Annotated in this window: 56 protein-coding genes, 1 tRNA gene and 2 pseudogenes; 16 read left to right on the top strand and 43 right to left on the bottom strand. The window is 56.2% G+C overall.

All coding sequences use genetic code 11. From position 1 onward, the window contains the following. Positions 1–61: 61 nt before the first annotated feature. The 3 genes from xseA (at position 62) to leuA (ending at position 4,342) form a co-directional block, all read left to right on the top strand. Complete coding sequence (gene xseA, locus H8S59_RS06235; RefSeq protein WP_176469857.1) at positions 62–1,441, top strand: exodeoxyribonuclease VII large subunit; 1,380 nt, start codon at positions 62–64, stop codon at positions 1,439–1,441. A 6-nt stretch (positions 1,442–1,447) separates the two neighbouring features. Continuing rightward, positions 1,448–2,284: a M23 family metallopeptidase gene (locus H8S59_RS06230; RefSeq protein WP_187520839.1), complete on the top strand. Its 837-nt coding sequence runs from the start codon at positions 1,448–1,450 to the stop codon at positions 2,282–2,284. 387 nt (positions 2,285–2,671) lie between these two features. Continuing rightward, positions 2,672–4,342, top strand: coding sequence for a 2-isopropylmalate synthase (leuA, locus tag H8S59_RS06225; protein ID WP_095094301.1), 1,671 nt, complete (start codon positions 2,672–2,674; stop codon positions 4,340–4,342). Positions 4,343–4,581: 239 nt separating this feature from the next. On the opposite strand, the gene H8S59_RS06220 is transcribed toward leuA, so the two are convergent. The 23 genes from H8S59_RS06220 to trmJ form a co-directional block, all read right to left on the bottom strand. Beyond that, positions 4,582–5,007, bottom strand: coding sequence for a FlxA-like family protein (locus H8S59_RS06220; RefSeq protein ID WP_187520838.1), 426 nt, complete (start codon positions 5,005–5,007; stop codon positions 4,582–4,584). A 162-nt stretch (positions 5,008–5,169) separates the two neighbouring features. Beyond that, a complete protein-coding gene (locus tag H8S59_RS06215; RefSeq protein ID WP_187520837.1) occupies positions 5,170–5,607 on the bottom strand; it encodes a hypothetical protein in 438 nt (145 codons plus the stop codon). A 73-nt stretch (positions 5,608–5,680) separates the two neighbouring features. Next, positions 5,681–6,472 (bottom strand): amidohydrolase, encoded by a 792-nt coding sequence (locus tag H8S59_RS06210; RefSeq protein ID WP_187520836.1) that lies wholly within the window; start codon positions 6,470–6,472, stop codon positions 5,681–5,683. Continuing rightward, positions 6,460–7,608 (bottom strand): pyridoxal phosphate-dependent aminotransferase, encoded by a 1,149-nt coding sequence (locus tag H8S59_RS06205; protein ID WP_187520835.1) that lies wholly within the window; start codon positions 7,606–7,608, stop codon positions 6,460–6,462. Before H8S59_RS06205 ends, H8S59_RS06210 begins: the two co-directional genes overlap by 13 nt. Before the next feature lie 242 nt (positions 7,609–7,850). Beyond that, positions 7,851–9,323 (bottom strand): ribosome biogenesis GTPase Der, encoded by a 1,473-nt coding sequence (der, locus tag H8S59_RS06200; protein WP_027902635.1) that lies wholly within the window; start codon positions 9,321–9,323, stop codon positions 7,851–7,853. A gap of 131 nt (positions 9,324–9,454) precedes the next feature. Beyond that, on the bottom strand, positions 9,455–10,606 hold the full coding sequence (bamB, locus tag H8S59_RS06195) for an outer membrane protein assembly factor BamB (protein WP_095094289.1): 1,152 nt from the start codon (positions 10,604–10,606) through the stop codon (positions 9,455–9,457). After that, positions 10,599–11,240 (bottom strand): YfgM family protein, encoded by a 642-nt coding sequence (locus tag H8S59_RS06190; protein ID WP_095094287.1) that lies wholly within the window; start codon positions 11,238–11,240, stop codon positions 10,599–10,601. The genes bamB and H8S59_RS06190 overlap by 8 nt, the downstream gene beginning before the upstream one ends. Positions 11,241–11,279: 39 nt before the next feature. Continuing rightward, positions 11,280–12,569 (bottom strand): histidine--tRNA ligase, encoded by a 1,290-nt coding sequence (gene hisS, locus H8S59_RS06185; RefSeq protein WP_187520834.1) that lies wholly within the window; start codon positions 12,567–12,569, stop codon positions 11,280–11,282. Between the two features lie 22 nt (positions 12,570–12,591). Beyond that, a complete protein-coding gene (gene ispG, locus H8S59_RS06180) occupies positions 12,592–13,701 on the bottom strand; it encodes a flavodoxin-dependent (E)-4-hydroxy-3-methylbut-2-enyl-diphosphate synthase (RefSeq protein WP_095094284.1) in 1,110 nt (369 codons plus the stop codon). Between the two features lie 3 nt (positions 13,702–13,704). Beyond that, positions 13,705–14,706, bottom strand: a complete 1,002-nt coding sequence (locus tag H8S59_RS06175) for a RodZ domain-containing protein (protein ID WP_187520833.1) — start codon at positions 14,704–14,706, stop codon at positions 13,705–13,707. Then, on the bottom strand, positions 14,706–15,464 hold the full coding sequence (pilW, locus tag H8S59_RS06170) for a type IV pilus biogenesis/stability protein PilW (protein ID WP_095094278.1): 759 nt from the start codon (positions 15,462–15,464) through the stop codon (positions 14,706–14,708). Before pilW ends, H8S59_RS06175 begins: the two co-directional genes overlap by 1 nt. 26 nt (positions 15,465–15,490) lie before the next feature. Beyond that, on the bottom strand, positions 15,491–16,639 hold the full coding sequence (gene rlmN / locus H8S59_RS06165; protein WP_095094479.1) for a dual-specificity RNA methyltransferase RlmN: 1,149 nt from the start codon (positions 16,637–16,639) through the stop codon (positions 15,491–15,493). Between the two features lie 30 nt (positions 16,640–16,669). Beyond that, positions 16,670–17,095, bottom strand: a complete 426-nt coding sequence (gene ndk / locus H8S59_RS06160) for a nucleoside-diphosphate kinase (protein ID WP_002552482.1) — start codon at positions 17,093–17,095, stop codon at positions 16,670–16,672. Between the two features lie 90 nt (positions 17,096–17,185). Beyond that, complete coding sequence (iscX, locus tag H8S59_RS06155) at positions 17,186–17,386, bottom strand: Fe-S cluster assembly protein IscX (protein WP_187520832.1); 201 nt, start codon at positions 17,384–17,386, stop codon at positions 17,186–17,188. 13 nt (positions 17,387–17,399) lie between these two features. Next, on the bottom strand, positions 17,400–17,741 hold the full coding sequence (gene fdx / locus H8S59_RS06150) for an ISC system 2Fe-2S type ferredoxin (protein ID WP_095094274.1): 342 nt from the start codon (positions 17,739–17,741) through the stop codon (positions 17,400–17,402). A gap of 3 nt (positions 17,742–17,744) precedes the next feature. Further along, positions 17,745–19,607: a Fe-S protein assembly chaperone HscA gene (gene hscA / locus H8S59_RS06145; protein ID WP_187520831.1), complete on the bottom strand. Its 1,863-nt coding sequence runs from the start codon at positions 19,605–19,607 to the stop codon at positions 17,745–17,747. A 45-nt stretch (positions 19,608–19,652) separates the two neighbouring features. Beyond that, positions 19,653–20,171: a co-chaperone HscB gene (gene hscB / locus H8S59_RS06140; RefSeq protein WP_095094270.1), complete on the bottom strand. Its 519-nt coding sequence runs from the start codon at positions 20,169–20,171 to the stop codon at positions 19,653–19,655. A gap of 8 nt (positions 20,172–20,179) precedes the next feature. Beyond that, complete coding sequence (gene iscA, locus H8S59_RS06135; protein WP_087264568.1) at positions 20,180–20,503, bottom strand: iron-sulfur cluster assembly protein IscA; 324 nt, start codon at positions 20,501–20,503, stop codon at positions 20,180–20,182. A gap of 47 nt (positions 20,504–20,550) precedes the next feature. Then, a complete protein-coding gene (gene iscU, locus H8S59_RS06130) occupies positions 20,551–20,937 on the bottom strand; it encodes a Fe-S cluster assembly scaffold IscU (RefSeq protein WP_002552476.1) in 387 nt (128 codons plus the stop codon). 83 nt (positions 20,938–21,020) lie between these two features. Beyond that, positions 21,021–22,235 (bottom strand): IscS subfamily cysteine desulfurase, encoded by a 1,215-nt coding sequence (locus tag H8S59_RS06125; protein ID WP_187520830.1) that lies wholly within the window; start codon positions 22,233–22,235, stop codon positions 21,021–21,023. A 44-nt stretch (positions 22,236–22,279) separates the two neighbouring features. After that, complete coding sequence (gene iscR, locus H8S59_RS06120) at positions 22,280–22,771, bottom strand: Fe-S cluster assembly transcriptional regulator IscR (RefSeq protein WP_027902650.1); 492 nt, start codon at positions 22,769–22,771, stop codon at positions 22,280–22,282. Positions 22,772–22,928: 157 nt separating this feature from the next. Next, positions 22,929–23,705, bottom strand: coding sequence for a serine O-acetyltransferase (gene cysE, locus H8S59_RS06115; protein ID WP_187520829.1), 777 nt, complete (start codon positions 23,703–23,705; stop codon positions 22,929–22,931). Then, positions 23,705–24,478 (bottom strand): tRNA (cytosine(32)/uridine(32)-2'-O)-methyltransferase TrmJ, encoded by a 774-nt coding sequence (gene trmJ, locus H8S59_RS06110; RefSeq protein ID WP_095094268.1) that lies wholly within the window; start codon positions 24,476–24,478, stop codon positions 23,705–23,707. The genes cysE and trmJ overlap by 1 nt, the downstream gene beginning before the upstream one ends. Positions 24,479–25,117: 639 nt before the next feature. Here trmJ and suhB point away from each other — a divergent pair. Then, the gene (suhB, locus tag H8S59_RS06105; RefSeq protein WP_027899882.1) at positions 25,118–25,933 is read left to right on the top strand and encodes a type III secretion system regulator SuhB; all 816 of its coding nucleotides are present in this window, start codon (positions 25,118–25,120) and stop codon (positions 25,931–25,933) included. A gap of 118 nt (positions 25,934–26,051) precedes the next feature. On the opposite strand, the gene H8S59_RS06100 is transcribed toward suhB, so the two are convergent. The 6 genes from H8S59_RS06100 to queA form a co-directional block, all read right to left on the bottom strand. Beyond that, positions 26,052–26,594 (bottom strand): glycine zipper 2TM domain-containing protein, encoded by a 543-nt coding sequence (locus H8S59_RS06100; RefSeq protein WP_027899883.1) that lies wholly within the window; start codon positions 26,592–26,594, stop codon positions 26,052–26,054. A gap of 165 nt (positions 26,595–26,759) precedes the next feature. Beyond that, positions 26,760–27,671 (bottom strand): protein translocase subunit SecF, encoded by a 912-nt coding sequence (gene secF / locus H8S59_RS06095; RefSeq protein ID WP_095094266.1) that lies wholly within the window; start codon positions 27,669–27,671, stop codon positions 26,760–26,762. 9 nt (positions 27,672–27,680) lie between these two features. Continuing rightward, positions 27,681–29,549, bottom strand: coding sequence for a protein translocase subunit SecD (gene secD, locus H8S59_RS06090; RefSeq protein WP_187520828.1), 1,869 nt, complete (start codon positions 29,547–29,549; stop codon positions 27,681–27,683). Between the two features lie 63 nt (positions 29,550–29,612). Beyond that, positions 29,613–29,948 (bottom strand): preprotein translocase subunit YajC, encoded by a 336-nt coding sequence (yajC, locus tag H8S59_RS06085; RefSeq protein ID WP_095094262.1) that lies wholly within the window; start codon positions 29,946–29,948, stop codon positions 29,613–29,615. Between the two features lie 51 nt (positions 29,949–29,999). Next, positions 30,000–31,115, bottom strand: coding sequence for a tRNA guanosine(34) transglycosylase Tgt (gene tgt / locus H8S59_RS06080; RefSeq protein ID WP_187520841.1), 1,116 nt, complete (start codon positions 31,113–31,115; stop codon positions 30,000–30,002). 14 nt (positions 31,116–31,129) lie between these two features. Beyond that, positions 31,130–32,194, bottom strand: coding sequence for a tRNA preQ1(34) S-adenosylmethionine ribosyltransferase-isomerase QueA (gene queA / locus H8S59_RS06075; protein WP_187520827.1), 1,065 nt, complete (start codon positions 32,192–32,194; stop codon positions 31,130–31,132). A gap of 108 nt (positions 32,195–32,302) precedes the next feature. Between queA and H8S59_RS06070 the strand changes: the two genes are divergently transcribed. The 5 genes from H8S59_RS06070 to H8S59_RS06050 all read left to right on the top strand — a co-directional run bounded on the left by H8S59_RS06070 (position 32,303) and on the right by H8S59_RS06050 (position 34,629). After that, positions 32,303–32,387 (top strand) — tRNA-Leu (locus H8S59_RS06070). Positions 32,388–32,411: 24 nt separating this feature from the next. Then, positions 32,412–32,624, top strand: a complete 213-nt coding sequence (locus tag H8S59_RS06065) for a hypothetical protein (RefSeq protein ID WP_187520826.1) — start codon at positions 32,412–32,414, stop codon at positions 32,622–32,624. A 476-nt stretch (positions 32,625–33,100) separates the two neighbouring features. After that, positions 33,101–33,445, top strand: a complete 345-nt coding sequence (locus tag H8S59_RS06060) for a hypothetical protein (protein ID WP_187520825.1) — start codon at positions 33,101–33,103, stop codon at positions 33,443–33,445. Positions 33,446–33,712: 267 nt separating this feature from the next. Beyond that, positions 33,713–34,048: a hypothetical protein gene (locus H8S59_RS06055; protein ID WP_187520824.1), complete on the top strand. Its 336-nt coding sequence runs from the start codon at positions 33,713–33,715 to the stop codon at positions 34,046–34,048. Between the two features lie 107 nt (positions 34,049–34,155). Continuing rightward, positions 34,156–34,629, top strand: coding sequence for a hypothetical protein (locus H8S59_RS06050; RefSeq protein ID WP_187520823.1), 474 nt, complete (start codon positions 34,156–34,158; stop codon positions 34,627–34,629). 82 nt (positions 34,630–34,711) lie between these two features. Here H8S59_RS06050 and H8S59_RS06045 read toward each other — a convergent pair whose 3' ends face one another. The 5 genes and pseudogenes from H8S59_RS06045 to H8S59_RS06030 all read right to left on the bottom strand — a co-directional run bounded on the left by H8S59_RS06045 (position 34,712) and on the right by H8S59_RS06030 (position 40,421). Then, on the bottom strand, positions 34,712–35,656 hold the full coding sequence (locus H8S59_RS06045) for a T6SS immunity protein Tli4 family protein (RefSeq protein ID WP_246475103.1): 945 nt from the start codon (positions 35,654–35,656) through the stop codon (positions 34,712–34,714). A 268-nt stretch (positions 35,657–35,924) separates the two neighbouring features. Beyond that, positions 35,925–37,412: a SulP family inorganic anion transporter gene (locus H8S59_RS06040; protein ID WP_187520822.1), complete on the bottom strand. Its 1,488-nt coding sequence runs from the start codon at positions 37,410–37,412 to the stop codon at positions 35,925–35,927. 876 nt (positions 37,413–38,288) lie between these two features. Further along, positions 38,289–38,723, bottom strand: a pseudogene (locus tag H8S59_RS27235) (methyl-accepting chemotaxis protein); the annotation flags it as partial. 105 nt (positions 38,724–38,828) lie between these two features. After that, positions 38,829–39,515, bottom strand: a pseudogene (locus tag H8S59_RS27230) (PAS domain-containing protein); the annotation flags it as partial. A 381-nt stretch (positions 39,516–39,896) separates the two neighbouring features. Then, positions 39,897–40,421, bottom strand: coding sequence for a BRO-N domain-containing protein (locus H8S59_RS06030; RefSeq protein WP_187520820.1), 525 nt, complete (start codon positions 40,419–40,421; stop codon positions 39,897–39,899). Between the two features lie 804 nt (positions 40,422–41,225). Between H8S59_RS06030 and H8S59_RS06025 the strand changes: the two genes are divergently transcribed. Together H8S59_RS06025 and H8S59_RS06020 are read left to right on the top strand one after the other, a co-directional pair. Then, on the top strand, positions 41,226–42,110 hold the full coding sequence (locus H8S59_RS06025) for a manganese catalase family protein (protein WP_187520819.1): 885 nt from the start codon (positions 41,226–41,228) through the stop codon (positions 42,108–42,110). Between the two features lie 49 nt (positions 42,111–42,159). Further along, the gene (locus H8S59_RS06020; RefSeq protein WP_141230139.1) at positions 42,160–42,390 is read left to right on the top strand and encodes a hypothetical protein; all 231 of its coding nucleotides are present in this window, start codon (positions 42,160–42,162) and stop codon (positions 42,388–42,390) included. 118 nt (positions 42,391–42,508) lie between these two features. Here H8S59_RS06020 and H8S59_RS06015 read toward each other — a convergent pair whose 3' ends face one another. Next, the gene (locus H8S59_RS06015; RefSeq protein WP_246475102.1) at positions 42,509–43,201 is read right to left on the bottom strand and encodes a YitT family protein; all 693 of its coding nucleotides are present in this window, start codon (positions 43,199–43,201) and stop codon (positions 42,509–42,511) included. A 405-nt stretch (positions 43,202–43,606) separates the two neighbouring features. On the opposite strand from H8S59_RS06015, the gene H8S59_RS06010 reads away from it, so the two are divergent. The 3 genes from H8S59_RS06010 (at position 43,607) to H8S59_RS06000 (ending at position 46,499) form a co-directional block, all read left to right on the top strand. After that, positions 43,607–44,395 carry a transporter substrate-binding domain-containing protein gene (locus H8S59_RS06010; protein WP_095094244.1) on the top strand — a complete coding sequence of 263 codons (789 nt, stop codon included), beginning with the start codon at positions 43,607–43,609 and terminating at the stop codon, positions 44,393–44,395. Between the two features lie 172 nt (positions 44,396–44,567). Next, positions 44,568–45,356: a transporter substrate-binding domain-containing protein gene (locus H8S59_RS06005; RefSeq protein WP_187520818.1), complete on the top strand. Its 789-nt coding sequence runs from the start codon at positions 44,568–44,570 to the stop codon at positions 45,354–45,356. A gap of 165 nt (positions 45,357–45,521) precedes the next feature. Beyond that, positions 45,522–46,499, top strand: coding sequence for an ATPase (locus H8S59_RS06000; RefSeq protein ID WP_187520817.1), 978 nt, complete (start codon positions 45,522–45,524; stop codon positions 46,497–46,499). Between the two features lie 90 nt (positions 46,500–46,589). On the opposite strand, the gene H8S59_RS05995 is transcribed toward H8S59_RS06000, so the two are convergent. Both H8S59_RS05995 and H8S59_RS05990 read right to left on the bottom strand, forming a co-directional pair. Continuing rightward, positions 46,590–47,609: a branched-chain amino acid aminotransferase gene (locus H8S59_RS05995; protein WP_187520816.1), complete on the bottom strand. Its 1,020-nt coding sequence runs from the start codon at positions 47,607–47,609 to the stop codon at positions 46,590–46,592. A gap of 108 nt (positions 47,610–47,717) precedes the next feature. After that, the gene (locus H8S59_RS05990) at positions 47,718–48,602 is read right to left on the bottom strand and encodes a LysR family transcriptional regulator (protein WP_095094238.1); all 885 of its coding nucleotides are present in this window, start codon (positions 48,600–48,602) and stop codon (positions 47,718–47,720) included. Between the two features lie 125 nt (positions 48,603–48,727). Between H8S59_RS05990 and H8S59_RS05985 the strand changes: the two genes are divergently transcribed. Together H8S59_RS05985 and H8S59_RS05980 are read left to right on the top strand one after the other, a co-directional pair. Then, positions 48,728–49,153 (top strand): VOC family protein, encoded by a 426-nt coding sequence (locus tag H8S59_RS05985; RefSeq protein WP_095094236.1) that lies wholly within the window; start codon positions 48,728–48,730, stop codon positions 49,151–49,153. A 201-nt stretch (positions 49,154–49,354) separates the two neighbouring features. Next, positions 49,355–50,860, top strand: a complete 1,506-nt coding sequence (locus H8S59_RS05980; RefSeq protein ID WP_187520815.1) for a hypothetical protein — start codon at positions 49,355–49,357, stop codon at positions 50,858–50,860. A gap of 81 nt (positions 50,861–50,941) precedes the next feature. Here the strand turns inward: H8S59_RS05980 and cyoE are convergent, their stop codons facing one another. The 6 genes from cyoE to H8S59_RS05950 all read right to left on the bottom strand — a co-directional run bounded on the left by cyoE (position 50,942) and on the right by H8S59_RS05950 (position 56,770). Then, the gene (cyoE, locus tag H8S59_RS05975; protein WP_027901026.1) at positions 50,942–51,829 is read right to left on the bottom strand and encodes a heme o synthase; all 888 of its coding nucleotides are present in this window, start codon (positions 51,827–51,829) and stop codon (positions 50,942–50,944) included. A 10-nt stretch (positions 51,830–51,839) separates the two neighbouring features. Further along, entirely contained in the window at positions 51,840–52,175 is a 336-nt protein-coding gene (gene cyoD, locus H8S59_RS05970) for a cytochrome o ubiquinol oxidase subunit IV (protein WP_187520814.1), read from the bottom strand. Beyond that, positions 52,176–52,799: a cytochrome o ubiquinol oxidase subunit III gene (locus tag H8S59_RS05965; protein WP_087264611.1), complete on the bottom strand. Its 624-nt coding sequence runs from the start codon at positions 52,797–52,799 to the stop codon at positions 52,176–52,178. Between the two features lie 2 nt (positions 52,800–52,801). Then, the gene (cyoB, locus tag H8S59_RS05960; protein ID WP_095094231.1) at positions 52,802–54,820 is read right to left on the bottom strand and encodes a cytochrome o ubiquinol oxidase subunit I; all 2,019 of its coding nucleotides are present in this window, start codon (positions 54,818–54,820) and stop codon (positions 52,802–52,804) included. Positions 54,821–54,823: 3 nt separating this feature from the next. Then, a complete protein-coding gene (cyoA, locus tag H8S59_RS05955) occupies positions 54,824–55,792 on the bottom strand; it encodes a ubiquinol oxidase subunit II (protein WP_095094469.1) in 969 nt (322 codons plus the stop codon). Positions 55,793–56,245: 453 nt separating this feature from the next. After that, positions 56,246–56,770, bottom strand: a complete 525-nt coding sequence (locus H8S59_RS05950; protein WP_187520813.1) for a disulfide bond formation protein B — start codon at positions 56,768–56,770, stop codon at positions 56,246–56,248. Positions 56,771–57,292: the final 522 nt, after the last annotated feature.

The following is a 57,292-nucleotide window of genomic DNA, read 5'->3' as shown; positions in this document are numbered from 1 at the left end:
TTCAGGCAGAGATGTATTTCCCGTCGTGCGCTTGCTGTGCATTGCCTTTATCATGCCCACCATGATCAAAGACCCCTTCGCAAGACTCGGCCTCGACCGGGAAGTCCTTACTGTCAGCCAGCTCAACGGCCGTGCCCGGGTGTTGCTGGAGGACGTGTTCAGCAATATCTGGGTCGAGGGCGAAATCTCCAACCTGTCGCGCCCGGCATCCGGTCATGTGTACTTCACCTTGAAGGACTCGGGGGCTCAGGTCCGTTGCGCACTGTTCCGGCAAAGCGCAGCGCGAGTTCGTCAGGCGTTGAAGGATGGCTTGCAGGTCAAGGTACGGGGCAAGGTTTCGCTGTTTGAAGGGCGCGGCGACTATCAGTTGATTCTCGATACCGTAGAGCCTGCGGGTGACGGCGCGCTGCGGCTTGCTTTCGATGCACTGAAAGAAAAGCTCAGCGCCGAAGGCTTGTTCAGCGCCGAGCGCAAAGTCGCCCTGCCCCTTCACCCGCAGCGCATCGGGATTATCAGCTCGCCGACCGGCGCCGTGATCCGCGACATCATCAGCGTCTTCCGGCGTCGTGCGCCCCAGGTGGAACTCACGCTGATCCCGACCGCAGTTCAAGGCCGCGAAGCCATCAACCAGATTGTCCGTGCTTTAAAGCTGGCAGATGCACGCGGTTTCGATGCGTTGATCCTGGCACGCGGTGGCGGCTCGCTGGAGGACCTCTGGTGCTTCAACGAAGAAGCAGTGGCTCGCGCCATCGACGCCTGCGTTACGCCTATCGTCAGTGCCGTCGGCCATGAAACCGATGTGTCCATCAGCGACTTTGTGGCGGACGTGCGCGCACCGACGCCCTCCGCCGCCGCTGAGCTGCTGGCCCCCGACTCCAGCGACCTGCATCGCCGGGTGGACAACCTGCATCGTCGATTGGTCAGCCGTATAAAAGACAAGCTGATGCGTGAGCGCTTGCGTCTGGAAGGTGTTTCCCGTCGTTTACGACATCCAGGCGAACGCCTGCGTCAGCAAGCGCAACGTCTGGATGATCTGGACATGCGCATGCGCCGAGCCTTCGAGCAGCAAACGCATAAGCGGCAAGTCAGGCTCGCTCATCTGGAAAGCCGTCTCGCCGCACAGCATCCCGGCCGAACCCTGGCTTTTCTGCGCCAGCGTCTGGACGTGCTGGCTGAGCGTCTGCCCAAAGCCATGCGCGACACGCTGAAAACCCGCCGTCTGCAATTGCAAACCCAGGTACAAACCCTGCAAGTGGTCAGCCCGCTGGCGACGCTGGGTCGGGGTTACAGCATTTTGCTCGACGAGCGCGGTCATGCGATTCGCAACGCAGCACAAACACGCACCGGCCAGCGTCTGACCGCCCGACTTGGCGAAGGCGAACTGCAAGTGCGGGTCGAAGACAATCACCTGACGCCTGTCACCCTTTCTCTTCTGGATTGATTATTGATGCTGCGTTTTCTTGCCCCCGTGTTCGCTCTTTGCCTGTGCCTGCCCGCCCACGCTGACAGTTACATCACCCGTCTGCTGAACAAGCCGGTGCCCGGAGGTGTCGCAGTGGTTGATCTGGGTAATGCCGCGCAGGCACCAACCGCCACGTACGACGGCAAACCGGTCCTGGTGGTCAAGGAACAGGGCGTTCGCTGGCTGGCGATTGTCGGCGTGCCTCTGACGGTTAAACCAGGCGCGCAGAAGTTGATAGCAAAAGATGCCAGCGGCAATCGCACCCTGAACTTTGTCGTCGGCAACAAGAAGTACCCGGAGCAACGCATCACTCTGAGAAATCAGCGTCAGGTCAATCCCAATCCGGATGACCTGAAACGCATCGATGGCGAACTGGCCGAGCAGTTGAAGGCCTATCGCAGCTTCAGCCCCGGCACGCCGAGCAACCTGGCGCTGGACAAACCCGTAGCCGGTCCGCTCTCCAGTAAGTTCGGCGTACGCAGGTTCTTCAACGGCGAAGAGCGCAATCCCCATTCAGGGCTGGACTTCGCGGTCCCGGCGGGGACGCCGATCAAGGCGCCTGCGGCAGGTAAAGTGATCCTGACCGGGAATTACTTTTTCAACGGCAATACGGTATTTGTCGACCACGGTCAGGGCTTCATCAGCATGTTCTGCCACATGTCGAAGATCGACGTGAAAGTCGGCGATGCAGTGCCTCGCGGTGGTGTGGTGGGTCGCGTTGGCTCAACCGGACGAGCCACAGGCCCGCACATGCACTGGAACGTCAGCCTGAACGATGCCCGGGTTGATCCAGCGATATTCATTGGCGCGTTTCAGCCGTAAGAATTTTCTGTAGGAGCTGCCGCAGACTGCGAAGCCATTTTGTCTGTCACATCGTTTCGCAGCCTGCGGCAGCTCCTACAAGGAAACGAACTTGCGCAATAAAAAATCCAAATCCTCAAAGCGTCAACCATAAACAACCACAAAAATCCGATTCCAGAGAACTTCTCTCAATTTTTTTCAACTGCTTGCCAACTTTCACCCTAATGAGTACGGTTGGCCTTATGAAAACCTCTCAAACCCTCATTTTGTTGCGGCAACATCGCTGTCTCAGCCTGGTCAGTGCACGACTGCCAGGCTAGATCGATGTGCCTCACCCCGCCTTTCGCTTTATCGGTTGGCCGCCTTCTCCCGGCCCATACAAAATAAGTACCCAAAGGATTCGCTCCGATGCCAATGCTCAAAGATCCCTCGAAGAAGTACCGTGCTTTCCCGACCATTGATCTGCCTGACCGCACCTGGCCTTCCAAGACCATCACTGCGGCGCCGATCTGGTGCAGCTCGGACCTTCGTGACGGCAACCAATCCCTGATCGAGCCTATGGATGCGGTGAAAAAGCTGCGTTTCTGGAAGACTCTGGTCAACGTCGGCGTCAAGGAAATCGAAGCGTCGTTCCCGGCAGCTTCGCAGACCGACTTTGACTTCGTACGTACACTGATCGAAGACGGCCACATCCCGGACGACACCACTATTCAAGTGCTGACCCAGGGCCGTGAAGACCTGATTGCCCGCACCTTCGAATCACTGCGCGGCGCGAAGAAGGCCATCGTTCACCTGTATAACGCCACCAGCCCGTCGTTCCGACGCATTGTCTTCAATCAGGACAAGGCAGGCGTGAAGGAAATCGCAGTCAGCGCCGCCAAGCTGTTTGTGAAATACGCAGCAGAACAGCCTGAAACCCAGTGGACCTTCGAATACTCTCCGGAGACCTTCAGCGCCACTGAGCTGGACTTCGCCAAGGAAGTCTGTGACGCGGTCATCGAAGTCTGGAATGCGACGCCTGAGAACAAGGTCATCCTCAATCTGCCTGCCACGGTTGAAGTTGCCACCCCGAACATCTACGCCGACCAGATCGAATGGTTCTGCCGCAACATCAATCGTCGTGACAGCGTGATCATCAGCCTGCACACCCACAACGACCGTGGTACTGGCATTGCCGCTACAGAGCTGGGTCTGATGGCGGGCGCAGATCGTGTTGAAGGCTGCCTGTTCGGTAACGGCGAACGTACCGGTAACGTGGATCTGGTGACCGTGGCTCTGAACATGTACACCCAGGGTCTGGACCCGCAACTGGACTTCTCCGATATCGACGGCGTGCGTAAAGTGGTTGAGGAGTGCAATCAGATTCCGGTTCACCCACGTGCACCTTACGTCGGCGACCTGGTTCACACTGCATTCTCCGGCTCGCACCAGGATGCAATCCGCAAAGGCTTTGCCCAGCAGAAAGACGATGCGCTGTGGGAAGTGCCTTACTTGCCAATCGACCCGGCTGATATCGGCCGCAGCTATGAGGCGGTGATCCGCGTCAACAGCCAGTCCGGCAAAGGCGGCATCACCTACTTGCTGGAACAGGAATACGGCATCTCCCTGCCCCGTCGCATGCAGATCGAGTTCAGCCAGGTGGTTCAGGGCGAAACCGATCGTCTGGGCCTGGAAATGAGCGCCCAGCAGATCTACGCGTTGTTCAAGCGTGAATACCTGCAGGCCAATAAGCCTTACGCGCTGATCAGCCACCGCCTGCAGGAAGAGAACAACACCAGTGCAGTGGACGCCGAAGTCAGCGTCAACGATGAAACCCAGCGCTGGAAAGGCAAAGGCAACGGCGCACTGGAAGCGCTGGTATCGAGCCTGCCGATTGGCGTGGAAATCATGGACTACAACGAGCACGCCATCGGCGCAGGCACCACGGCCAAAGCCGCTGCCTACATCGAGCTGCGTGTGAACGGTGATCGTGCGGTCCACGGTGTGGGTGTCGATGAGAACATCACCACCGCGAGCTTCAAGGCACTGTTCAGCGCACTGAACCGTTCGTTGAGTCAGGCAGAAGCGAAGGCTGCATAAGCGCTATACCTTTTGGCGGCAACCCGCCGCCAAGAGGTTAAGTACAACTTCTGGTTGAGAGATATCTCTGTAGGACTGGCTTCAGCCGGGAGAACTCCAGCACAGTCGATGCAAGTTCGTTGTCGGGACTAATGTCCTCCCGGCTAAAGCCGGTCCTACAAGGCCCACGCCTGCTTCCCGACGCAACAAAAAAGGCCCTGAAGTGAAAGCTTCAGGGCCTTTTTGTTTAAGCGCAAGTATCAGGCGGTCGTTTTAATATTGCCTTTCATCAATTCGAGCAGCGAAGCCTGCAAGGTTGCCAATTGCGCAGAGGTACCTGAAATCTGCTGCTGGATCGCCATGATTCGGGAAGCCTTTTCGGTCTCGGAACCTTTACTGTTCTGAGCCGCAGCCAGTTGCTGCTGTTCACGCAATAGCTGCTTCTGAACCTCTTTTATCTGCTTCTGCAAATTCGCGATGGCCTCATCGGCCGGGCTCGATGGCGCTGCGGCACCTGCTTTGGTGTCGTCAGTCTGGTAGACGTTGCCGCGCAAATCGACATTGATTTTGCTCGGGACCGAATCGCCAGACTCGGTTTCACTGGCCTTGGCATCTGCATTGCTTTTGATGGTGGCAGTCAGCGTTGCAGGGTAGAGACCCAAAGAACTGGTATTGATTGTAGTCATGGTCGACTCCTGAGCGGTTATGCGCGTTATCGGCCGCCCAAGGCAGAACTGAAGCTACTGCACAGGATTTTGTGACACGCAGCACAAACCGCCCGGAAGCAACAAAGCCTCAAGGCGTTTCAACGTGGCGAAAGCCAGTCTATAAGTGCGGTGCAGCTATCATCAGGCCGTCGTGTCGATACCGCCAGATGTGGTCAGTTGCACCAAAGCAGCTTCTTGCGAAGCAAGTGTCGCGTTGGTACTGGAAATCTGTGCCTGAATCGCCATGGCCTTCTGAGCTTTTTCCTCAGGGGTACCATTACTGTTTTGCGCAGCGGCCAATTGCTGTTGTTGCTCTTTCAAAAGCTTCTCGGTTTTCTCGATCTGCTCTTGCAGCTTCTTGATACTTTCCTGAGTGCTGTCGGAAGTCGAACTTCCCGCCGCACCTCCACCCGCAGCTGCACCACCAGCAGCGACTTTGGAGCTGTCTGTGCCGGCTTCATCGCCCGTCGCAGCCGTGGCGTCCGAACTGGCAGCAGCAGTCGCCGCGTCGTCTTTCTTGATAGTGACGCTGAAGGAACTTGCGTAGGTGTTGAGGGACGATGTGTTGATGGTGGTCATGTCGATCTCCAGATAGAAACATTGAGTCATCTCTGTCTGTTATATCGACATGCTCCACCTGTGCTGAACGGATTTAGTGTATCTCGAATGTATCGGCATCGAGATGAGCCGGAAACTTTGTCCGGTAAGCCGCCAGGTCCGCGGCATTCAGCGTGACCTCGAAAACGCCATCGGCCTCCCCGGCGTTGAACAGGCTTTCACCCTGAAAATCGAGCACCTGACTGTCACCGGTATAAGCAAAGCCTTTACCGTCGGTCCCGGTCCGATTCACGGCGGCTACGTAACACAGGTTCTCGATTGCCCGTGCAGGCAGCAGACGGTTCCAGTGCATGCGTCGGGCACCCGGCCAGTTCGCGGTGTAGAGCAGCAAATCGGTGTGCTGGGCATCCCGGCTCCAGACGGGAAAACGCAGGTCGTAGCAGATCAGCGGACGCACACGCCATCCCTTGAGCTCAAACTGCACCTGACGCTCGCCTGGGCTGTAATGCTCATGCTCACCCGCCATGCGAAACAGATGACGCTTGTCGTAGTGCAGCAACTCACCATCCGGTCGCGCCCACAACAGCCGATTGCGATGACTGCCATCAGCTGCTTTGACGATAACGCTACCGGTGATAACCGCATCCAGCAGCCTGGCCTGCTCCAGCATCCATCTGGATGTCGGACCGGCTTCCGGCTCGGCCAGAGTCTCAGAGTCCATGGAGAACCCCGTGGTGAACATTTCCGGCAGGATCACCAGGTCAGCGCCCTTGACCGGCGCCAGGAGCATGGCGAAGTGCTCAAGGTTGGCCTTGCGGTCATGCCAGACCAAAGAGGTCTGCACCAGCGCTACGTTCAGGTTCGGCAGTTCACTCAGATCGCGCATAGTTTTTCCGCCGCCTGACGCAGCGTCTCCTCACGTTTTGCGAAGCACAACCGGATCAAGCGCTGACCTTCGGGTGGGTTTTGGTAAAAGACCGAAACGGGAATACTCGCGACACCATGTTCGCGGGTCATCCACAGCGACATCTCGACATCGTTGAGGTCGGGGCGGATTTGCGCGTAGTTCACAAGCTGAAAGTAGGTGCCGCCGACACGATCGAACGTAAAGCGTGAACCCTGCAATTGATCGCAGAAGAAATCACGTTTGGCCTGATAAAAACCAGGCAACTCTTCAACGTGTTCAGGCTGCTCAGCCATGAAGTCAGCCAAGGCCCATTGCAACGGCGTGACACCACAGAAACTGACGTACTGATGGACCTTGCGCAATTCGGCACTTAGTGCGGGCGGCGCTACTACGTAGCCGGTTTTCCAGCCTGTAACGTGGTAAGTCTTGCCGAATGAACTGACTACAAAGGAGCGTTGATACAGCTCTTCATGGCTCAGGATGCTGACGTGCTGAACGCCATCGAATACCAGATGCTCATAGACCTCGTCGCTGACAAGGTAGATATCCCGGTTGGCGATCAGTGCAGCCAGTTGATCCAGTTCAGAGCGACTGATCAGTGCACCGCTCGGGTTATGCGGGCTGTTGATGATGATCATCCGGGTGCGTGGGCTCAGCGCATCGCCAAGCTTTTGCCAGTCGATGGAGAAATCATTCAAATCGAGTTGCACATGCACGCAGCGCCCACCCGCCAGCTCGACCGAGGGTTCGTAACTGTCGTAGCAAGGATCGAATACGATCACTTCGTCGCCGGACCGAATGACTGCCTGAATTGCACAGAAAATGGCCTGAGTAGCGCCCGGAGTAATGGTGATTTCGGTGTCGGCATTAACCTGACGGCCATAGCAGCGAGAGATCTTTGCCGCGACCTGTTGGCGCAGCGCTGGCAAGCCGGTCATGGGTGCATATTGGTTATGACCTTCGGCGACGTGACGACTCAATGCATCGCGCAGCGCTTGGGGACCATCGAAATCGGGGAAACCCTGGGACAGGTTGATCGCGCCCGTCTCAGCGGCGAGCTGGGACATGACGGTAAAAATAGTGGTGCCAACATTGGGCAACTTGCTGTCAATCATGGGGCCTTGTTCCTGCTGTACGCCCGGCTCCACGGTGGCACGGGTCAGGCAGGATAGCCCATAGCGCGCGCATAAAAAAAGGCGCGATTAGCGCCTTTTATTGAGAAAGCTTTTTACACAATCAGCGAGTAAATCCCCCAGACCCCGTAGGACCGGCTTTAGCCGGGAGAGCGATGTCCCAAACAAGAAGATGTCGAGAATGTAACGCCCTCCTCCCGGCTAAAGCCGGTCCTACACACCAATCAGCGCTTGTCTCTGCGCTTCTTGTCGGCTTTCTTGTGGTGCGACATCATTCGACGCTTCTTGTTGACCTGGCGGTCTGTCAGCGTGTTCTTGTTGCCTTCGTACGGGTTCTCGCCGCCTTTGAACTCGATACGGATCGGCGTACCGACCAGTTTCAGCACGCGGCGGTAGGTATTTTCCAGATACCGGACGTAAGACTTCGGTACTTTCTCGACCTGGTTACCGTGGATCACGATCAACGGCGGGTTAGCACCACCCAAGTGAGCGTAACGCAGCTTGATACGACGGCTGCCCACCATTGGTGGCGCATGCTCGCTGACCGCATCTTCGAGAATCTGCGTCAGACGGCTGGTTGGCCAACGGGTCACTGCAGACTTGAAGGAGTTCTGCACCGATTGGTACAGGTTGCCCACGCCAGTGCCGTGCAGTGCCGAAATGAAGTGAATGTCAGCGAAGTCGACGAAGAACAACCGGCGCTCAAGCTCGGTCTTCACATAGTCACGCTCGCTCGGGACCATGCCGTCCCATTTGTTCAGCGCGATAACCAGTGCGCGACCTGCTTCCAGGGCGAAGCCCAGCAGGTTCAAGTCGTGATCGACCACGCCTTCGCGAGCGTCCATGACAAAGATCACCACGTTGGCGTCCTTGATGGCTTGCAGGGTTTTCACCACCGAGAACTTTTCAACTTCCTCGTGGATCTTGCCGCGTTTACGCACACCGGCCGTATCGATCAGCGTGTACTTCTCGTCGTTACGCTCGAACGGGATATAGATACTGTCGCGGGTGGTGCCCGGCTCGTCATAAACGATAACCCGATCTTCACCCAGCATGCGGTTGACCAGTGTCGACTTGCCGACGTTAGGGCGACCAATGATGGCGATCTTGATACCGTCTTTTTCGCTAGGACCAGGGATGCGCTTGGCTTCCTGGCCTTCCGCAACCACCTCGGCTTCGCCTTCCTCATCCTCTTCCCCTTCGTCTTTCGGGAACTGGCTGAGGGCGATTTCCAGCATCTGGCTGATGCCGCGACCGTGAGCACCGGCGACCGGAATGGCATCACCCATCCCCAGTGGCGCGAATTCGGCGCGGGCCATTTCCGGGTCGATGTTGTCGACCTTGTTGGCTACCACGTAGGAGCGCTTGCCACGTTTGCGCAAGTGCTCGCCAATCATCTGGTCAGCGGCAGTAAAGCCAGCCTTCGCATCAACGAGGAACAGAACGACATCAGCTTCTTCGATGGCCAGCAGCGACTGCTCGGCCATCTTTTCGTCCATACCGTGTTCATCACCGGAGATACCGCCGGTGTCGATCAGAATGTAGGAGCGCCCTTGCCACTTGGCCTCACCGTATTGGCGATCACGGGTCAGACCGGACAGATCGCCGACGATGGCGTCGCGAGTCCTGGTCAGGCGGTTGAACAAGGTGGACTTGCCGACGTTCGGTCGACCCACCAGGGCGATTACGGGAACCATGCGGCTCTCCACTTCGTTATTTCAGAAAATACAAAAGCCGCTGCAGGGCAGCGGCCGGAGTTCGGGGCAGCACCGCAAGGCGCTGCAAACCCCGCCGAAGCGGGGTCGCTAGAGGCTCAGGCCTCAAGTCATTACTTGATCGTCAGGGCTTCCAGCTTGCCGCTGTTGCCGTAGACGTAAATCATGTCACCCACTACCAACGGACGCGCACGAAGGCCGTCACTGTCGATGCGCTCGCGGCCCACGAAACGACCATCAACCTGGCTCAACAGGTGCAGATAGCCTTCCATGTCGCCAACGGCTACATAGCTGGAGAACACTTCTGGCGAACCCAGTTGACGACGGGCAAGTGCTTCGTTGCTCCACAAGGCGGAGGACGAACGCTCGTCGATCCCTTCAACGGTGCCGGAAGCCAGACTGGCGTAAACGCTACCAAAGCCCTGGGCGACACCGGAGTAGCTCGATGCATCGCGCTGCCAGATGACACGGCCGCTTTCCAGTTCCAGACCGGCAACCCGGCCCTGGTAGGTAGCGACGTACAACGTACCACCGGACAACAGCAGACCGCCGTCGATATCGACGACGCGATCCAGCTCGGAGCGGCCTTGCGGAACAGCGACACGCTGCTCCCAGACCGGCACACCGTTGGTGGTGTCCAGTGCAACCACTTTACCGGTCGACAGACCCGCCACCGCAAGGTGGTTGGTTACGATCGGCGCGCCAGTACCGCGCAGGGTCAGTACCGCTGGCGTGCTTTCGTAAATCCAGCGCTGGTTACCAGTAGCGGCATCAAAGCCAACTACGCGGTCATCCTGAGTCTGAACCACGACCACATCACCATTGGTTGCAGGCGGGGCCAGCACTTCACTGGTCACGCGAGCGCGCCACTTCTCTTCACCGGTGCTGGAATCCAGCACAACGATTTCGCCCTTCAGGGTACCGACCATCAGCATGCCGTAACCAACGCCGACAGCGCCGGAAACAGGCAACTCAAGGTCCTTTTCCCAAATGACATTACCGTTCATTCGGTCCATCGAGACGATGTAACCTTCTACATCACTGGCGAAGATACGGTCGCCATCGATAGCCGGAACCAACATGTTGTAGGTCTCGCCCTGCCCCTCACCAATGGAGCGGCTCCACTGCTTCTGCAGCACGACTTCTTCTTTGAAGTCGGTCAGTTCGGCCGGTGGCAATTCCTTTTTGCTGTTGCTGCTGCAACCCGCGGCCAAAATGGCCAGGGCCAGCAATGCTGCATGTTTCCAACGGATCACGTCACGCATCCCCTTTGGCCAGGTCGTCGAGCTTCATTTGTAAGCCACCTACGGCCGCTTCTTCAGACAGCGCGGATTTGGCTTTTTGGTATGCAGCATGGGCCTCGTCGGTGCGGCCCAGCTGTACCAGCAGGTCACCCTTGAGTTCTTCACGGCTGGCCAGGAATGCCTTTTCAGCATCGCCATCGAGCAGTTTCAGCGCGTCGTCAGCCTTGTTCTGTGCAGCCAGTACGCGAGCCAGACGCTGACGAGCGATTTCGCCCAGCGTATCGCTGGCCGGCTTGTCAGTCACCAGTTTCAACTCGGCTACTGCGTCATCGAGCTTGCCATTGTCGACGGCCACCTTGGCCACGAACAGGCTGCCGTACTGAGCATAGGCAGAACCGCCGAACTCGCTCTTGAGCTTGTTGGCGATATCAGCAACACGGGCCGTGTCGGCCTGGCCATTTGGCGTCAGGGCTGTTTCCAGCAATTGCTGGTAGAGCGCCGAAGCACCTTGTGACTGATTGCTTTCGTATCTGGTCCAGGCCTGCCAGCCAAGCACCACTACCAACGCCAGCAAACCACCCGTTACCAGGGGTTTACCATTGCGCTGCCACCAGTCCTTCATTGCCGCCAGTTCATCATCTTCAGTACCTGACACCCCAATACTCCTATTCGCTAAATCGGCTGTAAATCAGCTTCAACCCTGCACAACGCAGGAGGCCAGGTGCTCGGACAGAGCATCCCAGGCAATATTTTGTTGTTCACCCTGACCACGCAGGGGTTTGACACCGATGATCTGCTGCGCCAGCTCCTCTTCCCCAAGGATCAACGCAAACAATGCACCACTCTTGTCGGCTTTCTTGAACTGGCTTTTGAAACTGCCAGCTCCGGCATTCACCTGCAAGCGCAGGTTTGGCAACTCGTCACGGACACGCTCGGTCAGTGCCAGTGCAGCCAGTTCGGCAGCTTCGCCGAAGGCACACAGGTACACGTCAACCTGACGGGAAATTTCTTCTGGAACCTGCTCGAGTGTTTCAAGCAACAAAACCAGACGCTCGATACCCATGGCAAATCCAACGCCACTGGTAGGCTTGCCGCCCATTTGCTCGACCAGACCGTCGTAACGGCCACCCGCGCAGACTGTACCTTGAGCGCCCAGTTGATCGGTCACCCACTCGAAAACGGTTTTGCTGTAGTAATCCAGGCCACGAACCAGCTTGGGATTGATCACATACGGAATGCCCGCAGCATCCAGACGCGCCTTCAGGCCTTCGAAGTGAGTGCGAGACTCGTCGTCCAGATAGTCCGCCAGCTTAGGCGCATCAACCAGCAGCGCCTGAGTGTCGGCGTTCTTGGTATCCAGTACCCGCAGCGGGTTGGTTTTCAGGCGACGCTGGCTGTCTTCGTCCAGCTCGCTGAGGCGTGACGAAAGGAACTCCACCAGCGCATCGCGATAGCGCGCACGCGCTTCACTGGTGCCCAGGCTGTTGAGTTCGAGCTTCACCGCGTCGCGAATGCCCAGGAGGCCCCACAGACGCCAGGTCAGCACGATCAGTTCTGCGTCGATGTCCGGACCGTCCAGATTGAAGACCTCGACGCCGATCTGGTGAAACTGACGATAACGGCCTTTCTGCGGGCGCTCATGGCGGAACATCGGGCCGATGTACCACAATTTCTGAACCTGACCGCCACCGGTAATGCCGTGTTCAAGCACTGCGCGCACGCAGGCTGCAGTGCCTTCAGGACGCAGGGTCAGGGAGTCACCGTTGCGATCAGCAAAGGTATACATCTCTTTTTCGACGATATCGGTTACTTCACCGATGGAACGCTTGAACAGATCGGTGAATTCCACGATAGGCATGCGAATCTGCCGGTAACCGTAGTTATCCAGCAAACGCGAGACAGTGCCTTCGAAATGACGCCACAGTGGGGTCTGATCGGGCAGGATGTCGTTCATGCCACGAATGGCTTGCAGAGACTTACTCACAAAAAATCCTTAGCAATTCTGGTTAGCCGCGCGCGATAAGGGCTGCGTCAGCTTCGACCTTTTCGGCCGCTTTCTGGCGAATCAAGCGTTCCAGCTCATCCACCAGATTGTCATTGGTCAGCTTCTGGGCTGGCTTGCCATCGATGTAAATCAGATTTGGCGTGCCACCGGTCAGGCCTACATGCGCCTCTTTGGCTTCACCCGGTCCGTTTACCACGCAACCGATGACCGCAACATCCAGCGGCACCAGCAAATCCTCAAGCCGCCCTTCCAGTTCATTCATGGTCTTGACCACATCGAAGTTCTGCCGCGAGCAACTCGGGCAGGCAATGAAGTTGATCCCACGAGAACGAAGGCGCAGCGATTTAAGGATGTCGTAGCCGACTTTCACCTCTTCGACCGGATCAGCCGCCAGCGAGATGCGGATAGTATCCCCAATTCCTTCGGCGAGCAGCATACCTAGGCCAACGGCCGATTTCACTGTGCCTGAACGCAATCCGCCTGCTTCGGTAATACCCAGGTGGAGCGGCTGGACAATTTCCCTGGCCAGCAAGCGGTAAGCTTCGACGGCCATGAACACATCGGAAGCTTTCACACTGACCTTGAAGTCCTTGAAGTTCAGGCGTTCCAGGTGTTCAACGTGGCGCAGCGCTGACTCTACAAGCGCCGCTGGCGTGGGCTCGCCGTATTTCTTTTGCAGGTCTTTTTCCAGCGAACCGGCGTTAACGCCGATACGGATAGGAATACCGCGATCACGGGCAGCATCGACCACAGCCCTTACCCGATCTTCACGGCCGATATTGCCCGGGTTGATACGCAGGCAATCGACACCCAGCTCAGCAACGCGCAAGGCAATCCGGTAATCAAAGTGGATGTCGGCAACCAGCGGCACTTTCACCAACTGTTTGATACGGCCAAAAGCTTCTGCCGCGTCCATGTCCGGGACGGAAACCCGAACGATATCCACACCGGCAGCTTCAAGCCGGTTGATTTGCGCAACGGTAGCCGCGACATCATTGGTATCGCTGTTGGTCATGCTCTGTACCGCGATGGGAGCATCGCCCCCTACCGGAACCGAGCCCACCCAGATTTTTCTGGATTCGCGACGCTTGATCGGAGATTCACCGTGCATGAGTTATTGCCCCAGTTTCAGGCGAGCGGTAGCGCCGCTGGTGAACGGAGCTACATCGACAGGCATGCCGTTGTAGCTGACCTGAGCACCGGCTGCAGCACCCAGACGGACATTGAGCGGCGGCTTGCCACTCACATCCAGGCTATCGCCTTTGTGTTTGATGCCCATGTACAAAACTTTACCGGTGCTGTCAGTAACCTGCGTCCAGCAATCGGCAGTAAACGAGATGCTCACCTGACCCGCACCGGCAACAGCTGCCTCAGGTGCAGCGGCAGGTGCAGATTGCGCAGGCGCAACAGCGGAAGCTGACGGGGCAGTTGCAGGTGCACTGTTCGTCGGCGCAGTCGCCGTTGAGCTGGCAGGCGGGGTGGTCGACGACGGAGCAGTCGCGGTCTGAGCAGGCACCTGTGTAGCCGGGGTGGCTGGATTCGCAGGATTTGCTGGATTCAACGCAAGCGGCGCCGAGTCTGAGGTTTGCGCTTCGGCGACGGCCTGATCTTCAGGCTCGTCCAGCGGATGAATCTGGGTGGTGCCATCGGCGCTCTCGACTTCAACGTGCTCAAGGCTCAGCCCTGAATCCTTGCCACGCAAGGACGTCTGATCCTGCCACCAGAAGAAACCGCCGCCGACCAGAACAACCAGCAACAGCAGACTGACGATTCGCAGAATATTGTGCGACAGGCGTACCGGCTCTTCGATACGACCCAACGCATGCACCGAGCTGCCTGCGCTGTCTGTGCCGGTGTACTGGTCGAATTGTGTCACCAGTGCAGTCTGGTCAAGATCCAGGACTTTGGCGTACGCACGAACATAGCCGCGGGCGAAAGTATGACCCGGCAGCTTGTCAAAGTGGCCAGCCTCGAGGTTACTCAGCGAAGTGACGGTGAGATTGAGCCTCTGGGCGACGTCTGGCAGCGACCAGTTTTTATTCTCGCGAGCCTGACGCAAGGTTTCGCCAGGATTGACGCGAGTGGCTGCTACGACTTCGGGTTGCACCGCTTTCATCATTGCTCCGACAGGTATTGCTGATATTCCGGCGTACCGGGATAGAGTCTTTTGAGTTGCAGGCCAAAACTGGCTGCCTTGTTGCGATCATCGTAGATTTTTGCCAATCGCGTACCGAGCAATAGACTACGTGCATTTTGCTCGCTGAGCTGGCTAAAACGGTCGTAATAATCACGCGAGGGCACATAATGCCTGTCTTCGTAAGACAACTCAGCCATTTCCAGCAATGCGCGTGGCAACATACGGTCCATGCGCAGGGCTTTGGTGAAATGCGCCGTCGCCGCTTCGCGATCACCGAGCATCACCGCAGTCATGCCAAGATTCTCGAAAACCCGCGAGCGCTCAGGATAAAGGTTATCGGCGGCGGCCTGTTCAAAACGCTCATAAGCTTCCTTGTAGCGTTTTTGCTCGTAAAGAAAGCTGCCGTAGTTATTGAGGATGCGCGCGTCTCCTCGACGAGAAGACAGGGCCTTTTGAAAGTGCTGGTCGGCCAGCTCCGGTTCCATCTCGACCTGGAACACCAACGCGAGTGCTGCGTTGGCATCAGCGTCGGAACCGTCCAGCTCAAGCGCCTTCTTCAGCGGAACCTTGGCACGTTCGGTCTGCCCCTGCTGCAAATAGCCAATCCCCAACTGCACATAGGCCTCGCGCGCGGCGTCACGACCTTTGCTGGTGCTCATGGGATCGACATTGCCCGACGTCACACACCCAGCCAGCGCGATCATAAAGCAGAGCAGCAGGGCGGCACGCACGGACATTAAGGTTCTCTCGGCCAGGTTCGCGATCAGGTTCGAGTCGCGGCGCTTTGAGCCACACTCGCCTCGCTACTCAATTCGCGTACAGCAATGTAACGCTCGCTGCGGCGAGTACGGTCCATGACCTGCCCCACCAGTTGACCACAGGCTGCATCGATATCTTCCCCACGGGTGGTACGCACCGTGACGTTATATCCAGCCTGATGGAGTTGGTCCTGGAAGCGACGAATCGCGTTGTTGCTCGGACGCTCGTAACCAGAATGCGGGAACGGGTTGAACGGAATCAGGTTGATCTTGCAAGGCGTATCCTTGAGCAGCTCGATCATTTCAATAGCATGTTCGACCTGATCATTGACGTCCTTGAGTAACGTGTACTCAATAGTCAATACGCGCTTCTCACCCAGAGTCGCCATGTAGCGACGGCAGGATTCAAGCAGCATTTTCAGCGGGTATTTCTTGTTGATCGGTACCAGTTGATTGCGCAGCGCATCGTTTGGCGCGTGCAGCGACAACGCCAGCGAGACATCAATGTGCTCAGCCAGCACGTCGATCATCGGTACCACGCCGGAGGTGGACAAAGTCACCCGACGTTTGGAAATGCCATACCCCAGGTCATCCATCATCAGATGCATGGCGGCAATGACATTATCGAAGTTCAGCAGCGGCTCACCCATGCCCATCATCACCACGTTGGTGATGGCACGGTCGACGGTAGCCGGGACGCTGCCAAAGGATTTGTTGGCAATCCACACCTGACCGATCACTTCGGCGGCGGTGAGGTTGCTGTTGAAGCCTTGTTTGCCGGTAGAGCAGAAACTGCAATCCAGCGCACAGCCCGCCTGGGACGAAACACACAATGTGCCGCGCTTGCCCTGGGGGATATAAACGGTCTCGACGCAGCTGCCGGACGCCACACGCACCACCCACTTACGGGTGCCATCGGTGGAGATGTCCTCGCTGACGACTTCAGGACCACGAACTTCAGCACAAGCCTTGAGCTTTTCACGCAAGGCTTTGCTGACGTTTGTCATGGCGTCGAAATCATCGACGCCAAAGTGGTGAATCCACTTCATGACCTGACCGGCACGGAAGCGCTTCTCCCCGATGGAATCGAAGAATTTTTCCATTTCCAGCTGGGTCAGACCCAACAGGTTTGTTTTGCCAGTCGTTGCAATCATGAATTCACCCTTCACTCGTTAGTCCAGGACTTAGCGAGCGGTTACCTCTGTAGCTGCGAAGAAGTACGAGATTTCGCGAGCAGCGGCTGCTTCGGAATCGGAGCCGTGAACAGCGTTGGCGTCGATGGAATCAGCGAAGTCAGCACGGATAGTGCCGGCAGCAGCTTCTTTAGGGTTGGTAGCGCCCATCAGCTCACGGTTCAGAGCGATGGCGTTTTCGCCTTCCAGAACCTGAACAACAACAGGACCGGAGATCATGAACGCAACCAGGTCGCCGAAGAAGCCACGAGCGCTGTGCTCAGCGTAGAAACCTTCAGCTTCAGCCTTGGACAGCTGCTTCAGTTTCGAAGCAACGACGCGCAGACCGGCTTTTTCAAAACGAGTGGTGATCTCGCCGATTACGTTTTTAGCAACGGCGTCAGGCTTGATGATGGAGAAAGTACGTTGAACAGCCATGGTGTAACTCCAGAAACGATGATTAAAGCGAAAAATTAAACCCGCGAATTATACGCGGGTTTGAGGTTATTGCCTAACGTGCAAATTGGATCAGCCGATTTCGTCGGCCCAAAGCGTCTGAACCGCTTCGAGCACTTTCTCGCCGACGCGGCCAGAGGTGTCGTCGAATTCCGGCAACTGCTTGATCATCAGTTGCAGCTTGGTGAACCCCACCGAGTAAGGATCGACGCCGGGATGAGTCTCGGCCAGTTCCTCAGCGATTCGTTGTACGTCATTCCAACCGTAACTCATGACAGCTTCTCGATCAGTGCGGCGCTTCGGCCGCATGGTTAAGCGAATACTTCGGAATTTCAACGGTCAGGTCTTCATTTCCGACGACCGCCTGACAGGACAGACGAGACTGAGGTTCCAGCCCCCAGGCCTTGTCCAGCATGTCTTCTTCCAGCTCATCCGCTTCATTCAACGAGGCAAAACCCTCGCGAATGACGCAGTGGCATGTGGTGCAGGCACAAACACCACCACAGGCACTTTCAATCTCGATGTGATGCTCGTGAGCAATTTCGAGAATAGACGTGCCGGGCTCGACCTCAACAACCAGCCCGTCCGGACACAGCACGGCATGGGGCAGAAAAATCAGCTGCGGCATCAGTTATTCCTCAATATCATTCAGATTGCGCCCCGCCAGAGCGGCTTTTACCGTCATATTCATGCGGCGGGCTGCAAATGCATCGGTCACCTGCGAGAGAAGCTTGGTCTGCTGCTCGATGGCGGGGCCATCGGTGCCTTGCATCAATTCACGTAATTCCTGCAACTGCAGGTCGATCACCATGCGCTCTTCAGCATCCAGCAAGCGCTCGCCGTCGACTTCCAGGGCACCTTCCACTGCCTCGACGAGGCGCTGGGCATCAACCTGCTGCTCGCGCAATACGCGCGCAACCTTGTCGTCGCTGGCGTAGGCGAAAGAATCTGTGAGCATCCGGGCAATTTCACCGTCGGTCAGCCCGTAGGACGGCTTGACCTGGATGTTCGACTCGACACCCGAACCCAGCTCGCGGGCCGAGACACTGAGCAGACCGTCGGCATCCACCTGGAACGTCACGCGAATCTTGGCCGCACCCGCCACCATGGCCGGAATGCCGCGCAACTCGAAACGAGCCAGGGAGCGGCAGTCACTGATCAACTCACGCTCGCCTTGCAGCACATGAATCATCATTGCCGACTGGCCGTCTTTGTAGGTGGTGAACTCTTGGGCACGCGCGACCGGGATCGTGGTGTTGCGCGGAATCACCTTCTCCATCAGGCCGCCCATGGTTTCCAGTCCCAACGAGAGTGGAATCACGTCGAGCAGCAGCAACTCGCCACCGTCACGCTTATTGCCAGCCAGGGTATCCGCCTGGATCGCCGCACCAATGGCGACCACTTGATCCGGGTCGATATCCGTCAATGGCTGGCGACCGAACAATTCAGCCACAGCGCCCCGCACGCGCGGGACACGCGTAGAACCGCCAACCATGACCACCGCTTCCACTTCGTCCAGCTCAATACCGGCATCACGCACGGCACGACGGCAGGACTTGAGGCTGCGCGCGACCATTGGCTCGATAAGGGTTTCGAAAGCTTGCCGCGTCAGCGTGCCATTCCAGGCGCCGTACTCAACGTCGACAGAAGCCTCGCTGGTCAGCGCTTCTTTAGCCTTGCAAGCCGCTTGCAGCAAGCTGCGCTGAGCAGAAGGGTCGATATCGGCAGACAAACCTGCCTCACTGACAATCCAGCCCGCAATCGCATGATCGAAGTCATCGCCGCCCAGCGCGGTGTCGCCGCCGGTTGCCAGGACTTCGAACACGCCGCCAGTGAGACGCAGAATAGAGATGTCGAACGTACCGCCGCCCAGATCATAAATCGCAACAACGCCCTGAGCGCTCTGATCCAGGCCATAAGCCACGGCCGCAGCAGTTGGCTCATTGAGAAGGCGGAGCACGTTAAGACCTGCCAACTTGGCGGCATCTTTGGTGGCCTGACGCTGAGCGTCATCGAAATAAGCCGGAACAGTGATCACCGCCCCGACCAGGTCACCACCCAGCGCCTGCTCGGCACGCTGGCGCAGAACCTTGAGGATATCGGCAGAGACTTCCACCGGGCTTTTCGGCCCCTGAACCGTCTCGATGAACGGCATGTGCGACTCACCGCCAACAAAGCGGTAAGGCAACTGCTCGCCCAATTGCTTGACGTCGGACAGACCACGACCCATCAAGCGTTTGACCGACAGTACGGTGTTGAACGGATCGGTCGAAGCGGCAGCTTTGGCAGCCTGCCCCACTTCAACGCGATCGGCGTGGTAGCGCACGGCAGACGGCAGAATGACTTGCCCTTCTGCGTCGGCCAGCGGTTCGGAAAGGCCACTGCGCAGTGCAGCGACCAGCGAATTGGTAGTCCCCAGGTCAATACCCACCGCCAGACGACGCTGATGAGGTTGGGGACTTTGACCGGGTTCGGCGATCTGCAGTAGAGCCATGCTTTATCAGAATTTCACAGGCGTGCGGCCAGAAGCAGCACGGAGTTAATCGTCGAGGCGCTCTTCAAGCTGGCGCACTTCGTAGGAGAGCTTGTCGAGGAACTGCATGCGCCGCATCAGGCGTTCGGCCTGTTCGCGTTGCGCAGCATCATCCCAACAGGCAGCGAAGCTTTCGTTCAGTTCGTCCTGAGCAGTCTTGAGGCGACGCTTGAAAACCGCGACACCGGCCAGATCGGCCTCATCCTGCAGATCCTCAAGCTCTTCGCGCCATTGCATCTGTTGCAGGAGAAAGTCGGGGTCGTGCACGGTGACTTCAAGCGGCACTTCGCCGCGCATCGCTAACAGATAACGCGCCCGTTTCGGAGCACTCTTGAGTGTCTGATAGGCGTCGTTAAGACTGGCGGAGCGCTCAAGCGCCAACCGTTGCTCACGCTCGGAGGCGTCCGCAAAACGGTCGGGATGAACCCCACGAGCAAGCTCACGGTAGCGCGTCGCCAACTGATCGAGGTCGAGGCGAAAGCTCGGCTGAAGCTCGAATAGAGCGAAATGACAAGGAGTACCCACAATAAGCCTCAGACGTTGAAGCTTTCGCCGCAGCCACATTCACCGCGCGAGTTGGGATTGTTGAACTTGAAGCCTTCGTTCAACCCTTCCTTGACGAAATCAAGCTCGGTGCCATCGAGGTAGACCAGGCTTTTCGGGTCAATGATCACCTTGACGCCGTGCAGTTCGAACACGCTGTCTTCGCTTTGCGCCTCATCGACGAACTCAAGCACATAGGCGAGACCTGAACAGCCTGTGGTGCGCACACCCAGACGAACGCCATCACCTTTGCCACGCCCGTCAAGGGAGCGTCGTACGTGATTTGCGGCAGCTTCTGTCATGCTGATAGCCATCGGAACTCCTTATTACTTCACACCAGCTTCTTTAGAAAACGCTGCTATTACAGCAGGCCTTTCTTCTGCTTGTAATCGCGAACAGCCGCCTTGATAGCGTCTTCAGCGAGTACCGAACAGTGAATTTTCACCGGAGGCAAAGCCAGTTCTTCGGCCAGCTGAGTGTTCTTGATGGTCTCTGCTTCGTCCAGAGTCTTGCCCTTCATCCACTCGGTAGCCAGAGAGCTGGAGGCGATAGCCGAACCGCAACCATAAGTCTTGAACTTGGCATCTTCGATGACGCCCTGCTCGTTGACCTTGATTTGCAGACGCATGACGTCGCCGCAAGCAGGAGCGCCGACCATGCCGGTGCCAACATCTGGATCTTCCGCGTTCATCTTGCCGACGTTGCGCGGATTTTCGTAGTGGTCAATGACCTTTTCGCTGTAAGCCATGATGCTATTCCTCTATCAGGGAGCCGCTCTGCAAGCCACGTAACAACGGGTGGAACATGGCCTGTCTGTAAGGCGGCTTTTAATTAGTGCGCCGCCCACTCGATCTTGGAAATGTCGACGCCGTCTTTGTACATGTCCCATAGCGGCGAAAGTGCACGCAGCTTGGTGACCGCTTCGCAGACTTTCTGCGCGGCGTAGTCCATTTCTTCTTCGGTACTGAAACGACCAAAGGTGAAGCGTATCGAGCTATGCGCCAGTTCGTCATTACGACCAAGGGCGCGTAGCACATAGGACGGCTCAAGCGACGCGGAAGTACAGGCGGAACCGGAAGAAACGGCCAGATCCTTGAGCGCCATGATCAGCGACTCGCCTTCGACGTAGTTGAAGCTCAGATTCAGGTTGTGCGGCACCCGAGCAGTCATGCTGCCGTTGACGTACAACTCTTCGAGATGCTCGACCTGCTTGTAGAAGCGATCACTCAAGGCTTTGACTCGCACGTTTTCTGCGGCCATTTCTTCCTTGGCGATACGGAATGCTTCACCCATGCCGACGATCTGATGCGTCGCCAGAGTACCGGAACGCATGCCACGTTCGTGACCACCGCCGTGCATGGCCGCTTCAAGGCGAACACGCGGCTTGCGGCTGACGTACAGCGCGCCGATACCTTTAGGACCGTAGGTCTTGTGTGCGGAGAACGACATCAGGTCAACCTTGAGGCTGGCCAGATCGATCTCGACCTTACCGGTGGACTGCGCAGCATCGACATGGAACAGCACGCCACGGGAGCGGGTCAGCTCGCCAATGGCAGCGATGTCGTTGATGGTGCCGATCTCGTTGTTCACGTGCATGATCGAAACCAGAATAGTGTCGTCACGCAGAGCGGATTCAACCATCGAAGGCGTGATCAAACCATCTTCACCCGGCTCGATGTAGGTGACTTCAAAACCTTCACGCTCAAGCTGACGCGTGGTGTCGAGCACAGCCTTGTGCTCGATCTTGTTGGTGATGATGTGCTTGCCCTTGCTGGCATAGAAATGCGCGACGCCCTTGATGGCAAGGTTATCGGACTCGGTAGCACCGGAGGTCCAGACAATTTCGCGCGGATCGGCGTTGACCAGATCAGCGACCTGGCGGCGGGCGTTCTCGACCGACTCTTCAGCTTTCCAGCCGAAGACGTGGGAGCGCGATGCCGGGTTACCGAAGTTTCCGTCAGCGGTCAGGCACTCAATCATTTTCTGAGCGACACGCGGATCGACCGGGGTCGTCGCGGAGTAATCAAGGTAAATCGGCAACTTCATTGAATCTCTCCTATCAGGCAGGCGCACCGCTGATTCATCTACGCTCATTCAACGGCGGACGTTTCAATCTTATCCAGGTACTGGGTCTTGGCGCTGGTACGGCGCATATCCTGGCGCTGGGCAACTTCTTGTACCTCACGGCGAGTGACAAGGTCGGCCAGACTGATACCGCTTAGAAATTCGTGAATCTGCTCACTGAGGTCACACCACAAATGGTGAGTCAGGCAGGTATCGCCGGCGTGGCAATCACCCAAACCCTGGCAACGCGTGGCATCTACAGATTCGTTGACCGCATCGACCACCTGGGCAACCTTGATGCCGTGCATGTCACGAGACAACTGGTAACCACCACCGGGACCACGCACGCTGGAGACCAGATTGCCACGGCGCAATTTGGCGAACAGTTGCTCAAGGTAGGACAGGGAAATGCCCTGACGCTCGGAAATGTCGGCCAGAGACACTGGCCCGTTCTGCGCATGTAACGCCAGATCAAGCATGGCAGTTACAGCGTATCGGCCTTTAGTAGTCAGTCGCATGGCGTATACCGCAGAGGTTCGGAATGAGAGCGAGTATGCTATTCCCGAGTATTTAAGTCAACTATAAGACCTAGCAAAACAGTCGGGATTGAGCGCAAAACCGCGGCCGCATCATAGCAAACACCGGGGCGCATGGCACGCCCCGGGTGTAGCGCCATCAGCCGACCTTGCTCTCGCTCTTGTCCTTCACGCAATCAAACACTTCGTCACGCAGCTCGGGCAGCTCCTTGGCGCAGTAATCGCTGCCAAGCCCTTTAAGGGCCTCGCACATCCCTTCCAGGCGACCGTCTACCGCCTGCAAGTGATCCAGCAATTGACCAATCGCACGCGCAACCGGATCCGGCATGTCCTCACTGACGCCGTAAGCATCAAAACCCAGCTTCTCGGCGATAGCCTTGCGCTTGGCTTCCACGTCATCACTGGACTTGATAATGATCCGCCCCGGAATCCCCACCGCCGTAGCACCTGCGGGAACAGCCTTGGTCACGACCGCGTTGGAACCGATCTTGGCGCCAGCACCAACAGTGAACGGCCCAAGAACCTTGGCACCCGCGCCCACCACGACACCATCCTCCAGGGTGGGATGGCGCTTGCCGGCATTCCAGCTGGTGCCCCCAAGGGTTACGCCCTGATAGAGCGTCACGTCATTGCCGATTTCAGCCGTCTCACCGATCACAATCCCCATGCCGTGATCGATAAAGAAACGATGCCCGACCTTGGCGCCGGGATGGATTTCGATCCCGGTCATCCAGCGACCGAAATTTGAAACCACCCGCGCAGGCCACTTCCAGCCATTGGTCCACAGAATGTGCGCCAGCCGATGCAGCCAGATGGCGTGCATGCCGGGGTAGCAGGTCAGCACCTCAAACGAGTTACGGGCAGCAGGATCGCGATGAAACACACTTTGAATATCTTCACGCAGACGCTCGAACATCATTGTTCCTTCCGTTTGTACGGTTCACCACGTGCAGCCTTCTGGGTTTCGGTAAGGATGCCGCGCAAAATACTGATCTCGGAGCGATTCACCTCGCTACGGCCATACAGGCGACGCAGCCGGGCCATCAAATGGCGAGGTTTTTCCGGATCGAGAAAGCCGATAGCCACCAGAGTTGCTTCGAGATGGCCATAGAAGCCTTCCATCTCATCCATGGTCGCCAGGTCAGCGCTGCGTACCGAGGTCACCTCAACTTTTTCGACCTTGGTAGGCTGGCCCTGGGTAGCCAGCCACGACATGCGCACCTCATAACTGAGGACCTGAACCGCCGCGGCGAGATTCAGCGAGCTGAACTCTGGATCGGACGGGATATGTACGTGGTAATGACATCGCTGCAACTCCTCGTTGGTCAGGCCGGCGTATTCACGACCGAACACCAACGCCACTTCCGCACCCTGCCCTGCCTGCTCGGCCGCCATCACGCCCGACTCACGCGGATCGAGCAGCGGCCACGGAATGCGACGGTCGCGAGCGCTGGTGCCCATGACCAGATTGCATCCCACTAAAGCGTCTTCAAGGGTTGCGACGACCTGGGCTTTCTCAAGGATATCGCCAGCACCCGAAGCGCGGGCATCAGCCTCATGGTGAGGGAAAAACTGCGGATCAACGAGCACCAGGCGCGAAAGCCCCATGTTTTTCATGGCACGAGCAGCCCCACCGATATTACCGGGGTGACTGGTACCGACCAGGACAACACGAATGTTTTGCAGCAAGGCGAGTGCTCACAGATAAGTAGAGGGGGTGAAATCTTACAGAACCGCCGGGATGAACGCTATGAACGGTTGCGGCTGACTACAGACGCCCACAAGTCGCGTAATCTCCTGGGACCGGCTTTAGACGGGAAGGCGGTATTTCTGCAGATGAAGATCCAGCGCCTGTCCCGGCCTCTTCCCGGCTAAAGCCGGTCCCACGACATCACTCATTCCTTTGTTAGTCGACCCGCCCGAATGAATCAGGCGCAGCGGTATGGTAGAGAGATCGCGTTATTGTTCATCGCCAGCAAGCTCGGCTCCCACAAGCTCCACGGTCGTAGGACTGGCTTCAGCCGGGAGGGGGTATATCTGGCGAAGAAAATTTAGCGACCATTCCGACGCCCTCCCGGCTAAAGCCGGTCCTACAAGATCAAACGCGGGATTGCAGACAAACATGGAATCGCCCACAAGTCGCGCAATCTCGTGGGACCGGCTTTAGCCGGGAAGGCGGTATTTCTGCAGATGAAGATCCAGTGCCTGTCCCAGCCTCTTCGAGGTTGGAGCCGATCCTGCGACATCGGCATCCAGTTAACCACTGGAAAAGTTCCGCCACAGCCAATACAATGTTCGGCTTTCTTTAACGACCTAGGTGAAACGTCCATGCAGCCCATGCTGAATATCGCGCTGCGCGCCGCCCGCAGCGCCAGCGAATTGATCTTCCGCTCCATCGAGCGCCTGGATACCATCAAGGTCGATGAAAAAGGTGCGAAGGATTACGTCAGCGAAATTGACCGCGCTGCCGAGCAACTGATCATCACCGCCCTGCGCAAGGCCTACCCGACTCACGGCATCCTCGGCGAAGAAACCGGCATGCATGAGGGCAGCGGCGAAGGCGCTGACTACCTGTGGATCATCGACCCGCTGGACGGCACGACCAACTTCGTTCGCGGCATCCCGCACTTCGCCGTCAGCATTGCCTGTAAACATAAAGGCCGTCTGGCTCACGCAGTGGTTCTGGACCCGGTTCGCCAGGAAGAATTCACCGCCAGCGCTGGTAACGGCGCGCAACTCAACGGTCGCCGCATGCGCGTCAGCCCGCGCACCAGCCTTGACGGCGCCCTGCTCGGCACCGGCTTCCCGTTCCGCGACGACCAGATGGACAACCTGGAAAACTACCTGGGCATGTTCCGCAGCCTGGTAGGCCAGACCGCAGGCATCCGTCGCGCAGGCGCTGCCAGCCTGGACCTGGCTTATGTAGCAGCCGGTCGCTTCGACGCCTTCTGGGAATCGGGCCTGTCCGAGTGGGACATGGCTGCAGGCGCGCTGCTGATCCAGGAAGCAGGCGGTCTGGTCAGCGACTTCACAGGCGGTCACGACTTCCTGGAAAAAGGCCACATTGTTGCCGGTAACACCAAGTGCTTCAAAGCTGTTCTGACCTCAATCGCACCGCACCTGCCGGCCACGATGAAGCGTTAAGATTCAGCCCCCTAAAAAAACCGGCCAAGCGCCGGTTTTTTTGTGCCTGCCACCTTCTGCCACACAGAAAAAGAAAAAGCACCCGAAGGTGCTTTTTCTGATCAACGCAAGCTCAAGCTTATTGCTGGTTTTGACCCAGAATCAGCTGGCCTTCCTTGTTGACTGGAATCTGACCGCCCGGATCACGATCCATGCGCACCTGACCCACCTTGTCATTCAGCTTGTACTTCACGTCATAACCCACGACCTTGTCGCTGATGTCATTGACCGTGTTGCAGCGAGTTTCGGTGGTGGTGTAAGTGTCGCGGTTCTGCATACCTTCCTGAACCTTGTTACCGGCATATCCGCCGCCGACAGCGCCTGCTACGGTGGCGATCTTCTTGCCATTGCCGCCGCCTACCTGGTTACCCAGCAAGCCACCTGCAACGGCGCCGATCACGCTACCCACAATCTGGTGCTCATCCTTGACCGGAGCACGCTTGGTTACGGTTACATCTTTGCAAACTTCACGCGGCGTTTTTATTTGCTGTTTAACCGGCTCGACTGCCAGTACATCCGCATATTCCGGGCCGCTTTTAACGAGGCTGTAGGTGGCAACAGCACCGCCAGCCGTAACAACGGCAGCGCCCAGCACAGCACCAACAAGCAACGATTTGTTCACGTGAACCTCCTGACCATCTCAAACGTAGTTTCCTACGCAGTACTTGGGGTCGTTACCGTTCCAGCATGAGCCTCGGCAATCCACGAACCCAAGCCTTGGAGCATAAAAAAGGGCATGAGTTCAATACTCATGCCCTTTTGGCATCACACCCGGATAGAGCTGCGATCAGGGTAGATCGTCAGCCTTATCGACGACCACAGGAGGAATAAGGTCCTCAGTGGTCAGGTTCAGCCAGATCAGCACCACGTTCGCGATGTAGATGGAGGAGTAAGTACCCGCCACAACACCCACGAACAGCGCGATGGAGAAACCTTCGAGGTTGTCACCGCCAAATACCCACAGCGCAGCAATGGCCAGCAAGGTCGAAACGGACGTTGCGACAGTACGCAGCAGCGTCTGAGTGGTAGAGATGTTGATGTTCTCGATCAACGACGCCTTGCGCAGCAAACGGAAGTTTTCCCGCACACGGTCGAATACGACGATGGTGTCGTTCAGCGAGTAACCGATGATCGCCAGCACGGCCGCCAACACTGTCAGGTCGAAGGTGATCTGGAAGAACGACAGGATACCCATGGTCACGACAACGTCGTGGATCAGGGAGATGATTGCGCCCACCGCGAACTTCCACTGGAAGCGGAACGCCAGGTAGATCAAAACACCGCCCAGAGCCAGCAGCATGCCCAGACCGCCCTGGTCGCGCAGCTCTTCACCCACTTGCGGGCCCACGAACTCGACACGCTTCACGGTAGCCGGGTTGTCGCCGCCTGCTTTACGCAGGGCATCGGCAACCTGGGAACCCAGTTGCGGATCTTCACCGGGCATACGCACCAGCAGATCGGTAGTGGCGCCGAAGCTCTGCACCACCGCATCGTGATAACCAGAGCTGACCAGCTCTTCACGAACCTTGCCCAGATCGGCAGGACGCTCGTAAGTCAGCTCGATCAGCGTACCGCCGGTAAAGTCCAGACCATAGTTGAGGCCCTTATGGAACCAGCTGAACAACGCCAGAGCAGTAAGGAGCATCGTAACGGCGAACGCAATATTGCGAACGCCCATGAAGTTAATGGTACGTAACATGGCAGCCCCTTAAATCCACAACTTCTTGAAGTCACGCCCGCCATAGATCAGGTTGACCATTGCGCGGGTCACCATGATGGCCGTGAACATCGAGGTAAAGATCCCGAGCGACATGGTCACCGCAAAACCCTTCACCGGGCCCGTGCCCATTGCGAAGAGAATGCCGCCGACCAGCAACGTCGTCAGGTTGGCGTCGAGGATCGCGGTATAGGCGCGGTCGAAACCTTCATGAATCGCACGCTGGACAGTCATGCCATTGGCGATTTCCTCGCGTATCCGCGAGAAGATCAGCACGTTGGCGTCCACCGCCATACCCATCGTCAAGACGATACCGGCAATACCAGGCAGGGTCAGCGTTGCACTCAGCAGCGACATCAACGCCAGCAGCATGACCATGTTCAGCGCCAGAGCGACTGTCGCGATCAAGCCGAAGAAGCGATAGATCGCCATGATGAACAGCGACACGAACAGCATGCCCCACAGGGAAGCATCGATACCTTTGGTGATGTTGTCAGCACCCAGGCTCGGGCCAATGGTGCGCTCTTCAGCGAAGTACATCGGCGCAGCCAGACCACCGGCACGCAGCAACAGCGCCAGTTCGGAAGACTCACCCTGACCGTTCAGACCGGTAATCCGGAACTGAGCACCCAGCGGCGACTGAATGGTCGCCAGACTGATGATTTTCTTCTCTTCCTTGAAGGTCTGAACCGGCACGTCTTTCTCGACGCCGTCGACCATCTGCTTGGTGTAAGTCGTCGTCGGCTTCTGCTCGATGAAGATCACCGCCATGCTGCGACCCACATTGCTGCGGGTTGCACGGCTCATCAAATCGCCACCGTGACCGTCCAGAGTGATGTTCACCTGTGGACGACCATGCTCGTCGAAGCTGGCCTTGGCGTCAGTCACCTGATCACCGGTGATGATCAGACCACGCTCAACCGGAGCTGCCGGACGACCGCCTTCACGGAACTCGAACATTTCGGTAGTGGCTTTGGAGTCATCCGGACCTGCGCCCAGACGGAATTCCAGATTGGCTGTCTTGCCCAGAATACGCTTGGCTTCAGCGGTATCCTGTACGCCCGGCAACTCGACCACGATGCGGTTGGCACCCTGACGCTGAACCAGAGGCTCGGCAACACCCAGCTCGTTGACCCGGTTACGCACCGTGGTCAGGTTCTGCTTGATGGAGTAGTCGCGGATCTCGTTGATCTTCGCCGGAGTCATCGCCAGACGCAGAACAGCAATCCCGTTCAGCTCAGCCGGCGTGATTTCAAAATCGGTGAAATTCTTGCGAACCAGTACGCGGGCTTCTTCACGGGCAGCGTCATCGCTGAAACCCAGTTGAATAGCGCCACCCACTTGCGGCAGGCTGCGATAACGCACTTTTTCCTTGCGCAGCAGGCTTTTGACTTCGCCTTCATAAACTTTCAGACGCGCATCCAGCGCCTTGTCCATGTCAACTTCCAACAGGAAGTGCACACCACCGGACAAGTCCAGACCCATCTTCATCGGGGTTGCGCCTACATTACGCAACCATGTCGGAGTAGTCCGGGCCAGGTTAAGTGCGACGACATAGTCATCACCCAACACCTTGCGCACAACATCCTTGGCCGGCAGCTGGTCTTCCTGTTTGGTCAGACGCAACAAACCGCCTTTGCCATTCTCGGCCAGGGAAGAGGCCTTGACCGCGATTCCGGAATCAACAAGCGCTTTGCTCGCACGCTCCAGATCAGCCTGACCCACCTGCAACGCAGTGCTTGCGCCGCTGATCTGGATCGCTGGATCGTCAGGGTAGAGATTGGGTGCGGAATAAATAAAACCGATCACCAGCACCGCCAGGATCAGTACGTATTTCCACAGAGGGTATTTGTTCAGCATCACGCCGCCCGCTTATAACGCGGGGCGCCTTGCGCGCCCCGTCGATTGGTAAAAGTCTGAATCTTAAATCGCTTTCAGGGTGCCCTTTGGCAGCGTGGCAGCAATAGCGCCCTTCTGCATTTTCAGCTCAACAGTGTCGGAAACTTCGATAACCACGTAGCCGTCACTCACTTTAGTGATCTTGCCAGCGATACCGCCGGTAGTAACCACTTCGTCGCCCTTCTGCAAGTTGCTCAGCAGATTCTTCTGCTCTTTGGCGCGCTTGGCCTGTGGACGCCAGATCATCAGATAGAAGATGACCAGAAAGCCGACCAGGAAAATCCATTCAAAACCGCCACCCATAGGGCCGGCAGCAGGTGCAGCAGCATCCGCGAAAGCGGGAGAGATGAAAAAGCTCATTTAGCACTCCAGTTGCATAATTAAGTAGAAAGCAGAAAAACTTGTTTTGACTCAGTCCATCGGCGGCGTTGGAATCCCGCGCTTGGCATAGAAGGCATCGACAAAGGCGGCCAATGTACCTTGTTGAATAGCCTCGCGCAAACCAGCCATAAGGCGCTGGTAATGCCGCAAATTGTGGATCGTATTAAGCATGCTTCCCAGCATTTCGCCGCACTTGTCCAGGTGGTGCAGATAAGCGCGCGAGAAGTTCTGACAGGTGTAGCAATCGCAGGTCGAATCCAGCGGCGAATCATCATGACGATGGAACGCGTTACGGATCTTCAATACACCTGTATCAATGAACAAATGACCGTTGCGGGCATTGCGGGTCGGCATCACGCAATCGAACATGTCGATTCCGCGGCGCACACCCTCAACCAGATCTTCAGGCTTGCCTACCCCCATAAGGTAACGAGGTTTTTCAGGGGGCATCAGGCCGGGCAGGTAATCCAGCACCTTGATCATTTCATGCTTGGGTTCACCCACCGACAGACCGCCAATGGCCAGGCCATCAAAGCCGATCTGATCCAGGCCTTCCAGCGAGCGTTTGCGCAGACTTTCATGCATGCCGCCCTGAACGATACCGAACAGCGCAGCCGTACTTTCACCGTGCGCGACTTTCGAACGCTTGGCCCAGCGCAGCGACAGCTCCATGGACACACGGGCGACATCTTCGTCAGCCGGATAAGGCGTGCATTCGTCGAAGATCATCACGATGTCAGAGCCCAGATCACGCTGAACCTGCATCGACTCTTCCGGGCCCATGAACACCTTGGCGCCATCAACAGGCGAGGCGAAGGTCACGCCCTCCTCCTTGATCTTGCGCATGGCGCCCAGGCTGAACACCTGAAAACCGCCGGAGTCGGTCAGAATCGGGCCCTTCCACTGCATGAAATCGTGCAGGTCGCCGTGGGCCTTGATGACCTCAGTGCCCGGACGCAGCCACAAGTGGAACGTGTTGCCCAGAATGATCTGCGCACCGGTGGCCTCGATATCACGCGGCAGCATGCCCTTGACCGTACCGTAAGTGCCCACCGGCATGAACGCTGGGGTTTCCACCACGCCCCGCGGGAAGGTCAATCGACCACGACGCGCCTTGCCGTCAGTGGCCAACAACTCGAAAGACATACGACTGGTGCGGCTCATGCGTGATCCTCTGGGCCCGATGCCTTGGGAGCGGTCGGCGCGGGATTGCGGGTGATGAACATCGCATCACCGTAACTAAAGAAGCGGTAACCGTTCTCCACCGCCGCCTTGTAGGCAGCCATGGTCTCGGGATAACCGGCGAATGCCGAAACCAGCATCAACAGCGTGGATTCCGGCAAATGAAAGTTGGTCACCAGGGCATCGACCACATGGAAGGGACGCCCCGGAAAAATAAAGATATCGGTGTCGCCACTGAACGGCTTCAACACACCGTCGCGCGCGGCACTTTCCAGCGAACGCACGCTGGTCGTGCCCACAGCAATCACTCGACCACCGCGCTCACGACAGGCCGCCACGGCATCCACCACATCCTGGCCGACTTCCAGCCATTCGCTGTGCATGTGGTGGTCTTCAAGCTTCTCGACCCGCACCGGCTGGAACGTACCCGCGCCAACGTGCAGGGTCACAAACGCCATCTCCACGCCTTTGGCTTTCATGGCATCCAGCAATGGCTGATCGAAATGCAGACCCGCTGTCGGCGCAGCAACCGCACCGGCACGCTGGGCATAGACAGTCTGATAACGCTCGCGGTCGGCGCTGTCATCAGGCCTGTCTATATAAGGAGGCAACGGCATATGCCCGACGCGCTCCAACAACGGCAAGACCGGCTCGTTAAAGCGCAGCTCGAACAACGTGTCGTGACGCACGACCATCTCGGCTTCGCCACCTCCATCGATGACAATCATCGACCCCGGCTTCGGCGACTTGCTCGACCGCACATGAGCCAGCACGCTGTGCGTGTCCAGCACACGCTCCACCAGAATCTCCAGCTTGCCGCCGGACGCCTTCTGGCCGAACAAGCGCGCCGGAATCACTCGGGTATTGTTGAACACCATCAAGTCACCGGGGCGTACATGCTCCAGCAAATCGGAAAAATGTTCGTGGCCCAGCGCGCCTGTAACCCCGTCCAGGGTCAACAAACGACTGCTGCGGCGCTCGGCCAAAGGGTGGCGAGCGATCAGGGAATCAGGGAGTTCGAAAGTAAAGTCAGCAACGCGCATGATCGAGTTCGTCTAGCAGGGCCGCGAAGTTTAGCGGAAAGAGACAAAATTGACCATGAAAGGTGATTGACCAACGGTAATACCGTCTGTAGACTTCGCCGCCATTGAGCCCTGATGGCGGAATTGGTAGACGCGGCGGATTCAAAATCCGTTTTCGAAAGAAGTGGGAGTTCGATTCTCCCTCGGGGCACCACGACACACTTCAAGCTGCTGCTCAATGCAGCTTGAATACAAAGAAACCGGCCATTGCGCCGGTTTTTTTGTGGGTGAATATCGACCAACCCACTACCCAACCTTTATCTCATTCTCCCTTCCCCTCCCTCCACATACACGACAATTCAAACCGCATCGCCACGGCTTGCAGGTGCGCATGCTCGCCATTCCAGCGGACGCAAGCAAAGGCATGAGCATGTTCGATCAGCTCAACTGACGCGATTGCGCCAAGTCATTGAGCGATTCGATAAAAGCCGCTTCACACGCTGGGAGTCGGCGGCCGCGAAGATTGATGAGCATGATCCGGGCACCATCGACCGGCTGGGCCTTCGCAAGTCTTTGAGATATGGATCGCGGCACGCCGGTTGAACCAAGGCAAACTCAACTGACCTTGCATTCGCCATGGCTCTGAGAGGGTACTAGATACCAAACAACGTAAAGCAGAGGTGCTGTCTGGAGCTCGATCACGCTGCTCTAGGGAATCGCTGAAAAAGTATCACATGGCAAACGTGGCGCATTTCCCAGAAAAGCACCTACAGGGCCAGGAAGGCAAGCAACTTGGTATCACCTCGAACTGATTGGCTGATAGACCAGACCATAATTAAAGACATTTGGATTACCATCCTAAACGCAATGGGGGAAGAAAAAACCAGAGACGGCAGCTCTACTTGCAGATAAACCTTTGGAGGCGTGATGCATAGCTACAGATCAATACACGAATTATTTGAGAACCTTTCTCTGTTAGATCCGGGCGAGTGGATTTATGCAAATATAGCCTCTTGGAGCAGCCATCCGGAAAATACCGACTTTTACTACATCCCGTGGGACCACATCCAAAACCTCGAAGATGAAGAAATATATCTGGATGAAGAAGACATGGAGATGCCTTCGACTGTCAGAGGGCTAGAATTGAGAGGTTGGATGTTGGTGGGTTCGCTGAATCACATAGCCAGCAACAACCCAGTCAGTGGAAAAGACAGCAAATGGATTGTCGAAGAGATCAATTACTACAGGGACAACGACACATTTAGAACCTAAACGGACTTATTAACGTTTCACGCACTCCAGACGACTGTTTCATTGGCAATAGCCACGAAAACCGAGCGCCGCAAGGTGTGTACACGCATGACTGTCACGTACACTGCACGCGAAAAAACTTCCCGGTGCAGACCTGAAGCGCGTAGGAAGTGTCAGTAAGAATTCGTTGATCGCATCTCCAACCCACACTCACGGATAGGCCAATCGTTTGTCTACCTCATCATCAATCGGCACGGGTTATCCCTCATGTCACCGCTAGTGTGCGTCGTGACGTTCCAGTTCGTGGCTGGAATGATAGGCTTGGTGGTCGTAGTCCCGAATCCAACGCTTTCACGAGCCTCCAGGAATATCGACCATCCCTCCCAGGCGTGGCGAATCTTCTTTCGGGTCATGGCTGTCTGTATGTGCTACATGTTCTCGTCGCTGGCGACAATTATCGTACTGACCAATGTATTGGAGAATTACGATCTACATGGCCTGTCAGAAATCAAACGCGCGATGGTAGTAGCGGCTCAGCCCATACCCTTGCTTATCGTGTTTTATTGGTTGCTTGCCAAGGGCGTGCGCAAGGTGGAGCAGGACAGGCTGAAAGCTGGCCATTAATCTGGTTCGCTGCATTCGCGTTTGAGCATTGGCACGCAGGGATCGCCGGAGCTGATCAGAAACTCATTGAGGCTTGGTACTCTTCGCCTTGGATTACAGCTGAAATCATGAATAAGACCGACCGCCAAACCCTTGTAGTCAGCGTTAAAAAGTATCTCACGATCGTCTTTATGCTCTGTTTTGTAGGCGCTTGCATCTACACATACCTGTACAAACCGGAATTTCCTTCTGAGATAGTCCTGAAGCAAGACTTCATTCCAGGACAGCAGATCTATATCGTTCAGGATGCCAGGGATTCAGATGAGCCTAAAAGTCTGCGTTTCTACGTCAACAACGGCGGCAGCAGGAATGATGAGGCGATGAAGGTGCGCCTCGGCAAGACCCCGCCCTTCCTGGTCTCGGACACTGACTTGAAAGACGTGATAATCCAACGTGTCCCCAACGGCCTGCACATCAAACTCAAAGGCGCAGTCTCGAATTACCAGAGCGACCTTTACCTGGAAGACGGCGACACTTACACCACCTACCGCGTAAGCCTTGAGCAAGTCGAAACGAGACCGCCCTTGCCGAGCGGTCGGTGAGCTTGTTTCAGCAAGGTCGGCCACCACGAAATTGGAATGAACAACACCTCCAGGGTCGCAAAGCGATAAAAGCCAACGCTCATCAAGGCAGCGGTTTCAGGCTATTAACTACCCGATCCCAAAATCTCAACGCTTCTTCATCGGATTTAAAATCGCTGCCTTTCTCGTGCGTACCGAGTTCAAGCGCAATATAAGGCCGTGTGTTGGACTCTACTGTGCCTTTGTACTCTAGCTGGAAAGCATAAAACTGTTTGCCATCTACGCGGGCGCTAACCGCAACTTCCTCAGCCTGAATTCCGTTTACCAGGCGAGGCCTTTTCCTGAGGGTCTTGATACTGCCGGAATTAGCAAGCTCTCCTATCGACACGTCGTACTGACGTTTTTCAAATCGCTCTATCAAGCTGTCTTCCTGAGTAAAAATTGCCTTCGTGAGAAAGCTGATATAGGTACCTGGATGTCCCGCAATTTGCGCGCCCATGTAAACAGACTCCAAAAACTTTTCGCTACCAAGCGTCGTGTAGCCCGCCTCTATTGCAAAACCACCCTGCGGAGGAGCCTGGTGTGGCGGTCGGGAGTAAATGGAATTACTTAACAGGCGCATTTTCTCGATGCCACCCTCCAGGCCCTGTTCAGATATGTTTGCTGCCATCATGTGGTAAAGCGTATTTTTGGCAGTGAGCAGGTATACGTTAAAGGTATAAAACTTGTTAAGTCGCGAAACGAGCAATACGCTTCCATTGTCAAGAGGGACCGTTTTCTCGTAAACACTGAAAGTGCCAACCGCTATGCCTTTTTTTAAGTCTTCTGTTTTTTGGTCTACAGCTTGATTTATCCGGGACTTCCCGTCATTGCTGACCCACTCTATTTTTTCGTTAAAAATTTTATAATCCGCTGCGATGTCCGATCCGCGAGGCAGTGCAATTTCGAACCTGCCAAAGTAGTGAGCGCTCCAGAGGCTATTGCTTTTGCTGGCCTCGTTAGTATTGGCCAAGGCGCTCGATGCGCTAAATCCCTCTAACATGAGCATGCATAATAAAAACCTGGTCACTGCGTGCAATGTTTCACCCTCATGTCACTTTCTGATATTGGCGGATGGCTTGGAGGTATCGGTGGGAGTCTACCCTTTCGACGGCCAGACAAGCTCGTACATCCCCCATGAGCAGTCACGCAAGCTTGATCGGTTTCAATCACACAAAGAGTCGCGCTTGCTTCGCGAACCCGATGAACCCAAGCGCGAGAGCACGAGACAGTTCCTCCAGCAGTTCGAAACCGATCAACGCAGCCCTCACCCGGCATTAATGCCCCATCAGCGTATCAACCCCATCCGGCTTGTCGTGCACACCGAAGCGATCCACTAACGTGGCCGTCGCCCGATTCATGCCGATGACATCGACCACGGCGCCAGTCTTGCGCAGTTTCAGCACCACCTTGTCCAGAGCGGCCACCGACGTAATATCCCAGAAGTGCGCGTCACGTAAGTCGATGGTCAATGTTTCCAGTGTTTCCTTGAGATCGAAAGCGTTGGTGAAGCGATCTGCAGAGCCGAAGAACACTTGCCCGGTCACGTAGTACGTACGGTGACTATGTTGCGGATCACGCCGTGAAGTGACGTCCAGAAAGTAGGCAATCTTGTTGGCAAAGAACATTGCAGCCAGGAGCGTCCCGGCAATGACACCGTAAGCCAGGTTGTGAGTGGCGACGACCACAACGACGGTGACGACCATCACGATGTTGGTCGAAAGCGGATATTGCTTGAGGTTGCGGATGGACGCCCAACTGAAGGTGCTGATCGAGACCATAATCATCACGGCTACCAGAGCAGCCATGGGAATACGGGCCAGCCAGTCGCCCAAAAACAGCATCATGATCAACAATGACACACCGGCGCTCAGTGTCGACAAACGCGTCCGCCCGCCCGACTTCACGTTGATCATGGACTGTCCAATCATCGCGCAGCCTGCCATGCCGCCGATAAGTCCCGTCGCGACGTTGGCAATGCCCTGCCCTTTGCACTCGCGGTTCTTGTCGCTGGTGGTGTCCGTCAGGTCATCGACGATTGTCGCCGTCATCATGGATTCCAGCAGTCCGACAACGGCCAGTGCGGCTGAGTAAGGCAGGATGATCAGCAACGTATCGAAGTTCAGCGGCACCTCAGGCCACATGAAGATGGGCAGACTGTCGGGCAGAGCCCCCATATCTCCCACGGTGCGAACGTTAAGACCGAGATAGACCGCAATAGCCGTCAACACGATGATGCAGACCAGTGGCGAGGGCAACAGCCGCCCCACCAAGGGTACGCGCGGGAAAAGATAGATGATCGCCAGACCACCAGCGGTCATCGCGTACACCGGCCAGGTGACGTCAGTCAGTTCAGGCAACTGAGCCATGAATATCAGGATGGCCAGCGCGTTGACGAACCCGGTGACCACGGAGCGCGATACGAAGCGCATCAGCTCTCCCAGCTTTAGAAAACCCGCGAGGATCTGGATCAACCCGCACAGCAACGTGGCGGCCAGCAAGTATTGAAGACCGTGATCCTTGACCAGGTTCACCATGAGCAAAGCCATGGCGCCTGTCGCAGCAGAAATCATGGCGGGACGACCGCCCACGAAGGCGATCACGGTACAGATACAGAACGATGCGTACAGACCCACTTTGGGGTCGACGCCGGAAATGATGGAAAAAGCGATGGCCTCAGGAATGAGCGCCAACGCAACGACGAGACCCGCGAGCACATCTGCTCGCACGTTACATAGCCAGTCGGCTTTGATTTTTTCAAACATAGATTTACCCATGGCAAACGCAGCACTACGCAAAGCGCGGACGGCGCTGTGCAAGGCAGGTGCGTCTGTTTCAGTAGAGTTGTGGTGTTGCCACGGCCAATAAAGACGCGCAGCAGAAGGCAACCGCAGCTAGAAGGCGGTCAGGGTATTGCGAGGGGGGCGAAGCGCTAAGGCGGCGTAGGCAGCCAGTTCGAAAGAAGCACTGTATTTTCCATTGGTGGTCGGATTGCGACGTCGCAATGATAGCGAATCAAGGAAGGGGGTTTCAATTTGAGGGCTGGTCCATCCGACGGACGTGGGCACTACTGGTGAACAAAGCTGAAGACCCTGTCGATATGCTTTTCATAGTGGATGACCGGGACAATCCAAGAAAGGCAGATCAGGAGATTGCAGTCCTTGGTGATCTGGGACATCTGCCCACTGCCCACCTCATCTGATCCGTATTTTTCTCCGCCATCTGAATCTGTATTGAAAATACCCTCCCCCCCATAATCAAGGCCTCAGCAGCCGGGAACCGGCCACTGATAGCGCAGTTTTCAGCGTAACTCCGGACTCGCTACATCACCCAATATCGGGAGGCCTTATGGGCAAGCTAACGATCTACATGGCCATTTTTTTATTGGTAGCAATCGGCGTGGGTGTGCTGGGTACTATTCCTCCGGGTTGAGGAAGCCTGGTGTCGGCGTGATGAAGAGGACGTGGGGTTGATACGGGCGATCATTTCTGATGACAACGCTTAGTGATTGCCACGGCCCACTCCCGGCTAAAGCCGGTCCTACGGGATTGCGGGCAATCAGGGAAAGCATTTTAGCTCAAGCGTCGTGGTGGTCCTGGACAACAAACCAAGCCCGGTTTAACCCAGGCCTGGCTGATCAATCAACCCGAAACCTGATTCGCAAACTGCCCCACTGCGTTCACAACCTGCTGGGCCCCATCCTGAATTTCGATGATGACTTTGCCCGCCTGACCTGACAGTTCCAGGCCTTGTTCAGCCTGTTTTTTGCCGTGCTCGATGACGCCTACTGCTTGCTCGGCGAGTGCCTGGTTTTTCTGCACAACGTCGACGATTTCGGCGGTGGCTTTGCTGGTGCGGGACGCGAGTTGGCGGACTTCGTCGGCGACGACGGCGAAGCCTCGACCTTGCTCACCGGCGCGGGCGGCTTCGATGGCAGCGTTGAGGGCCAGCAGGTTGGTTTGATCGGCAATGCTGCTGATCGCGGTGATGATCGAGCCGATGATTTGCGATTGCTTGTCGAGTGCGCCGATGCCATCTACCGCCAGCTCCATTTGAGAAGCCAGGGCGCGCATGACCTCGACGGTCTCCTTGACCACGACGCTGCCTTTACGCGCAGTTTCGTCGGTGTGCTTCGAAATCGTGAAGGCAATTCTTGCAGCTTCGGAGACAGCCTCCTCTCGCTCGACTTGCTCGGTGATGACAGTGGCGAATTTCACAACTTTGTAGAGACGACGGTGAGCATCTGTGATCGGGTTGTAGGACGCCTCCAGCCAGACGGAATGGCCGCGGCTGTCGATACGTTTGAAGCGATCGACCACAAACTCGCCACGGCGCAGCTTGTCCCAGAACACCTGGTACTGCGGGGAGTTGGCTTCCTGCGCTTCGCAGAAAATACTGTGGTGCTTGCCGACCACTTGCGACAGCGAGTAGCCCATGGAATCCAGAAAGCGCTGGTTGGCGGCGAGCACGTTACCGTCCAGATCGAACTCAATCACGGCGGTGGAGCGCTGCAACGCTTCGATCAGGTTTTCATGCTCTCGGGAGGCCTCAATCGTGCGCGTCAGGTCACTGGCGTACACAGAGAATTGCGTGACCTTGCCACTGCTGTTGATCACCGGCTGAACAATCACCCGCAACCAGGCTTCCCTCTGGTCACCACGGAAAATCTGCAGCGCCCCAGCCCAATGCTTGCCTTGCTGAATCGCTTTGCTCATGCGCGAAAAGTGGTCAGTGCTCTGAGCATATTTGGGCACCATTTCCAGCAGCGAGCGGCCGACCAGCTCGCTGCTGGTGTAGCCCATTTCCTGTTCGAATTTGCGGTTGACCGACTCGATCTTGCCGCGCTCATCAAGGTTGATGGACAGCATTTCAATTTCAAGACTGTCGCGTACCTGCTCCATGGACGAAAGCTTTTCGCTTATCGTTAACAACTCCTGCTTCAATCGTTTGTTGAAAATCATAAAGCAGTAACTCCGCACACGTTTTTTATCAGAGGCAGGCAAGCAGCAATCGATATTGATTACGCGTAAATGTCTACGTTTGATAACGGCTGACAGCGCGAAGACTTGAGGCTCTAGAATGAGGTTTCCAGCAAAATAAACTCGTTTGCCGATAGCTGGCTGTATAAGTCTGAATTAACTATAAAAAAAGAAAACTGGATCGAGTGTGGCTGTTTTTTTTGTGGGCTGAACGGGGCTAATCACGGCTGTTGAATACGGGTTTCATCAAGCGTCTGGACGTATGTCGGGTTACTGACGAGTCATGTCCAGAGCTTTGCGCCACCATGGCTTTTCCCATACTTGAGGTGCGGGCAGCACGTCCGGCATGTCGCGCAGTTTGATCCACTGTTCGTTTTCCCATTGCAGCAGACACAGACTTTTGCCGGGCCACTGCATCATGCTGAGGCTGGGTTGTTGGGTGTGTGGAGCCTCACGCAGGAGGGGCATGACTTCGTGGGTCAGCCAGCGGCGCAAGGCACGGTTTTCCGGCACATAGTGGTGAACCAGCATGGCGTAGGCACCGGATTCGCTGATCAGTATCTGTTTGCTCCATTGAGCGCTGGCCAGCAGCCAGGCATTACGGTACTGGTCCGGGTCGAGTTTGTAAGTGGAACGTTGGTCCAGTGCTTTGCCCATGAGGCGTGCGAGATCCTGCAGACAGAACCAGCCCTGCCCTTCGAGCATCAGCGCGCGAAGCATGCGCTGATGGCGGACGAACAGCAGCGGTTCGAAACAATCGGTTGAGCGAGTTGGCTGGGGTTGAAGCGCTTGCATCCGTTGAACTCCGTTCGGTCATGGCTTGCCATCCTTTACCCGCTGAACGGGATAAAGGGTGGCAGTTGTGCGAGGGTTGACGAACCGGTCTCAGCAAAGCACAAACACACCGGCAGACCCGAAGGCCTCCGACGCACAACCGCCATAAAGTATGTTTCAAGCGTAGATGAACGCCAGAAACATTCCTTAAGAGATGTACTTTACTGAGGATTCGGATCGTCAAATCCGGTCGCTTGTTTAAGCAACGGAGCGGAGACTAGCTACATGCTTTTCACCTCGCAAGTGCTTATAAGGTAAGGTTTTAAAAGAAAAATATAGCAATAAGACAGTACTTCAAATGGCGTAAGAAGTTTCCGCAATAGAACCAATCAATATGTAGGCGTTAGCGTAGGCTTCGATAAATGGCCTAAATGCAAAATCTATCGTCGCCACCAAGGTTCCTGCGCCCGTTCATCGCCGTGGGACCGGCTTTAGCCGGGAATAGGCCAGTACAGTCGACACATTTTCATCGTCAGCAACGCAGCCTTCCCGGCTAAAGCCGGTCCCACGTCGACTGGGTTCAGTCTGTGCCTTGTAAGTACTTACAGCATGGCTAATAGCTACTCAACAACGACCAACCATCCAAAAAAGTGCATTTATACGACGATAAACACTCAGTCGAGTCTATCAACTTGCAAGTTCTAAAATTTTAATACCGCTGGTCAACTTTCTGGAACGGTACTTCTTTTCAATTGCTCTCTTTCCTGTGGCCACAAAGATGACCACACAGCCGTTTTGGCCAAGATAAAGTTGAGGAATCATTCCATGTTTTTACATAACCGACGTTTGCAATACACCGTGCGCGTGGCAAGACCAAACCCAGGTTTGGCGAATCTTTTGCTGGAGCAATTTGGTGGCGCTCAAGGTGAATTGGCCGCAGCAGCGCGCTACTTCACTCAAGCCCTGGCTGAAGAAGATCCAGGCCGTAAAGACTTGTTGATGGACATCGCCACCGAAGAGCTGAGCCACCTGGAAATCATTGGCTCGATTATCTGCATGCTTAACCGTGGCGGCAAAGGTCAATTGGCTGAAGGCGTACAAGAAGAAGGCGAGCTTTATCGGGCTATCAATGGCGCCGGTAACGATTCGCACATCACCAGCCTGTTGTATGGCGGCGGTGCTCCACTGACCAACTCGGCTGGCGTGCCATGGACTTCCGCTTATGTCGATACCATCGGCGAACCGACGGCAGACTTCCGTTCCAACATCGCCGCTGAAGCACGGGCCAAGATTGTCTATGAGCGCCTGATGAATGTGACTGACGATCCAGGTGTCAAAGAAGCCTTGGGCTTCCTGATGACCCGGGAAATTGCTCACCAGAAATCGTTCGAAAAAGCGCTGCATTCCATCCAGCCTAACTTCCCGCAAGGCAAGTTGCCCGGCATGCCTGAGTTCACCAATGTGTACTTCAACTTGTCCACTGGCGGGCCTGATGTGCGCGGTCCATGGAATGAGGGTGAAGAGTGGGAATACGTTGAATCACCAGAGCCTGCGGTTGATGGTGGCGACGGTAGCGCATCGGTCGTGTTGTCAGATGAAGATGAAGACGTACTGCTGAATATGAAAACCCGGACCATGTCCGATCCGGAGTCCAACCCGATCACTGCAGCGGATCTGGGCTCAGGTTTTGTACAAGGCAAAGACGCTTGATCGTTTGAACAAACGCTGACGCAAACCCCGAACTGAAAAGGAGGTAACCATGGCTTTAACTGGACATTCGCACCGACAGGATCTGGAGTCACTTGAGGCTGCACCCGCCGTATTTGACTCAACGCTAAAACGTTTTGATCAGCAGGCAGTAATTCTCAAACGTGGCTTTCAGGTGAACCAGACCTTGAAGAGTCTGCGAACTCTTGGGCAACTGACCCGAGAACTTCAGTCGCATTCAACCAGTAGTTATGCGGCAATCAGCTATCGGTCAGATAAATAGCCAGAGTAGCTACCCAGAGTAACTACCCCCAGAGTAACAACCAGTGAAACACCGCGAAAAAAAAGAGCAGGCCCCTCACCAGGGCTTGCTCTTGTTTTTTCTGCCTCCCGAAAGGGCATCACGCGGTATAGCGATGCGGCCGATGATTCACTGCGATGATCAGGTTGAGCACGATGGCACCGGCGATGGATGCCAGCAGTATCGGCAGGCTGACAAGGTACAGCGAGCCCAGCACCACGAGTACGTCCACTACCATCTGCAACTTGCCCGCGCGCAGACCGATGCGGTCTTGCAGGTACAGCGCAAGAATATTGATACCGCCCAGGCTCGCCTTGTGCCGGAACAGAACGATGAACCCCAGGCCCATCATGATATTGCCGAACAGCGCCGCGTAGATTGGCTGCAATTGGTCGATGTGGATGAACCGCGCGTGCAGCTCGGAGAAGATCGACACCAGCGCTACCGAGCAGAAGGTCTTGATGGTGAAAGCCCAGCCCATACGGCGGATGGCCAGATAATAAAACGGCAGGTTGATCAGGAAAAAGGCCACGCCGAATGACAAGTGGGTCGCGTAGCTGATCAGAAAGGCGATCCCGGCACTGCTGCCAGTCACACCGCCGACCTGACGCAGCATCATCACCCCAAAGGACACCATCAACGTGCCAATGACGATCGCAAATATGTCTTCGAAAACGGAATGCTTGACGGTTTGAGTGGCGGCGATCTGGGTCATGACGAACTCTTTGAAGATGTACGGATGAATGATTGGCAGGCTGAGCAGCGCCAGCCAAAGCGCGCACAGATTACCCAATTAACGATCGATGTGCGCGTTAAATAGATAAATATGCGTACAACATGCGCATATCTTCAGAAAATGCACTGTTTATGCGCCGGATTGCACTGAGCTGGTGCGTCGTGAACCGCAAGACAGGAACCACCGCGTCAAACCCTCTCGGCAACAAGTTACCTCCTACCCGACATCACGCCGCACGGTAGGAGCGAACTTGTTCGCGAGAGGCGTCAGAGCAGGACCAACACGGCATCGCGCCGCACGGTAGGAGCGAACTTGTTCGCGAGAGGCGTCTGAGCAGGACCACCGCGGCAAACTCTCGGCAACAAGTTACCTCCTACCCGGCACCGCGAACGATGGCATCGCTGAACATTGTCAGGCAGGATTACGGCCGCCTTATGACTTAACTTTCGAGTGTTGCCAGCCATGAATAATAAGAAACTTTACCTCTCCACTACCCTGTTGCTCGGTTTCTCCAGTCTCGCCCTGGCACAGGAATCAGGCTCGCATCTAGACAAGGTTCTGCAGTCAGGCGAGCTGGCTGTCTGCACCACGGGGGATTACAAGCCCTATACCTTCCTGCGCGAGGATGGCGAATATGAAGGGATCGACATTGAAATGGCCCGTTCGCTGGCGCAAAGCCTTGGGGTGAAGGTTCAGTGGGTGCCTACGACCTGGAAAACTCTGATGCCGGACATGCTGGCCGGTAAATGCGACGTGACCATGGGTGGCGTTTCGGTGACTCTGGAACGCCAGAAGAAGGCGTTCTTCAGCAACACGCTGGACGTTGACGGCAAGATCCCGTTGACCCGCTGTGAGGATCAGGCGCTGTATCAAACCATCGAGCAGATCAACAAGCCCTCCGTGCGCCTGATCGAGCCAGCCGGTGGCACCAATGAAGCGTTTGTGCGCGCCCATCTGCCTGCGGCGCAACTGGCCTTCCACGACAACAAGACGATTTTCCAGCAACTGCTGGATAAGAAAGCCGATGTGATGATTACCGATTCGTCCGAGGCGCTGTATCAGCAGAAACGCATGCCCGGGCTGTGTGCGATCAACCCGACGCGCTACATGCAATACGGCGAGAAGGCCTATCTGCTGCCACGGGACGACACCACCTGGAAGGCCTATGTCGATCAATGGCTCCACCTGAGCAAGGCAACCGGGACGTATCAGACCGTGGTCAGTCATTGGCTGGCGGTGCCGGGGCAGTAAGAAGAACGTTCATCTGTAGGAGCTGCCGAAGGCTGCGATCGCGGTATGTCAGGATGAATGCTTCGCAGCCTTCGGCAGCTCCTACAGGGTTTGAGTGGTTGCGCGCTTGCGCGACATGGCTCCGTTCTTGCTTCGTCCGCAGCATCACTCCAACCCTCGAGCTTCTCCTCCTATGAAAAACATGAAACACAGCGCTACCGCCGCCCTGCTTTTCGGGCTGTCGGGTTTTGCCCAGGCACAGGAACTGCCGTCGCATCTGGACAAGGTGTTGCAAGAGGGACAACTGGCGGTGTGCACCACCGGTGATTACAAACCGTATTCTTTCCTGCGCGAAGACGGCGAGTACGAAGGTATTGATATCGAGCTGGCCCGCTCATTGGCGCAAAGCCTTGGGGTGAAGGTGCAATGGGTGCCGAGCACCTGGAAGACGCTGGTGCCAGACATGGTCGCCGAGAAATGCGACATCGCCGTGGGCGGGATTTCGGTGACACTGGAGCGCCAGAAGAAGGTGTTCTTCAGCAGCACGCTGGACGTCGACGGCAAGATTCCACTGGCCCGTTGTGAGGATGTGGCGCTGTATCAAACCATTGAGCAGATCAACAAGCCTTCCGTGCGCGTGATCGAACCCGCCGGTGGCACCAACGAGGCCTTCGCCCGTGCCTTCTTGCCCAATGCGCAGTTAGCGTTCCATGACAACAAAACCATCTTCCAGGAGCTGCTGGATAAAAAAGCTGATGTGATGATTACCGAAGCGTCAGAAGCGCTCTACCAACAGAAACGCCTGCCGGGTTTGTGTGCGATCAACCCGACCCAGTCTCTGCAATACGGTGAGAAAGCCTATCTGCTGCCTCGCGGCGACATGGCCTGGAAGGGCTATGTCGATCAGTGGCTGCATCTGAGCAAGGCCACTGGCGCGTATCAGAAGGCAGTGGGTAACTGGCTGGCAGTGCCGGGGCAGTAAAACCCGAAAAACCGGTAGGAGCGAACTTGTTCGCGAGAGGCTTGACGCGGTATATCAGACACTCTGCCTCGCCAACAAGTTGGCTCCTACCGGTTTGGTGTCTATTGCAGGACACAGTTATGTCAAAGACACTACGACGTGCTTCTGACCTGTCGGGCCTGCCAGATGAAAACCAACAAAACCATCACCCGTGCGTTCTGTGTCGAGCTCCAGGAGGAGTTGTCGATCAGCGCTGCGCGACGGGAATACTTTTCTCAGGAAGAACCTCGGCAGCGCTTTGAGTTTCTCTGTTCGACCGAGCCCTGTCGCAGACTCGGGGCGAAGATTACGGGCGTGCGTTACGACGTGAAGCCGCAGGACAATCCGACGTTTGTGTCTGCTCACTTTCGCGCTAACCCGCACTCCAATCATCATGCCGATTGTGAGTGGATCGATGAGCAGGCTGAAGAAAACCAGCAGCCCGCTGATAGCGAAGAAACCGAACCACAGACGCGCATCCGCAAAGCCAAGCGCAAGCTGGATGACTATATCGATGTCTTTGATCCAGCCATCAAGACGCCGGGCGCAGCAAAAACCAAAGAAGCCAAACCTGCTGCTGTTGCCGTAGAGGCAGCGGATGAACCTATTTCCGTTAAGCCTCCAGCAGCAAAGCCTCCTCGCGACAGCGAAACCCGCACCAACAACCTTGAACGTCTGGTCGACAGCTATCGCCAGGCTAAAGCGCAGTTATCCGCCGATGACTTCAAGCTGCTGACCCTGAAGGTGCCTGGCCAGGGCGAACTGACGCTGCGCTCCTACTTCCGGCATATCAAGTACGCGAAGTTGGGCGATAACGGTCGGGTGCTGTACGGCGGCGGTCTGGTAGAGCGCTACGGACTGGGGTTCAAGTTCAAGTTCTTCGACCGGCTTGAGGGCAAACTGGTGACGCTGTATGTGTCGCCTGCGCAGATGAAAGCTTACCGCTCCAGCCGATACATCAGCGAACTGCTGAGCCATGCCGAAGAGGTGAAGTTCTTTACGGTGTATGCGCTGGGTGAAGTGAGCGAGAGCCCGTCGGGCAAGAGCATCGGTTTGAGTGTGGAAGACTTGCGGCACCTGGTGATTGTATTGGGGCCGGCGAAGGAGACAGATTCCACGAAATAACGGAGATCTGTAGGAGCTGCCGAAGGCTGCGAAAGCGGTCTGTCTGACACAGCCTCGTTCGCAGCCTTCGGCAGCTCCTACAGGTTTACATCAAACCTTGACGATCCAGCCTGCTGGCGCTTCAACGTCGCCGGACTGTACGCCGGTCAGCTCAGCGTAGAGCTTGCGGGTCACAGGGCCGACTTCGGTTTCGCTGTAGAACACGTGCAGCTTGTCCTTGTACGAAATCCCGCCGATTGGCGTGATCACCGCAGCGGTGCCACAGGCCCCGGCTTCTTTGAAGTCAGCGATCTTGTCGATGAACACGTCACCTTCAACCACTTTCAGGCCCAGACGGCTCTGCGCCAGTTCGATCAGCGACAGACGGGTGATACCCGGCAGCACAGAAGGCGACTTGGGCGTCACGAACACATCGTCGTGAGTGATCGCAAAAAAGTTGGCCGAACCGACTTCTTCAATCTTGGTATGGGTTTGCGGATCCAGGTAGATAGCATCAGCAAAGCTCAGCTTCTTGGCCTCGGAACCTGGCATCAGGCTGGCGGCGTAGTTACCGCCGACCTTGGCTGCGCCTGTGCCTTGTGGCGCTGCGCGGTCGTAGCCGGAAATGACGAAGTTGTTCGGCTTCAGGCCACCTTTGAAGTAGGCGCCGACCGGAATGCAGAAGATCGAGAAAATGAACTCGGGCGCAGTACGCACGCCGATGTTGTCACCCACGCCGATCACGAACGGACGCAGGTACAGCGCGCCACCAGAACCGTAAGGCGGGATGAAACGTTCGTTGGCCGCAACGACTTTTTTGCAGGCCTCGATGAATACCTCAGTCGGCACTTGCGGCATCAACAGACGGCCACAGCTGCGCTGCATACGCAGGGCGTTCTGGTCTGGGCGGAACAGGTTGATCGAGCCGTCCTTGCAACGATAAGCCTTGAGGCCTTCGAAACACTGCTGGCCGTAGTGCAGCGCGGTGGAGCCTTCGCTGATGTGCAGCACGTTGTCTTCGGTCAGCGTGCCTTCGTCCCATGCGCCATCGCGCCAGTGAGAGAGGTAGCGCATATCAGTTTTGATGTAGTCGAAACCCAGAGTGTCCCAATTGATGCTGTCGTGACTCATAACGCCCTCTTTCATTTAGCGGCTGCCTGGACGAATCAGGCCATGACCTTATTCTGCCAGATCATCCGCGGCTTGCGGCCTGAAATACGCATAAACCTTGATACACCTTCAATCAGATGAAGTCTCTCCAGCGGCGTCAGGCGCCAGGCAATCGGTAAACAGCTTGTGCAGCGGCAGATCGCGCTGGCTGCGGCGCATCATCAACACCACTTCGCGATGAAACGTCAGATCACCCAGGCTGATGACTCGCACTCTGGCGTCGCGCTCCAGCCAGAGTCCGGCCTGAGGTATCAGAGAAATACCCAGGCCGCTTTCGACGAACTTGACGATGGCGTCCAGCTCGTCCAGTTCCAGTGCGACATGCACCTCGATCTGCTGCTCACGCAAAAACCGGGTGACCTGACGTCCACCGAACGAAGCGCGGTCATAGCGCACATGCGGCTGCCCGGCCAACAGTTTGAGTGGATCGGACTCATCGACATCCAGCGGCACAATCAACACAAAGGGTTCGGTTTCCAGTACCTGAACATGCAGCTCTTTAGGTAATTCGAAAGGCGGTTTGATCAGGATGGCCACGTCCAGCTCACCCGCGTCCAGTTGACTTAGCAGGTTGAGCGACACGCCGGGCACCAGTTTGGCCTCCACGGCCGGTGCGCGACGTCTCAGCCTTAACAGCGCCTGGGGCATGAACCCGGTTTGCGCGCTGGCAATCGCACCGATCTTCATCTCGCCGCGGTACTCGTCCGGGTTCACCGGCGTCGACATGCGGTTGAACAGCTCGAACATTTCCTGCGCCAGGGGCAGTGCGCGAACACCGGCGGCATTGAGAATCGCCTGACGCCCGGTGCGGTCAAACAAACGCACGCCCAGTGCCTGTTCGAGATTCTTGATCTGCGAGCTGACGGCTGACTGCGTCAACCCGATATGCATGCCCGCGGCGGCGAAGGTGCCATAGCGGGCCACGGCAATAAAGGTCTTTAATTCACGCAGCATTGGCCGTCCGATTGATCGATTTTATTTGAGCTGAGCAGTCAATATATCCGCTTTGTATAAATTTATTCTTATCTACAATAAATCATCTTCTCAAACCTTTGCTTCATAAAAAAAGGATGACCACCGTGAGCCTTGCCCCTTTCCATCTCGCTATTCCCGTCCACGACCTGGCCGCCGCCCGCCATTTCTACACTCATATTTTCGGCTTTACCGAAGGCCGCTCCAGCGATCATTGGGTCGATTACGATTTCTATGGTCATCAACTGGTGATTCACGAGCACCCGAAAACTGCCTCGCAAGAATCGGCAGGCACTAACGTCGTGGACGGCCACGACGTGCCCGTACCGCATTTTGGCGTGGTGTTGAGCTGGGAAGACTGGGAGATCCTGGCCGAGCGCCTGCGTTCGCAGAGCATCAAGTTTGTGATCGAACCTTACGTGCGCTTCAAAGGCGAAGTCGGTGAGCAAGCCACCATGTTCTTCTTCGACCCGTGCGGCAACGCGCTGGAGTTCAAGGCCTTCAAGGACATCGGTCAGCTGTTCGCCAAGTAACCGGATTGATGACGCTGGCTGTCGGTCGCACGCGTACCAGCAGCCTCGTCATACCTCAAGTTGTTATTTTGACGCGTGATAAACACCTCATCGAACAGGACGCGATTGAGGCCGTTAATTTGACATCAAGTGGCGCTGGGTTAGGCTGAGCCTGTGTAAGACAAACAGGACTCCTTCGCCTTCTTTGATGAGCAGATCGCCATGGATACAGGCATCAACGCAGCAAGCTGCTCTATCGCAAAAACCCATGATCGCCGCCTGATGCTGTTGCTGTTTTGTCTCCCGGTGACGCTGCTGTTGCTGGCCGTACTGGTCATTAACGGCGGCACGCTGATGTATACCCTGGACGATCCGTATATCCATATCGATCTGGCCAGGCGCATCTTCAGCGGTCATTACGGCATAAACCCCGGCGAATACTCCGCTCCGTCGTCGAGCATCCTCTGGCCATTTCTACTGGCGCCGTTTACCCCGCTCGGCGGCTTGATGCTGTGGGTGCCGCTGCTCCTGAACATCGGCTTCTCTTTTCTGACCTGCTCGCTTTTCAACCGACTGCTGCCGGACGCAAGCTTCGCCCATCGGTTTTTCATTCTGGGCGGCTGGTTTCTCGCGACCAACTTCTACGGGTTGATTTTCAACGGCATGGAACACTGCCTGCAGATTTATCTGGTGGCGTTGATTGCAGTGGGCGTGCTGCAAAAAGAGTTTTATGGCGAACAGGTCACGAGCAATGGCGTCTATCTGGCCATCCTGCTATTGCCATTGGTGCGTTACGAAGGGCTGGCGGTATCTCTTCCGGTGTTGCTCTATTTGCTGTGCAAGGGTGAGCGTCTGAGGCCGCTGGTCTGGGGGGCGGCACTGGTGAGCGCCGTGGCGCTGTTCTCTCTGTTTCTGGCGCGCTTGGGCGTTGGCTACCTGCCCTCCTCGGTCATCGCCAAATCGGACACGACCGGGCTGTCGTCCATCGTCATGAATGCCATTGGCCAGTTTGAAAAGTATGGCTGGATCATTCTCGCAATGCTGGTCATGTGTGCCTTCATGCCGAACCGCAAACTGCTGGTCATGCTGCTGATTACAGTCACCGCGCTGCACACGCTGTTTGGCAAGAATGGCTGGTTCGGACGCTATGAGATCTATTGGCTGACATTCCTCGGGGTGTTTTTCCTGCACCTGTGCCTGACCCATCTCAAGGCGCGCACTACTGCGACCATCTTCGGCCTGCTGCCACTGGCGTTCGCGCAACTGGTGTACACCACTCTGAGCACACCGCTGGCGTCAGCAGCGGTCTATAACCAGCAATATCCAATGTCACAGATCGCCCAGCGGCTCAACGCGCCGGTTGCCGTCAACGACCTTGGGCTGGTGGCGCTGAACTCCAGGCAATACGTGCTGGACCTTTGGGGCCTTGGCAACCTTGAAGCGCTGAAGCTGCGCAAATCCGAAAGCGGTCCGCAATGGATCAAGGATTTGATGGATCGCAAGAACGTCCACTATGCATTCGTTTACGAAGAGTGGTTCCCCGAGCGGCCGGACAACTGGATCAAGGTCGGCGAACTGCAGATGCACATCCCCAAGATCGCTACTGCGTTCAACCACGTTGCGTTTTACGCGACCGATGAGCCATCGGCGCGAACGCTCAGGGAGGTGATGCAGGCTTATGCGCTGGAGCAGCCAACGGGAAAGTATGAGTTTTGGTTTGAGAATTGAGTGAGAGGTGAAACGCCAGAAATAAAAAACCCCGCTGCTCAAACGAGCAACGGGGTTTTCTGTTTTCAGACTAACTGTGGATCAGAAGGCGTAAGTCACCAGCAGATCTTTGGTTACCTGAAAGTCCACCGACATCATGAAGCTCAAAGCGCTGATGGTGAAGATGGAGAACACGAACAGCTTGCGGGCCCAGACAGTGTCATCGACTGCCTTGTAGCCTTTCCAGGCCATATACAGCCAGTACATGCCCATGCCCGCTGCAACCGCCAGATAGTTGAGTCCGGCGTAACCGCCGAAGGTCAACATCAAGGTGGTCACCAGGAACGCCAGGATGTAGAGCAGGATATGCCGCTTGGCGACCTTGATACCGCGCTCAACCGGTAGAACCGGAATCTTCGCAGCCAGGTAGTCATTGAAACGGAAAATCGCGATGGCATAGGAATGCGGCATCTGCCAGAGGCTGAACATCACCAGCAGGGTCAATGCCGCAAAGTCGAAGCTGTTGCTCACTGCGCAGTAACCGATTACCGGAGGCATGGCCCCCGACAAGCTACCGATCAGTGTGCCGTGTACCGACTTGCGTTTGAAATACAGGCTGTAGAAGCCGACGTAAATCACGAAGCCGATCACTGCGAGCATCGCTGCGAGCGGGTTGGTCTTGGTGTACAGCAAACCGACCCCGCCGACACCGAGAATCGTCGCGTAGAGCAAGGCCAGTCTCAGAGAGACCAGGCCTTGTACCAGCACACGGTTCTTGGTGCGCTCCATCTTCTGGTCAATGTCACGATCGATGCAGTTGTTGAATACACAACCGGATGCCACGACCAATGAGGTGCCTATGACTGCGGCCAGGAACATGCCGAAGTCAATTTGCCCTTTGGAGGCCAGAAAAAAGCCACCTGCCACCGAAAGCACGTTACCGAAAATGATCCCCGGCTTGGTGATTTGGATAAAGTGCTTAAGGGACATCAGGGTTACCTCATTTAGCCATCATGACGGTGTGGATGCTGAACATGATCCACAACGAGAGGCCGACCAGCAGCACGATGACCATCGTAGTGAACGCGAAGGCGAACACGTTATTACGCTGAGCCACAGAACGATCAAGGTGCAAGAAGTAGCGCAGGTGAACCAGAACCTGCACCACAGCGAACAACAGAATCGTGATCAGAGTCGCTGACTTGGACATGACCGGGTACATCACAACGCCGAACGGAATCGCGGTGAGGATCACGGACAGCACGAAGCCAATCACATAGTCCTTCACACCATGGCTATGGTCGTCAGCAGAAGTATGCGCGTGTGCGTTAGCCATTTACAAAGTCCCCATCAGATAAACAACGGTGAAGACGCAAATCCACACCACGTCCAGGAAGTGCCAGAACAGGCTCAGGCAGCTCAGACGGGTAGCGTTGGTCGACGTCAGGCCACGAGTCTTGACCTGATACATCATGATGCCCATCCAGATCAGGCCGCTGGTCACGTGCAGACCGTGCAGGCCTACCAGTGCGAAGAAGCCAGACAGGAAGCCGCTGCGGCTAGGGCCGTAGCCTTCGACGATCAGGTGATGGAATTCGTAGATTTCCATCGCGATGAAGCCAGCACCGAACAGGAAGGTCAGGGCCAACCAGCCCAGGACCTGACTCTGCTTGCCCTTGTGAACGGCCAGCATCGCGAAGCCGTAGGTAATACTACTGAACAACAGGAACGCGGTTTCGACGGCCACGAATGGCAGTTCGAAAATGTCGTGTCCCGAAGGACCGCCTGCAACGTTGTTTACCAACACCGCGTAGATCGCGAAGAAGGATGCGAACAACACGCAGTCGGTCATCAGGTAGAGCCAGAAACCGTAGACGGTCATTGGCCCCGCATCGTGGTGATCATGCCCATGGTCGTCGTGACCGTGGGCATCTCCTGGATTCAATACTAAGTTCGACATGTTTAAACCTGTTCCAGTGTGGATTTGCCAGGCGTGTATGCACCCTGAGCCACGAGGACCTTGTGCTGCTCACCTTCGATACGCGCCACTTCTTCAGCGGGCACCATATAGCCTTGATCGTCACGTGCAGCGTGGATGACGAACGACACGACGGTCGCCGCCAGGCTGGCGATAGCCAACCACCAGATGTGCCAGATCATGGCAAAACCGAACACTGTCAACAGCAGACCCATTACCAGGCCAGTCGCAGTGTTGTTCGGCATGTGAATCGCCGAATAGTGAGCAGGTACTTTGTAAGCCGTGCCGTCACGCTTGGCCGCGGTGAATGCATCCAGCTCGTCGGCTTTAGGCAGTTCAGCGAAGTTGTAGAACGGTGGCGGCGAAGACGTCGACCATTCCAGCGTGTGGCCATTCCATGGGTCGCCAGTCAGATCAAGATTCTCTGGCTTGTTGCGGTCACGGATACTTACGAAGATCTGGATCAGCTGGCATGCGATACCAACGGCAATCAGCATTGCACCGAACCAGGCGATGTCCAGGTACAGGTTCCAGGCCGGGTTATCAGTAGCGTTCAGACGACGAGTCATACCCAGGAAGCCCAGGAAGTACAGCGGCATGAACGCGACGAAGAAACCGACGAACCAGAAGTAGAACGCAGCCTTGCCCCACTTCTCGTTCAGCTTGAAGCCGAACGCTTTAGGGAACCAGAACGCGAAGCCAGCGATGTAACCGAATACCGCACCGCCGATGATGACGTTGTGGAAGTGAGCGATTACGAACAGGCTGTTGTGCAGCACGAAGTCAGCACCCGGGATCGCCAACAGAACGCCGGTCATACCGCCGATCGAGAAGGTGATCATGAAGCCCAGGGTCCAGAGCACTGGCGCGGTGAAGCGCAGACGGCCCTGGTAAATGGTGAACAGCCAGTTGAACAGCTTCACACCCGTCGGCAGCGCAATCAGCATCGTTGCCAGACCGAAGAAGGCGTTGACGCTAGCGCCAGAACCCATGGTGAAGAAGTGGTGCAGCCAGACCATGAAGCCGAGGACGGTGATACCGCCGCTGGCGTAGATCATGGACTTGTGGCCGAACAGGCGCTTGCCGGTAAAGGTAGAGATGACTTCGGAGAACACACCGAAGGCAGGCAATACCAGAATGTACACTTCAGGGTGACCCCAGGCCCAGAACAGGTTCACGTACATCATTGGGTTACCACCCAACTCGTTCGTGAAAATGTGGAAGTCCAGGTAACGGTCCAGAGTCAGGGCGGCCAGTGTGGCGGTCAGGATCGGGAACGAAGCAACGATCAGGATGTTAGCGAAGGTGCAGGTCCAGGTGAAGATCGGCATCTCCATCAACTTCATGCCAGGCGCGCGCATTTTCAGCACGGTGACAAGGAAGTTGACCCCCGTTAACGTCGTCCCGAGTCCGGATAGCTGTAGCGCCCAGATGTAGTAGTCGACCCCCACTCCAGGACTGTAAGCAAGCCCGGACAATGGAGGGTAAGCAACCCAACCGGTTTTGGCGAACTCGCCGACACCCAGGGAGATGTTGACCAACAGTACGCCGGACACCAGGAGCCAGAAGCTCAGGGAGTTCAGGAACGGGAAGGCAACGTCACGGGCACCGATCTGCAACGGCACGACGATGTTCATCAGGCCGGTGAAGAATGGCATCGCCATGAAGATGATCATGATCACACCGTGAGCGGTGAAGATCTGGTCATAGTGCTCAGGCGGCAGATAGCCTTCGGCACCATTCTGGGCCAAAGCCAGCTGGGTACGCATCATCACGGCGTCGGCGAAACCGCGCAACAGCATGACCATGGCAACGATGATGTACATGACACCGATTTTCTTGTGGTCGACTGACGTCAGCCATTCACTCCACAAGTAGGTCCACTTCTTGAAGTAGCTGATCGCCGCGACCAACGCAATGCCACCCAGCGCGATCATCGCGAGGGTGATCATGACAATTGGCTCGTGATACGGGATCGCGTCCAGACTTAATTTACCAAACATCGTTTACTCCTCTGCCCCAGCAGCTGAATGCTTACCCTTACCCATGTCCATCACCTTCTCACCCACATTGGCGTCCGACTCGCGAGCAGTACCTTCCTGCTCGTGAGGGTTCACCTTGCCTGGTTTCATGCCTTCATATTTATCGATGATGGCATTGAACAGGTTCGGAGTGACCGAGGAGAAGAGTTCGACCGGGTTACGCTCGCTCGGCTTGAGCAATGCAGCGTATTCAGACGTCTCAAGCTTTTTAGGTGAACTCTTGACTTCGGCGACCCAGGCGTCGAAATCAGCCTTGGACGTTGCAATTGCCTTGAACTTCATGCCGGTAAAACCTGCGCCGCTGTAGTTGGCGGAGATACCGTCGTATTCGTGATTTTCGTTAGAGATCAAGTGTAGCTTGGTCAGCATGCCAGCCATGGCATAAACCTGGCCGCCCAGACCCGGAATGAAGAACGAGTTCATTACCGAATCAGAGGTAATCTTGAAGTTGACCGGCGTATTGGCTGGGAAAACGATCTTGTTGACCGTTGCGATGCCTTGTTCCGGGTAGATGAACACCCACTTCCAGTCCAGCGAAACCACCTCGATGGTAATCGGCGGCACATCGGACTCGATTGGACGATACGGGTCCAATGCGTGGGTAGACTTGTAAGTGATGTAGCCCAGAAACACCAACAGGACCAGCGGAATGCCCCAGACTGCGGCCTCGATCTTGGTGGAGTGCGACCATTCAGGCGTGTAAGTGGCACCCTTGTTGGTGGCACGATATTTCCAGGCGAAGATGATTGTCAGGAAAATGACAGGAATCACCACGATCAACATCAACAGCGTTGCGGTGATAATCAGGTTGCGCTGGTCGAGCCCTATTTGCCCTTTAGGATCGAGCAGAGGCACGCCCTCGCAACCACTGAGCAAAAGCATGCTGAAAAGGGCCAAGAAGCCAAAAAACCTGGGGTACCTTTTTTTACTCATCTCACGACCTCTAAAAGCAAAAGCAGCTTGCGGGTGCAATTGGTTTTCGACCGCCAACACCGAAACCTGCCTGTGTTGGCATATTTTTTGGATTGAACAAAGCCTGTCACGACGCTTGCATAGCGTAACGACAAATCCATATTTATCTTTAATTTCTTGTTTGAATGCGTGGCATCACGCCCGGAATACGGGCCAACTCCCTTTGGTGCGGGCATTCATGGTACTTCAGAGTCCGACTGGCACTACGGCACAGCCTGCGCAAAAGGCGCTTTTTGACCTCGAAAATGCTCAGCGCCAGGTAAGCCAACGCGGCAAGTGCGGGGATTGTAGATATCTAGAAATTTAATGACTATGTTTTTTTTAGCAACAGTTTGTATCAGGATCTGTAAAAGTCGGCAAACAGCTCACGAATTTTTCACAAAAAATGCCCCTTTCCGAAGGGGCATTTTTTCCTTACAGGCCCTGTAGCCCGCGGTATTTCCGACGGTTACGAATGATGCCGATCGGCACCAGTACGACGGTCAAAACGAACGCCACCAGAGCCCACTGCGCGAGGGACAATCCGAGGACTGGCGGATAAGGGGTCGTGCAGAACCCGCTGACCTGGAATCCGATCGGGAACATCGAGGCCAGTGGCAGGCCGTCGACAATCGGTTGCAGGACGTCGATGCCACAACTCTCGGTGGGATGCGAAAGGATGTAGACATGGCGGCCCGCCGCAATAATCCCGCCTATTGCGCTCAGCACTACCAGCGTTTCCATTGCCGTGATGCTACGGCGGCCCGGCATGGCCGCGCCGATGAAGGCGAAGATGGCGATGAACAGGAGCGCATAGCGTTGCAGGATACACAGCGGGCAAGGCGCCTCGCCCAATACGATCTGCATGTACAGCGCCCCGCCGATCAGCGCCAGGCAGATAACACCCAGCAGAACCAGAAAGCGCTTCTCGCGTTTTAGGTACAACATGTTGTCGCTCATTCACTTACCTTTCGAAAGGGTGTCCATTCGGACCGTTCGATCAATGCCGCAGGACTTGAAACCAGCACCCAAAGGGCAGACACCGGATTGTAAAGGCACAACGCCCTGATCGCTCGCGATAATCGTGGTCCCTGCAGGACAACTCAAGCCTGTACCCGCCATATGGGCATATTTGGCCGCCCGATGGTGTTGGCTGCACCCGTTCAGTGCATGAGTAACTGCATTGCGCAGGACGAACCATATCCTTCTATATATAGAAGGATGCGGCTATTTGTCGCAGCAGGTAGCATCGGGCCATCCCTGTAGGAGCTACCGTAGGCTGCGATAGCGGTGTGTCAGGCAGTACGCTATCCCAGCCTTCGGCAGCCCCTACAGAAAACGGATCTCCATTCAAGGACCAAATCGGGAGAAACCGCATCCTTCTATATATAGAAGGATGCGACTATTTGTCGCAGCAGGTAGCATCGGGCCACCCCAGTAGGAGCTGCCGAAGGCTGCGATTGCGGCAGGTCAGGCAGTACG

This window comes from Pseudomonas folii (assembly GCF_014357575.1).
Taxonomy (GTDB): Bacteria; Pseudomonadota; Gammaproteobacteria; order Pseudomonadales; family Pseudomonadaceae; genus Aquipseudomonas; species Aquipseudomonas folii.
The sequence above is the reverse complement of the archived record's forward strand: the minus strand, read 5'-3'. Positions and strand labels throughout refer to the sequence as shown.

Excerpts from the sequence above, each read along its gene's own strand:
- xseA (WP_176469857.1), top strand. The coding sequence starts at position 62 with ATGATCAAAGACCCCTTCGCAAGACTCGGCCTCGACCGGGAAGTCCTT.
- H8S59_RS06230 (WP_187520839.1), top strand. The coding sequence starts at position 1,448 with ATGCTGCGTTTTCTTGCCCCCGTGTTCGCTCTTTGCCTGTGCCTGCCC.
- leuA (WP_095094301.1), top strand. The coding sequence starts at position 2,672 with ATGCCAATGCTCAAAGATCCCTCGAAGAAGTACCGTGCTTTCCCGACC.
- H8S59_RS06220 (WP_187520838.1), bottom strand. The coding sequence starts at position 5,007 with ATGACTACAATCAATACCAGTTCTTTGGGTCTCTACCCTGCAACGCTG.
- H8S59_RS06215 (WP_187520837.1), bottom strand. The coding sequence starts at position 5,607 with ATGACCACCATCAACACATCGTCCCTCAACACCTACGCAAGTTCCTTC.
- H8S59_RS06210 (WP_187520836.1), bottom strand. The coding sequence starts at position 6,472 with ATGCGCGATCTGAGTGAACTGCCGAACCTGAACGTAGCGCTGGTGCAG.
- H8S59_RS06205 (WP_187520835.1), bottom strand. The coding sequence starts at position 7,608 with ATGATTGACAGCAAGTTGCCCAATGTTGGCACCACTATTTTTACCGTC.
- der (WP_027902635.1), bottom strand. The coding sequence starts at position 9,323 with ATGGTTCCCGTAATCGCCCTGGTGGGTCGACCGAACGTCGGCAAGTCC.
- bamB (WP_095094289.1), bottom strand. The coding sequence starts at position 10,606 with ATGCGTGACGTGATCCGTTGGAAACATGCAGCATTGCTGGCCCTGGCC.
- ispG (WP_095094284.1), bottom strand. The coding sequence starts at position 13,701 with ATGCACGGTGAATCTCCGATCAAGCGTCGCGAATCCAGAAAAATCTGG.
- H8S59_RS06175 (WP_187520833.1), bottom strand. The coding sequence starts at position 14,706 with ATGAAAGCGGTGCAACCCGAAGTCGTAGCAGCCACTCGCGTCAATCCT.
- pilW (WP_095094278.1), bottom strand. The coding sequence starts at position 15,464 with ATGTCCGTGCGTGCCGCCCTGCTGCTCTGCTTTATGATCGCGCTGGCT.
- rlmN (WP_095094479.1), bottom strand. The coding sequence starts at position 16,639 with ATGATTGCAACGACTGGCAAAACAAACCTGTTGGGTCTGACCCAGCTG.
- ndk (WP_002552482.1), bottom strand. The coding sequence starts at position 17,095 with ATGGCTGTTCAACGTACTTTCTCCATCATCAAGCCTGACGCCGTTGCT.
- iscX (WP_187520832.1), bottom strand. The coding sequence starts at position 17,386 with ATGAGTTACGGTTGGAATGACGTACAACGAATCGCTGAGGAACTGGCC.
- fdx (WP_095094274.1), bottom strand. The coding sequence starts at position 17,741 with ATGCCGCAGCTGATTTTTCTGCCCCATGCCGTGCTGTGTCCGGACGGG.
- hscA (WP_187520831.1), bottom strand. The coding sequence starts at position 19,607 with ATGGCTCTACTGCAGATCGCCGAACCCGGTCAAAGTCCCCAACCTCAT.
- iscA (WP_087264568.1), bottom strand. The coding sequence starts at position 20,503 with ATGGCTATCAGCATGACAGAAGCTGCCGCAAATCACGTACGACGCTCC.
- iscU (WP_002552476.1), bottom strand. The coding sequence starts at position 20,937 with ATGGCTTACAGCGAAAAGGTCATTGACCACTACGAAAATCCGCGCAAC.
- H8S59_RS06125 (WP_187520830.1), bottom strand. The coding sequence starts at position 22,235 with ATGAAGTTGCCGATTTACCTTGATTACTCCGCGACGACCCCGGTCGAT.
- iscR (WP_027902650.1), bottom strand. The coding sequence starts at position 22,771 with ATGCGACTGACTACTAAAGGCCGATACGCTGTAACTGCCATGCTTGAT.
- cysE (WP_187520829.1), bottom strand. The coding sequence starts at position 23,705 with ATGTTCGAGCGTCTGCGTGAAGATATTCAAAGTGTGTTTCATCGCGAT.
- suhB (WP_027899882.1), top strand. The coding sequence starts at position 25,118 with ATGCAGCCCATGCTGAATATCGCGCTGCGCGCCGCCCGCAGCGCCAGC.
- secF (WP_095094266.1), bottom strand. The coding sequence starts at position 27,671 with ATGTTACGTACCATTAACTTCATGGGCGTTCGCAATATTGCGTTCGCC.
- secD (WP_187520828.1), bottom strand. The coding sequence starts at position 29,549 with ATGCTGAACAAATACCCTCTGTGGAAATACGTACTGATCCTGGCGGTG.
- yajC (WP_095094262.1), bottom strand. The coding sequence starts at position 29,948 with ATGAGCTTTTTCATCTCTCCCGCTTTCGCGGATGCTGCTGCACCTGCT.
- tgt (WP_187520841.1), bottom strand. The coding sequence starts at position 31,115 with ATGTCTTTCGAGTTGTTGGCCACTGACGGCAAGGCGCGTCGTGGTCGA.
- queA (WP_187520827.1), bottom strand. The coding sequence starts at position 32,194 with ATGCGCGTTGCTGACTTTACTTTCGAACTCCCTGATTCCCTGATCGCT.
- H8S59_RS06065 (WP_187520826.1), top strand. The coding sequence starts at position 32,412 with ATGCAGCTTGAATACAAAGAAACCGGCCATTGCGCCGGTTTTTTTGTG.
- H8S59_RS06060 (WP_187520825.1), top strand. The coding sequence starts at position 33,101 with ATGCATAGCTACAGATCAATACACGAATTATTTGAGAACCTTTCTCTG.
- H8S59_RS06050 (WP_187520823.1), top strand. The coding sequence starts at position 34,156 with ATGAATAAGACCGACCGCCAAACCCTTGTAGTCAGCGTTAAAAAGTAT.
- H8S59_RS06045 (WP_246475103.1), bottom strand. The coding sequence starts at position 35,656 with ATGCTCATGTTAGAGGGATTTAGCGCATCGAGCGCCTTGGCCAATACT.
- H8S59_RS06040 (WP_187520822.1), bottom strand. The coding sequence starts at position 37,412 with ATGTTTGAAAAAATCAAAGCCGACTGGCTATGTAACGTGCGAGCAGAT.
- H8S59_RS06030 (WP_187520820.1), bottom strand. The coding sequence starts at position 40,421 with ATGCAAGCGCTTCAACCCCAGCCAACTCGCTCAACCGATTGTTTCGAA.
- H8S59_RS06025 (WP_187520819.1), top strand. The coding sequence starts at position 41,226 with ATGTTTTTACATAACCGACGTTTGCAATACACCGTGCGCGTGGCAAGA.
- H8S59_RS06020 (WP_141230139.1), top strand. The coding sequence starts at position 42,160 with ATGGCTTTAACTGGACATTCGCACCGACAGGATCTGGAGTCACTTGAG.
- H8S59_RS06010 (WP_095094244.1), top strand. The coding sequence starts at position 43,607 with ATGAATAATAAGAAACTTTACCTCTCCACTACCCTGTTGCTCGGTTTC.
- H8S59_RS06005 (WP_187520818.1), top strand. The coding sequence starts at position 44,568 with ATGAAAAACATGAAACACAGCGCTACCGCCGCCCTGCTTTTCGGGCTG.
- H8S59_RS06000 (WP_187520817.1), top strand. The coding sequence starts at position 45,522 with ATGAAAACCAACAAAACCATCACCCGTGCGTTCTGTGTCGAGCTCCAG.
- H8S59_RS05995 (WP_187520816.1), bottom strand. The coding sequence starts at position 47,609 with ATGAGTCACGACAGCATCAATTGGGACACTCTGGGTTTCGACTACATC.
- H8S59_RS05990 (WP_095094238.1), bottom strand. The coding sequence starts at position 48,602 with ATGCTGCGTGAATTAAAGACCTTTATTGCCGTGGCCCGCTATGGCACC.
- H8S59_RS05980 (WP_187520815.1), top strand. The coding sequence starts at position 49,355 with ATGGATACAGGCATCAACGCAGCAAGCTGCTCTATCGCAAAAACCCAT.
- cyoE (WP_027901026.1), bottom strand. The coding sequence starts at position 51,829 with ATGTCCCTTAAGCACTTTATCCAAATCACCAAGCCGGGGATCATTTTC.
- cyoD (WP_187520814.1), bottom strand. The coding sequence starts at position 52,175 with ATGGCTAACGCACACGCGCATACTTCTGCTGACGACCATAGCCATGGT.
- H8S59_RS05965 (WP_087264611.1), bottom strand. The coding sequence starts at position 52,799 with ATGTCGAACTTAGTATTGAATCCAGGAGATGCCCACGGTCACGACGAC.
- cyoB (WP_095094231.1), bottom strand. The coding sequence starts at position 54,820 with ATGTTTGGTAAATTAAGTCTGGACGCGATCCCGTATCACGAGCCAATT.
- cyoA (WP_095094469.1), bottom strand. The coding sequence starts at position 55,792 with ATGAGTAAAAAAAGGTACCCCAGGTTTTTTGGCTTCTTGGCCCTTTTC.
- H8S59_RS05950 (WP_187520813.1), bottom strand. The coding sequence starts at position 56,770 with ATGAGCGACAACATGTTGTACCTAAAACGCGAGAAGCGCTTTCTGGTT.